49 protein-coding genes and 2 tRNA genes (1 of these 51 cut by a window edge) are annotated in these 50,811 nt (G+C 29.1%); 33 read left to right on the top strand and 18 right to left on the bottom strand.

Features of this window, described 5'->3' with window-relative positions; all coding sequences use genetic code 11:
* Positions 1-199 precede the first annotated feature (199 nt).
* The 5 genes from thrS (at position 200) to DS884_RS12580 (ending at position 4,082) form a co-directional block, all read left to right on the top strand.
* Entirely contained in the window at positions 200-2,146 is a 1,947-nt protein-coding gene (gene thrS, locus DS884_RS12600) for a threonine--tRNA ligase (protein WP_113786988.1), read from the top strand.
* Positions 2,147-2,216: 70 nt separating this feature from the next.
* Complete coding sequence (gene infC / locus DS884_RS12595) at positions 2,217-2,735, top strand: translation initiation factor IF-3 (protein WP_093868709.1); 519 nt, start codon at positions 2,217-2,219, stop codon at positions 2,733-2,735.
* A 36-nt stretch (positions 2,736-2,771) separates the two neighbouring features.
* Complete coding sequence (rpmI, locus tag DS884_RS12590; RefSeq protein ID WP_093868708.1) at positions 2,772-2,969, top strand: 50S ribosomal protein L35; 198 nt, start codon at positions 2,772-2,774, stop codon at positions 2,967-2,969.
* 92 nt (positions 2,970-3,061) lie between these two features.
* Positions 3,062-3,406, top strand: coding sequence for a 50S ribosomal protein L20 (rplT, locus tag DS884_RS12585; protein WP_093868707.1), 345 nt, complete (start codon positions 3,062-3,064; stop codon positions 3,404-3,406).
* Between the two features lie 91 nt (positions 3,407-3,497).
* On the top strand, positions 3,498-4,082 hold the full coding sequence (locus DS884_RS12580) for a hypothetical protein (protein WP_093868706.1): 585 nt from the start codon (positions 3,498-3,500) through the stop codon (positions 4,080-4,082).
* 49 nt (positions 4,083-4,131) lie between these two features.
* Here the strand turns inward: DS884_RS12580 and DS884_RS12575 are convergent, their stop codons facing one another.
* Positions 4,132-5,256: a histidine decarboxylase gene (locus DS884_RS12575; RefSeq protein WP_093868705.1), complete on the bottom strand. Its 1,125-nt coding sequence runs from the start codon at positions 5,254-5,256 to the stop codon at positions 4,132-4,134.
* 150 nt (positions 5,257-5,406) lie between these two features.
* Between DS884_RS12575 and DS884_RS12570 the strand changes: the two genes are divergently transcribed.
* Positions 5,407-5,871, top strand: a complete 465-nt coding sequence (locus DS884_RS12570; RefSeq protein ID WP_093868715.1) for an Lrp/AsnC family transcriptional regulator — start codon at positions 5,407-5,409, stop codon at positions 5,869-5,871.
* 18 nt (positions 5,872-5,889) lie between these two features.
* Here DS884_RS12570 and DS884_RS12565 read toward each other — a convergent pair whose 3' ends face one another.
* The gene (locus DS884_RS12565) at positions 5,890-6,681 is read right to left on the bottom strand and encodes an energy transducer TonB (protein ID WP_113786986.1); all 792 of its coding nucleotides are present in this window, start codon (positions 6,679-6,681) and stop codon (positions 5,890-5,892) included.
* Positions 6,682-6,832: 151 nt separating this feature from the next.
* Between DS884_RS12565 and DS884_RS12560 the strand changes: the two genes are divergently transcribed.
* Together DS884_RS12560 and DS884_RS12555 are read left to right on the top strand one after the other, a co-directional pair.
* Positions 6,833-8,089, top strand: a complete 1,257-nt coding sequence (locus DS884_RS12560; protein ID WP_113786985.1) for a sensor histidine kinase — start codon at positions 6,833-6,835, stop codon at positions 8,087-8,089.
* 4 nt (positions 8,090-8,093) lie between these two features.
* Complete coding sequence (locus tag DS884_RS12555) at positions 8,094-8,792, top strand: response regulator transcription factor (RefSeq protein WP_093868702.1); 699 nt, start codon at positions 8,094-8,096, stop codon at positions 8,790-8,792.
* 77 nt (positions 8,793-8,869) lie between these two features.
* Here the strand turns inward: DS884_RS12555 and DS884_RS12550 are convergent, their stop codons facing one another.
* Positions 8,870-9,229: a hypothetical protein gene (locus DS884_RS12550; RefSeq protein WP_093868701.1), complete on the bottom strand. Its 360-nt coding sequence runs from the start codon at positions 9,227-9,229 to the stop codon at positions 8,870-8,872.
* Positions 9,230-9,532: 303 nt separating this feature from the next.
* Here DS884_RS12550 and DS884_RS12545 point away from each other — a divergent pair, with 303 nt between their 5' ends.
* Entirely contained in the window at positions 9,533-11,560 is a 2,028-nt protein-coding gene (locus tag DS884_RS12545; protein ID WP_113786984.1) for a ComEC/Rec2 family competence protein, read from the top strand.
* Positions 11,561-11,568: 8 nt separating this feature from the next.
* On the opposite strand, the gene DS884_RS12540 is transcribed toward DS884_RS12545, so the two are convergent.
* The 4 genes from DS884_RS12540 to DS884_RS12525 all read right to left on the bottom strand — a co-directional run bounded on the left by DS884_RS12540 (position 11,569) and on the right by DS884_RS12525 (position 17,521).
* A complete protein-coding gene (locus DS884_RS12540) occupies positions 11,569-12,087 on the bottom strand; it encodes a thioredoxin family protein (protein ID WP_093868699.1) in 519 nt (172 codons plus the stop codon).
* 95 nt (positions 12,088-12,182) lie between these two features.
* The gene (locus DS884_RS12535; RefSeq protein ID WP_093868698.1) at positions 12,183-13,733 is read right to left on the bottom strand and encodes a peptide MFS transporter; all 1,551 of its coding nucleotides are present in this window, start codon (positions 13,731-13,733) and stop codon (positions 12,183-12,185) included.
* Positions 13,734-13,806: 73 nt separating this feature from the next.
* A complete protein-coding gene (locus DS884_RS12530; RefSeq protein WP_113786983.1) occupies positions 13,807-15,360 on the bottom strand; it encodes a peptide MFS transporter in 1,554 nt (517 codons plus the stop codon).
* 13 nt (positions 15,361-15,373) lie between these two features.
* The gene (locus DS884_RS12525; RefSeq protein WP_113786990.1) at positions 15,374-17,521 is read right to left on the bottom strand and encodes a S9 family peptidase; all 2,148 of its coding nucleotides are present in this window, start codon (positions 17,519-17,521) and stop codon (positions 15,374-15,376) included.
* Between the two features lie 146 nt (positions 17,522-17,667).
* Here DS884_RS12525 and DS884_RS12520 point away from each other — a divergent pair, with 146 nt between their 5' ends.
* The 3 genes from DS884_RS12520 to DS884_RS12510 all read left to right on the top strand — a co-directional run bounded on the left by DS884_RS12520 (position 17,668) and on the right by DS884_RS12510 (position 21,164).
* Positions 17,668-18,939, top strand: coding sequence for a hydroxymethylglutaryl-CoA reductase, degradative (locus DS884_RS12520; RefSeq protein WP_113786982.1), 1,272 nt, complete (start codon positions 17,668-17,670; stop codon positions 18,937-18,939).
* An 87-nt stretch (positions 18,940-19,026) separates the two neighbouring features.
* Entirely contained in the window at positions 19,027-19,956 is a 930-nt protein-coding gene (locus DS884_RS12515) for a GYDIA family GHMP kinase (protein WP_113786981.1), read from the top strand.
* Complete coding sequence (locus tag DS884_RS12510; RefSeq protein WP_093868694.1) at positions 19,953-21,164, top strand: NAD(P)/FAD-dependent oxidoreductase; 1,212 nt, start codon at positions 19,953-19,955, stop codon at positions 21,162-21,164. The genes DS884_RS12515 and DS884_RS12510 overlap by 4 nt, the downstream gene beginning before the upstream one ends.
* 47 nt (positions 21,165-21,211) lie before the next feature.
* On the opposite strand, the gene DS884_RS12505 is transcribed toward DS884_RS12510, so the two are convergent.
* The 4 genes from DS884_RS12505 to DS884_RS12490 form a co-directional block, all read right to left on the bottom strand.
* Complete coding sequence (locus DS884_RS12505) at positions 21,212-21,499, bottom strand: hypothetical protein (RefSeq protein WP_113786980.1); 288 nt, start codon at positions 21,497-21,499, stop codon at positions 21,212-21,214.
* Positions 21,500-21,521: 22 nt separating this feature from the next.
* Positions 21,522-21,755, bottom strand: a complete 234-nt coding sequence (locus DS884_RS12500) for a hypothetical protein (protein ID WP_113786979.1) — start codon at positions 21,753-21,755, stop codon at positions 21,522-21,524.
* 74 nt (positions 21,756-21,829) lie between these two features.
* Positions 21,830-22,879, bottom strand: coding sequence for a serine hydrolase domain-containing protein (locus DS884_RS12495; RefSeq protein ID WP_113786978.1), 1,050 nt, complete (start codon positions 22,877-22,879; stop codon positions 21,830-21,832).
* A 34-nt stretch (positions 22,880-22,913) separates the two neighbouring features.
* A complete protein-coding gene (locus tag DS884_RS12490; RefSeq protein ID WP_113786977.1) occupies positions 22,914-23,273 on the bottom strand; it encodes a hypothetical protein in 360 nt (119 codons plus the stop codon).
* Between the two features lie 360 nt (positions 23,274-23,633).
* On the opposite strand from DS884_RS12490, the gene DS884_RS12485 reads away from it, so the two are divergent.
* The 9 genes from DS884_RS12485 to DS884_RS12445 all read left to right on the top strand — a co-directional run bounded on the left by DS884_RS12485 (position 23,634) and on the right by DS884_RS12445 (position 33,484).
* Positions 23,634-24,545 carry a sensor histidine kinase gene (locus tag DS884_RS12485; RefSeq protein WP_233487155.1) on the top strand — a complete coding sequence of 304 codons (912 nt, stop codon included), beginning with the start codon at positions 23,634-23,636 and terminating at the stop codon, positions 24,543-24,545.
* A complete protein-coding gene (locus tag DS884_RS12480) occupies positions 24,538-25,254 on the top strand; it encodes a LytR/AlgR family response regulator transcription factor (RefSeq protein WP_093868688.1) in 717 nt (238 codons plus the stop codon). Before DS884_RS12485 ends, DS884_RS12480 begins: the two co-directional genes overlap by 8 nt.
* 34 nt (positions 25,255-25,288) lie before the next feature.
* Positions 25,289-26,368 carry a diphosphomevalonate/mevalonate 3,5-bisphosphate decarboxylase family protein gene (locus DS884_RS12475; RefSeq protein WP_113786976.1) on the top strand — a complete coding sequence of 360 codons (1,080 nt, stop codon included), beginning with the start codon at positions 25,289-25,291 and terminating at the stop codon, positions 26,366-26,368.
* 19 nt (positions 26,369-26,387) lie between these two features.
* Positions 26,388-26,882, top strand: a complete 495-nt coding sequence (locus DS884_RS12470; RefSeq protein WP_113786975.1) for a toxin-antitoxin system YwqK family antitoxin — start codon at positions 26,388-26,390, stop codon at positions 26,880-26,882.
* Positions 26,883-26,935: 53 nt separating this feature from the next.
* Entirely contained in the window at positions 26,936-27,862 is a 927-nt protein-coding gene (locus tag DS884_RS12465; RefSeq protein ID WP_093868685.1) for a mevalonate kinase, read from the top strand.
* Positions 27,863-27,876: 14 nt separating this feature from the next.
* Positions 27,877-28,794 (top strand): geranylgeranylglycerol-phosphate geranylgeranyltransferase, encoded by a 918-nt coding sequence (locus tag DS884_RS12460; protein WP_093868684.1) that lies wholly within the window; start codon positions 27,877-27,879, stop codon positions 28,792-28,794.
* A 46-nt stretch (positions 28,795-28,840) separates the two neighbouring features.
* Complete coding sequence (locus DS884_RS12455; protein WP_199488210.1) at positions 28,841-29,680, top strand: pseudouridine synthase; 840 nt, start codon at positions 28,841-28,843, stop codon at positions 29,678-29,680.
* A 272-nt stretch (positions 29,681-29,952) separates the two neighbouring features.
* The gene (locus DS884_RS12450) at positions 29,953-32,868 is read left to right on the top strand and encodes a two-component regulator propeller domain-containing protein (RefSeq protein WP_113786973.1); all 2,916 of its coding nucleotides are present in this window, start codon (positions 29,953-29,955) and stop codon (positions 32,866-32,868) included.
* Positions 32,861-33,484, top strand: coding sequence for a response regulator transcription factor (locus DS884_RS12445; protein ID WP_113786972.1), 624 nt, complete (start codon positions 32,861-32,863; stop codon positions 33,482-33,484). The genes DS884_RS12450 and DS884_RS12445 overlap by 8 nt, the downstream gene beginning before the upstream one ends.
* 6 nt (positions 33,485-33,490) lie before the next feature.
* On the opposite strand, the gene DS884_RS12440 is transcribed toward DS884_RS12445, so the two are convergent.
* From DS884_RS12440 to DS884_RS12430, 3 genes are all read right to left on the bottom strand, one after another.
* Positions 33,491-33,853 (bottom strand): heavy-metal-associated domain-containing protein, encoded by a 363-nt coding sequence (locus tag DS884_RS12440; RefSeq protein WP_093868680.1) that lies wholly within the window; start codon positions 33,851-33,853, stop codon positions 33,491-33,493.
* A 33-nt stretch (positions 33,854-33,886) separates the two neighbouring features.
* A complete protein-coding gene (locus tag DS884_RS12435; protein WP_113786971.1) occupies positions 33,887-36,151 on the bottom strand; it encodes a TonB-dependent receptor domain-containing protein in 2,265 nt (754 codons plus the stop codon).
* A gap of 63 nt (positions 36,152-36,214) precedes the next feature.
* A complete protein-coding gene (locus tag DS884_RS12430) occupies positions 36,215-36,631 on the bottom strand; it encodes an HYC_CC_PP family protein (RefSeq protein WP_113786970.1) in 417 nt (138 codons plus the stop codon).
* Between the two features lie 112 nt (positions 36,632-36,743).
* Between DS884_RS12430 and DS884_RS12425 the strand changes: the two genes are divergently transcribed.
* The 8 genes from DS884_RS12425 (at position 36,744) to rodA (ending at position 44,687) form a co-directional block, all read left to right on the top strand.
* Positions 36,744-37,199, top strand: coding sequence for a GAF domain-containing protein (locus DS884_RS12425; RefSeq protein ID WP_113786969.1), 456 nt, complete (start codon positions 36,744-36,746; stop codon positions 37,197-37,199).
* A 92-nt stretch (positions 37,200-37,291) separates the two neighbouring features.
* The gene (locus DS884_RS18745; RefSeq protein WP_255405063.1) at positions 37,292-37,417 is read left to right on the top strand and encodes a hypothetical protein; all 126 of its coding nucleotides are present in this window, start codon (positions 37,292-37,294) and stop codon (positions 37,415-37,417) included.
* Between the two features lie 147 nt (positions 37,418-37,564).
* Positions 37,565-39,097 carry a bifunctional phosphoribosylaminoimidazolecarboxamide formyltransferase/IMP cyclohydrolase gene (purH, locus tag DS884_RS12420; RefSeq protein ID WP_113786968.1) on the top strand — a complete coding sequence of 511 codons (1,533 nt, stop codon included), beginning with the start codon at positions 37,565-37,567 and terminating at the stop codon, positions 39,095-39,097.
* An 83-nt stretch (positions 39,098-39,180) separates the two neighbouring features.
* On the top strand, positions 39,181-40,209 hold the full coding sequence (locus tag DS884_RS12415; protein WP_093868675.1) for a rod shape-determining protein: 1,029 nt from the start codon (positions 39,181-39,183) through the stop codon (positions 40,207-40,209).
* 16 nt (positions 40,210-40,225) lie between these two features.
* On the top strand, positions 40,226-41,044 hold the full coding sequence (gene mreC, locus DS884_RS12410; RefSeq protein WP_113786967.1) for a rod shape-determining protein MreC: 819 nt from the start codon (positions 40,226-40,228) through the stop codon (positions 41,042-41,044).
* Between the two features lies 1 nt (position 41,045).
* Positions 41,046-41,552 (top strand): rod shape-determining protein MreD, encoded by a 507-nt coding sequence (mreD, locus tag DS884_RS12405; RefSeq protein ID WP_113786966.1) that lies wholly within the window; start codon positions 41,046-41,048, stop codon positions 41,550-41,552.
* Positions 41,549-43,429 carry a penicillin-binding protein 2 gene (mrdA, locus tag DS884_RS12400; RefSeq protein ID WP_113786965.1) on the top strand — a complete coding sequence of 627 codons (1,881 nt, stop codon included), beginning with the start codon at positions 41,549-41,551 and terminating at the stop codon, positions 43,427-43,429. Before mreD ends, mrdA begins: the two co-directional genes overlap by 4 nt.
* A complete protein-coding gene (rodA, locus tag DS884_RS12395) occupies positions 43,410-44,687 on the top strand; it encodes a rod shape-determining protein RodA (protein ID WP_113786964.1) in 1,278 nt (425 codons plus the stop codon). The genes mrdA and rodA overlap by 20 nt, the downstream gene beginning before the upstream one ends.
* Before the next feature lie 243 nt (positions 44,688-44,930).
* On the opposite strand, the gene rpsT is transcribed toward rodA, so the two are convergent.
* From rpsT to proS, 4 genes are all read right to left on the bottom strand, one after another.
* Positions 44,931-45,182 carry a 30S ribosomal protein S20 gene (gene rpsT, locus DS884_RS12390; protein WP_093868670.1) on the bottom strand — a complete coding sequence of 84 codons (252 nt, stop codon included), beginning with the start codon at positions 45,180-45,182 and terminating at the stop codon, positions 44,931-44,933.
* A gap of 36 nt (positions 45,183-45,218) precedes the next feature.
* Positions 45,219-45,290 (bottom strand) — tRNA-Glu (locus tag DS884_RS12385).
* Positions 45,291-45,412: 122 nt separating this feature from the next.
* Positions 45,413-45,484, bottom strand: a tRNA-Glu gene (locus DS884_RS12380).
* 75 nt (positions 45,485-45,559) lie between these two features.
* A complete protein-coding gene (gene proS / locus DS884_RS12375) occupies positions 45,560-47,038 on the bottom strand; it encodes a proline--tRNA ligase (protein ID WP_113786963.1) in 1,479 nt (492 codons plus the stop codon).
* Between the two features lie 148 nt (positions 47,039-47,186).
* Between proS and DS884_RS12370 the strand changes: the two genes are divergently transcribed.
* The 4 genes from DS884_RS12370 to ubiE all read left to right on the top strand — a co-directional run.
* Positions 47,187-48,353, top strand: coding sequence for a hypothetical protein (locus tag DS884_RS12370; RefSeq protein WP_113786962.1), 1,167 nt, complete (start codon positions 47,187-47,189; stop codon positions 48,351-48,353).
* Between the two features lie 24 nt (positions 48,354-48,377).
* A complete protein-coding gene (locus DS884_RS12365) occupies positions 48,378-49,739 on the top strand; it encodes an OmpP1/FadL family transporter (protein WP_113786961.1) in 1,362 nt (453 codons plus the stop codon).
* Between the two features lie 104 nt (positions 49,740-49,843).
* Entirely contained in the window at positions 49,844-50,737 is an 894-nt protein-coding gene (locus DS884_RS12360; RefSeq protein ID WP_113786960.1) for a NifU family protein, read from the top strand.
* A 27-nt stretch (positions 50,738-50,764) separates the two neighbouring features.
* A protein-coding gene (ubiE, locus tag DS884_RS12355) for a bifunctional demethylmenaquinone methyltransferase/2-methoxy-6-polyprenyl-1,4-benzoquinol methylase UbiE (RefSeq protein ID WP_093868665.1) crosses the window boundary here: on the top strand, positions 50,765-50,811 show its beginning. 682 nt of this gene lie beyond the right edge of the window; the window shows 47 of its 729 coding nt (coding positions 1-47); it begins with the start codon at positions 50,765-50,767; its stop codon lies beyond the right edge, outside the window.

The following is a 50,811-nucleotide window of genomic DNA, read 5'->3' as shown; positions in this document are numbered from 1 at the left end:
TTTTACTAAAGCTAGACCTATATACAACTGTCTATTCCACCTAAAACAGATCATGTTTTAAGCTAAGAAAACAACTTACTGATTAAATTAATTTAAAATACACACATTATATTGTACAAAATCGGGTTTTACAATATCTTTGCATTTCCAAAAATCTTCACTTGTAAGAGGATTTAGCAATAATTATATATATAAAATAATGATTAAAATTACATTACCTGACGGAAGCGTTAAAGAATTTGAAGTAAATAGTACAGCAATGGATGTTGCTAAAAGTATTAGTGAAGGGTTAGCAAGAAATGTTATTTCTGCTAGTTTTAACGGAAAAACAGTTGAAACCACCACCCCTTTAACCACTGATGGTTCTTTGGTATTGTATACATTTAATGATGATGAAGGAAAAAATGCTTTTTGGCATTCATCTGCCCATGTATTAGCACAAGCTATTTTAGATTTTTATCCAAATTCAAAACTAACTATTGGACCAGCTATAGAAAATGGTTTTTATTATGATGTAGATTTTGGAGAGGACTCTATTTCTGAGAAAGATTTTGAAAAAATAGAGAAGAAGTTTTTAGAGCGAGCAAGAGAAAAAGCTGAATTTAAATTACGTTCAATTTCAAAAGCTGACGCACTTTCTTATTATAAAGAACAAGACAATCAATATAAAGTAGAGTTGATTGAAGGATTAGAAGATGGAGAGATTACTTTTTGTGATCATAGCGACTTTACAGATTTATGTAGAGGTGGACACATTCCAAATACTGGGATTATAAAAGCTATAAAAATAATGAGTGTTGCTGGTGCATACTGGCGTGGTGATGAGAAAAATAATCAGTTAACTCGTGTTTATGGAATATCATTTCCTAAACAAAAACAATTAAAAGAATACTTAGAGTTATTAGAGGAAGCGAAGAAACGTGACCACAGAAAACTTGGTAAAGAATTAGAATTATTTACTTTTTCTCAAAGAGTTGGTCAGGGATTGCCTTTATGGTTACCAAAAGGTGCTGCCTTAAGAAATAGATTAGAAGACTTTTTAAAGAAAGCACAAAAAAAAGCGGGTTATGAAATGGTAATGACTCCTCATATTGGTCAGAAAGAATTATATGTTACTTCTGGTCATTATGCTAAATACGGAGAAGACAGTTTTCAACCAATTACCACTCCAAAACAAGATGAAGAGTTCTTATTAAAACCTATGAACTGCCCTCATCATTGTGAAGTTTACAACCATAAACCTTATTCGTACAAAGACTTACCTAAGCGTTTTGCTGAGTTTGGTACTGTATACAGATATGAACAGAGTGGTGAATTACATGGATTGACTCGTGTAAGAGGGTTTACTCAAGACGATGCTCATATATTTTGTACACCTGATCAATTAGATGAAGAGTTTAAAAACGTTATTGATTTAGTATTATATGTTTTTGGCTCATTAGGTTTTGAAAAATTTACAGCCCAAGTTTCTATTAGAGATATGGCGAACCCTGATAAATATATAGGTTCTGTTGATAATTGGGAAAAAGCTGAACAAGCAATTATTAATGCTGCAAAAGATAAAGGTTTAGATTATGTTATTGAAGAAGGTGAAGCTGCTTTTTATGGACCTAAATTAGACTTTATGGTAAAAGATGCTTTAGGAAGAAAATGGCAATTAGGAACTATTCAAGTTGACTATAATTTACCTGAACGCTTTGATTTAAATTATAAAGGAGCAGATAATCAATTACACAGACCAGTAATGATACATAGAGCTCCATTTGGATCAATGGAACGTTTTATTGCTGTTTTACTAGAGCATACGGGAGGAAACTTCCCTCTTTGGTTAACTCCTGAGCAAGTTATTATACTGCCTATCAGTGAGAAATACCAAAATTATTCAGAAAAAGTTTTAGATTTGTTAGAAAATTCCGAAATTCGCGCCCTGATAGATGATCGAAATGAGAAAACGGGTAGAAAAATTCGTGATGCGGAAGTAAGCAAAATACCTTTTATGGTTATTGTTGGTGAAAATGAACAAAAGGATGGTACGGTTTCTGTAAGGAAACATGGTGAAGGAGACTTAGGCGTCTTTACAATTGAAGAGTTTACCTCTTTAATTAATAAAGAAGTTAGCAAAACCTTAGTCCCTTTTGGAAAATAATTAGATAGTAATTTTAAATTTATAAGTCATAGCAATTAGAAGAAGAGGCGGACGTAGACCGCTCAGAGTAATTAAAGAAGATCAACATAGAATTAATGAAAAAATTAGGTATGTTGAGGAAGTTCGTCTAGTAGGCGATAACATTGAAGTAGGTGTGTACCCTTTAGCAAAAGCAAAAGAAATTGCTAAAGAACAAGAGTTAGATTTAGTTGAAATTTCACCTAAAGCTGTACCTCCTGTTTGTAAGGTTATTGATTACAAGAAGTATTTGTATGAGCAGAAAAAACGTGAAAAAGCCTTAAAATCAAAAGCAACGAAAGTTACTGTTAAGGAAATTCGTTTTGGACCTCAAACAGATGAACATGATTATGAGTTTAAAAAGAAGCATGCTATAAAATTTTTACAAGATGGAGCAAAACTAAAAGCATTCGTGTTTTTCAAGGGACGTTCTATCGTGTTTAAAGAGCAAGGGCAAATTTTATTATTAAAATTAGCACAAGAGCTTGAAGAGTATGGAAAGGTTGAGCAAATGCCAAAACTTGAAGGTAAACGTATGATTATGTTTATTGCTCCTAAGAAAACGAAATAAAGAAAGTTATAAGCAAGATAAAACGCAAAACAAAAGATGCCTAAAATTAAAACAAAATCTAGTGCCAAGAAACGTTTCAAGTTAACTGGTTCTGGGAAAATCAAAAGAAAGCACGCGTTTAAGAGTCACATCTTAACAAAGAAGTCTAAAAAACGTAAGCTTGCATTAACACATGCTGCATTAGTACACAAGTCTGATGAAGCTAACATTAAGCAACAATTAGTTTTAAAATAATTGTTAGCAAGGTAGTAAATTATTAACCATGGAGTTAGGCTCAAAAAAGTACTTTTAAATAAGTCGCCTACTACAAAAAAACAATTTGAATTATGCCAAGATCAGTAAATTCAGTAGCTTCAAGAAATAGAAGAAAAAAAATCTTGAAGCAAGCAAAAGGTTACTTTGGACGTAGAAAGAACGTTTATACAGTAGCAAAAAATGCGGTTGAAAAAGGAATGTTATATTCTTACAGAGACCGTAAAAACAATAAGAGAAACTTCCGTTCATTATGGATTCAACGTATTAACGCTGGAGCTCGTCAGTTCGGAATGTCTTACTCACAGTTTATGGGTAAAGTAAAAGCTAATGAAATTGAGTTAAACCGTAAGGTTTTAGCTGATTTAGCTATGAACAACCCAGAAGCTTTCAAGGCCATTGTAGAGAAAATAAAATAAGTTTCATAAACTTGCTTATACTAAAAACCCAAACTTTACGTTTGGGTTTTTTTAAACCATTAAATTATACTTTATACTTAAAAAACTTTTTATGAAATTTTTAAAAGTCATATTATTTTTTACTTTAACGAATGTAGCTGTTAGCCAAAATTCATCTCAAAACTCTACGAATAACTCGATTAAAAAACAATTTGAAACTCTATATAAAAAGTCGGGTAGTTATCAAAAATATAAAGTTATAGAAAAGACTTTATTCAATGCTTTACAAAGAAGGACTGTAGATACTATTAAAAATCTTAAATCGACAATTGTTTCAAAACAAGATTTAATAAACAATCAAAATAAAAAACTTACAAGCTTAGAAAATCAAATTACCTCTCTAAAGAATAACTTAACTGAATCTTCAGAAAAAGAAGATCAAATTTCTTTTATAGGTATTAACTTAACAAAATCAAATTACAACCTAATTGTTTGGATTATTATTTTCACAATACTAAGTTTATTAGTGTATTTTATATATCGATTTAAAAACAGTAATATCTTAACCAAAGAGACTCGCAGTTCATTTGATGAAATTGAACAAGAATTTGAGCAATACAAGAAAAAATCAATTGAGAAAGAACAACAATTGAGAAGGAAACTACAAGATGAAATTAATAAACAACGTGGTGTTTAATTAAAAATAAACTCAAAAAAGGCCTCAAATTTAATTTGAGGCCTTTTATTTAAACTTCTAGTAAAACTAAATTTTCTTTTTCTTTCTTCTCATTTTCCAAATCAAAAAGTAATGAATCTATTCGTTCCTTTTTAATACCTGGTACACATATAATGTGAGCTATTGCTTCCTCTGATGCTAATTGATATTTTTCACACACTTTTTTAGATGGCTTATCAAAAACAACTGTTAGTGCTTCTTTATTTCTCCAAGCATTAACTCCTATTTCATTTAATTTTCGTTCGGTGTATGCTGCTAGTTCTTGTGATTCACATACCCTTCTTTTTAATCCGTCTTTACCATGTTTTTCAATAAATGACCATAAAAATAATGGTGTTAATCCATTTCTTGACCCTGTAATAGTTGTGTCTAAAGTACCTACATAAGATATGGAGTTTGCTACCCTGTTTCTATGTGCTCTTTTACACATTACTATTCCACATGGAATTGGCCCTCCAATAAATTTATGCCCAGAAATAGAAATACTATCTACACCTTCAGAAAAATCAAACTTAGGTTTTGGCTCAACAAATGGGGCTATTGTTCCTAAAAACGCTGCATCACAATGAATATAATAATCTTTAATTGCGTATTTTTTTATTATCGTTTTTATTTTTTCTAAATCATCTACAGCTTCTGTCATAGTTGTTCCAACATTCAAGAAAAAAACTGCTGGTTTATCTCTATGAATAGTTAAAATCTGTTCTAAATCTTCGTAATCAATTTCACCGTTCTCTTGACTTCTAACAACAATGTTTCTCATGTTTAATAAGTGAAGATTTTTCTTTACGCTATAATGTGTAGATTCACTATAGTAAACAACGGCATCTGGATAACACTCCCTAGCTAGATATAAACCATACAAATTACCTTCTGTACCTCCATTAGTAACATACCCCCAAACATCATTTACTGTTGTAGATAATATATCTGCGAAGAACGAAATACATTTTTTCTCTACTTCTTTCGTGTCAATTGTTAATGTAGACTTAGCTTCTGGGTCTCCAACGTTGTTTATACAAAGGTCTAAAAATGGTGCAAATTCACTAAATGTAAAATCCTTTGCTAATGGATACCCTAAAAATTTATCAGAACTATCCTTAATTCTCTTATATATATTTTCTAAACCCTTCATCTTTATTAATTTCTAATACAAAAGTACAAACAAAGAATAATAAACCATAACCCAATAGTTTTATAAGTAATTTTTACCAATAAATATTTATTTAAAAGAAAATAACTACTTTTGAGATCTATTATATCTGCTTACATAAAAAAAAATTCTATGATTCACTTAGATCCTATAGACTTAAAAATAATAGAGGAGTTACAAAAAGATGGAAAACAATCTATAAAACAACTTTCTCAAAAAATAAACCTTTCCATTACTCCAACTCATGAGCGAATAAAAAAAATTGAAGCTAGTGGAATTATAGAAAAATATGTTGCAATAGTTAATCCTGAATTACTTGGGAAAAATTTAATTGTTTATTGTCAAGTTACATTAGTACAACATGAAGACAATGCATTTAAAAAATTTGAAGACTATGTTAATTCTATATCTAAAATTCTTGAAGTTTCATACATAGCTGGAAGTTTTGATATTCTTTTAAAAATCATATTAAAAGATATGAATGAATACCAAAATTTTGTTTTGAAAGAAATGTCACAATTAGAAATCATATCTAATATTCAAAGTTCTTTTGTTATAAAACAAATAAAAAATGACACTTTGATAAGTGTCATTTAATTAAAAATTCATTGATATTTAACACATTCCATCACGAATTGTAAATTCAAATTCTTGTATTACAGCTTCTCCTTTTATGTTTTTTGCTGGTTTCCAAGTAGGCATAGCTTTAATTAAATTGATTAATTCTTTATCTACTTCATAATTACCTGAAGTTTCTTTTACATTAACATTTATTGCTTTACCATTTTCATTAATAGCAAAACATACAACAGCTCCATTATTTGCTTGGAAATTACAGGCTTGAATATTCATTGAAGTATTCCCCCTTAGATAAGTAATCATTTTGTCATAACCTCCATCAAAAGCGGCTTCTATTTCTGGCACAACTACCATATTAATTATCATTTCACTATTTTCTAATTCTTCTGTTACAGAGTTTTTAGTTTTATAATCTACTTTTATTGTAACTACATCTGATATGTTTACTGAATTAATTAATTTAATTTGTTTTTCAGTAAACACATTGTTTTTTCCTAATTCTTTTACTTCTTTTCCATTTTTTATTATCCCGATTTTAACCGACTTGTAATTAACAATCCAACTTGATGGATAATACGCTATTAAATCACCAACACTATGTGCTTCTTTTATTTTCTTTTTAGTTATAGTTCGTTTATGTTTTCCTTTAACAGAGTACATTAAGTTTTTTTCAGCGACAAAATCATTCAAAAATGTATTATCGTTCGTAAATAAACTTTTATCAATTAATTTGCAAGTAACTATCTCTTTGTTATCTTTTACAAAACCATAGATTACAAGTAACATAACAGTCATAAAAAAACCAATAACAACAACCTTATTTTTCATACTAAACATATTTTATATTGCTTAACAAATTTAATACTAACCAATTACATTTTTAAAAACTAATTGTAAATAGTTGTTATTGAAGTGTAAAAAAATGTTATTGAAATGTAAATTACAAGTAACCAAACAAGAATTAATGTAACTTTGTTATATGTCATCAAAAACAATACGAACTATTTTATTTTTAATGTTGCTAACTATATTTGGATTATTTATAACTCAGGTATATTGGTTTAAAAAATCTTTTTCTTTAGAAGGAAGACAGTTTGATGAAAAAATAAACATTGCTCTTAGAAATGTTGCAAATACACTACTAATATTAGATAATAACAATTTATCGAAAATTCCCCCGATTTCAAAAACTGCCTCTAATGAATATTATATAAAAACCAACAGTTATTATAACTTAGCTACTTTGGATAGTTGCATTAGAAAGGAATTTTTACTAAGAAATATAAATGTAAATTTTGATTATTCTATTTTAAAAGCTAAAAATCAAGAACTTATTTTAGGAAACACTATAACAAACTTATTTGACGATCCAAGTATTGCTTGTATTGGAAGAATGGATGATAAAGAAAACCTTGATTTCAAAATTCGTATTAATAACAAAACTTCGCATTTATTAAATTCAATGGGAATATGGTTATACTCTTCCATTAGTTTATTAATACTATTAGCGGTTTTTACATTTATAATACTTTCTATTATTAAAGAAAAAAAACTAGCTATGCTAAAAAAAGATTTTGTGAATAACATGACGCATGAACTAAAAACCCCTATAACCAATATCTCAGTTGCTTCTGATGCAATTAGAAACAGAAATGATATGGATAATCAAAAGCTAAAAAAATATGCTGATATAATATATAATGAAAACACTAGGCTACATAATCTCGTTGATACCGTTTTACAAATTTCAACTATAGAAAAAAAAGAGGAATCTCTTTCATTCAAAATTATTGATTTACATACCATTATTAATAATGTAATTACTAGTTTTCAACCATTAATTCAAGAAAAAGAAGGTAGTCTTAAATCAAAACTAAATGCAAATCAATACCTTATTAATGCTGATGAAACTCATTTAACAAATGTAATTTATAATTTAATTGAAAACGCTATAAAGTATTCCAAAAACTATCCTGAAATAATACTTACAACAAAAAATGAAAAGGATGGCATTTTCATTGAAATTAAAGATAAAGGTATTGGAATGAGTAAAGAAACTCAACAACGCATTTTTGAAAAATTTTTCAGAGCTGAATCTGGAAACATTCATAACACCAAAGGTTATGGTTTAGGTCTAAACTATGTCAAAATTATTATTGAAAAACATTTAGGAAACATTACCTTTAAAAGTACAAGAAATGTAGGAAGCTGTTTTAAAATTTATTTACCTATTTAAATTTATGAATATCCAAAAACGTATTTTACTTATTGAAGATGATGAAAGTATGGGCTTTTTATTAAAAGACAGTCTTGAAGGATATAATTTTCACGTAACTCATTTAACAAATGGATTACCAGCTTTACCTTTATTAAAAAAACAATCTTTTGATTTATGTTTATTAGATGTAATGATGCCAAAAATAGATGGTTTTAGTTTGGCTTCCGAAATTAGATCTTTCAACCTAGACATTCCTATTATATTTTTAACTGCTAAATCAATGAAAGAAGATAAAATAAAAGGGTTTAAAGTTGGTGCTGATGATTATGTAACTAAACCTTTTAGCATAGAGGAATTAGTATTAAGGATAAAAGCTATTTTAAAAAGGGGGAAGACTACTAATTTAACCAATGAGTCAATAAATTTTGATGCTTATTCTTTAGATATTACTAATTTAATATTGCATACTCAACAAGAAAGTATTCAGTTAACTCAAAAAGAAGCTGATCTTTTATCATTATTCGTTAAAAACCCAAATACATTACTTAGAAGAGAATATATTTTAAAATCGATATGGGAAGATGATAGTTATTTTTTAGGTAGGAGTTTAGATGTTTTTATTTCAAAATTACGCAAGTACTTTAAAGAAACATCTTCAATTAAAATAAGTAACATTCATGGTACCGGTTATAAGTTTGTAATTTTAGATTCATCTTTATAATTATATTAATTTAAAAGCAACTACATGTATATGCAGTTGCTTCTTAATTTAATTAAAGTTTATTAAAAACTTATTTTTTAGCATTTACCAAATGTTTGGCTAATTACAGTTACCCCCCCAATAACAACAGAAAGTTTAACACCTGTAGGAATTCCCCAAGTTGTACAAATACCTATACATGCCTTACCTGCAGTTCCGTTTGGAATGCTAACAGGAATACTAAAACAATGTTTTCCAAAACCTAAAGGTAATTTTATACAAATCTTGTGATTTTCAACTGTAACTGACACACATTGTGCACTTACAAACAAATCTCCTCCTTTAGTTGTATCAAAACTAGCATTTGCTGCTTTTAATTCTCCGCCGCCATGTGTGTTTCTTGCTGCTTCTAGCGCTTGTTCAATTGCTTCATCATCGAACGAATAAAATGTTCCCATAATTTTTTATGTTTAAGTTAGTTTCTTACTCTTTTTAAAGGATTTTCAGACTTCTCCTTGGTAATAAAAAAGATGTAGCTACTTCTAATTTTTACTTAACCATTAATAAACTTAAGCTTATCAACACTGTAAATATCTGCATTACGCTCCCTTAAACTTCCAAAAACACCGCGACCGATTATTATAATGCTATCAACATTATAAAATACTTCGCAAACGAAAAAAGATAAATTAATTAATTGCAATTGTAAGATCAAAAAGGTTTTTGTCGATTAAAAAAGAAAAGATTAATTTTACCTAGCTATGAAAAAATTACTTGGTTACCCACCATTTCACTACCTCTTATGCTTAATTTTTGGAATAACTTTACAGTTTCATTTCAAAATATGGAGTTATAGTTTTTTTAAACTGTTTTTAACTTCCATACTATTAAGCTTGATTTTACTTATTTTAAAAAAAAATAAGTATGCTGTTGGATTTAAATTTATATCTCTTTTTACTTTCCTCTTCTTAGGGATTACATCAGTATATATTCAAAACCCTAAAAACTATTCAAATTATTTTATAAAACATGTAAACAATAATTCTTATACTACTATAACAGTTACTAAAAAATTAAAATCTAATACTTATTTTGATAAATATGTTGGCTCCATTAATTATGTTGATAAAAAAGAAGTTAAAGGAAATGTTTTAATAAATATAAAGAAAGACAGTTCTTTACAATTATTAAAAATCAACGATCAAATAGTAATAAAACCTATTTTTAAAGAATTATCCTCTCCTTTAAACCCTTATCAATTTAATTACAAAGACTATCTCTCAAAACAATATATATATCATCAAATATCTATCAGTAAGAAACACTATAAAATTACAACAAACAAAAAGTTTTCAATAGTTAGGTATTCAAATAGTTTTCGAGAAAAGATTCAAACTTCTTTAAAAAAACAAGTTTTTTCAAAAGACGTATATGCCATTATCAATGCCTTATTACTTGGTCAACGTCAAGATATATCAAAAAAAATTATTGCAAATTACACAAACGCTGGTGCCATACATTTACTAGCTATATCAGGATTACATATTGGTATCATTTTGTTAATACTCTTAAATATACTAAAACCATTACATTATTTTAAACACGGTACTCGTCTAAAAACCCTTAGTATAATACTCGTTTTATGGTGGTTCGCTTTTATTGCTGGTTTGTCTGCATCAGTAGTTAGAGCAGTTACCATGTTTACTTTTATTGCAATTGCAGAACTATTTAAAAAGAAAAGTATCATAGAACATTCACTTATAAGCTCCATGTTTTTATTACTTCTTATAAAACCTTTATTTTTATTCGATGTTGGTTTCCAATTAAGTTATATTGCTGTTTTTGGAATTGTTTGGATTCAACCATTACTTTATAAGATTTGGAATCCTAAATTTTCATTATTAAATAAAATATGGAAATTATTTACAGTCTCAATTGCTGCACAACTAGCTATTTTACCAATTAGCTTATATTATTTTCATCAATTTCCCTCTTTATTTATCCTTTCTAATTTAATTATAATACCCTTCCTTGGTAGTATTTTATTCTTTGGAATTATAATTATGCTACTATCTACTTTAGATTTACTGCCAAACTTCTTAGCTAAAATCTATAACTATAGCATTCAATACATGAATAATTTTATGGAATGGATTGCAAATCAAGAAAACTTTTTACTGACAGAAATACCTATGTCTCTTTTACAAGCATTTTTATGGTATACTTTTATAATTTTTTCTTTTCAGCTCTTTTTAAAACCTACTACAAGAAAATTAATTTATACTTTACTTTCAATTAGTCTGCTACAATCTACTTATTTAGTAGAAAAACACAAAAGTGAATCGAGGAATGAATTTGTCATTTTTCATAAAAATCAACACTCAATAATTGGGGAACAAAAAAAAGGAAAACTTCTCATTTATCATGACTCTTTAAAAGTATTAAATATCACTAATGAAAAATTAGTAAAAGCATATCGTATTGAAAAAAACATTAATACAATTTATAAAAACACTATCCCTTCAATTTTTTTAACAAAAAAAGATACTATTATGATAATTGATAAACTCGGTATTTACAATGTTAAAACCCTTAAAAACTGTATTGTTTTATTAATAGACAATCCAAAAATAAATTTATCTCGTTTAATCAAACAAGTAAAACCAAAATTAATTATAGCTGATGGCAGTAATTATAAAAGTTATACTAATCAATACAGGCTAACTTGTAAGAAACAAAAAACACCCTTTTGGAGTACTTACCAAAAGGGTGCTTATATATTAAATTAGTTCTTTAACTATATAGAACTTTTAAAGTTTTCAGAAAAATCTTTCCATTTTGTAGTTTTATAATTTTCACCTGAAAAGAAGGCTAATATTTTTTCAAAACGCTGTTCAGCTAAATAGCCAGGAACATTTTGTATGAGTTGTTTATCTTTATTTAAAAAAGCTGTTGATGGGTAACTAAGTTTTCCATTCATTATTGCCGCAGCTAGTTCATGATATCCTCTCCTACCTTGTGCTTTATAGGTAAATTTTCTTCCTTGGTAGTTTATATCTCTCTTCTCTTCTCCATTTAATTTTACAGCATAATAATTTTCATTAATATACTTTACAATTACTTCATTCTTATAAGTAGTTTTATCCATTTTCTTACACCATCCGCACCAATCGGTATAAATATCAATTAAAATAGGCTTCGGGTTTTTCTCATTTTTCTCTATGGCTTCTTCAAAAGTTAACCATTTAACCTTGTTTTGTGCTTTAACACTTATAGAAGCTACTACTAAAACTACTACTATTATAAAATTTCTCATACTCCGTTTGTCTCAATAAGTATTCCAAATTTACAAAAAAACCTGTTAATTTTTTCAAACTAACAGGTTATATATTTTTCTACTGATAAAAATTATTATCGAATACCGTGCATTAATTTCTTAATTAATGGATTTAACACCAAAAAGATTATCCCAACTGCTCCAGGAATTATAGTAAATATTAAAAAGAAAAAGGACATAGAATATTGCTCTACAATAGGATCTATATAACTACCTACTTTAGCAGCAATAAAATTACCTAGGGCATTTACTAAATACCATATTCCGAACATCATACCTATTTTTTTCGCAGGCACTAATTTTGAAACATAAGAAAGTCCTACTGGAGATACACATAATTCTCCCATAGTGTGAAATAAATATGCTAATACAAGCCAAATTAAACTTACAGATGCTGTTTTAGCTCCTTGAGGAATAGCACTAGAACCATAAGCTAAAGCACCAAATCCAATAGCTAAAAGTACCATTCCAATTCCGAATTTTACTGCCGCAGATGGATTAAACTTACTTTCCCACCATTTAGAAAATAGTGGAGCTAAGAAAATAATAAACAATGAGTTTAATATTAAAAACCAAGATGCCTCAATTTCTGCATTTTGCTGAGGAATGATTACACTTAATTTCCATATTACTATTGCCCAAATACTCACAAAGCTAATACCTAAAACTATATTAGATAAAGATATTTTTTTAAATGTTTGTCCAAATAATTTTAACAATACCCAAGAAATAATAATTAAAGGCACTGTTGAAACTAAAACATCTACAATTTTGAATATAACTGCAGAATTACCTGTTAAAGCTCTTTGTGTATAATCTCTTGCGAAAATGTTCATAGATCCACTTGCTTGTTCAAAAGCTGCCCAAAAAAACACTGTGAAAAAAGCTAAAATACCAACTACTATGTATCTATCTCTTTGAACATTATTAGGAACTTTTTCTTCTTCAATAACCTCAACATTTTCAATAGCGTCTGATAAATCCACTTTTTTACTTGGTGCATTTCCTATATTTTCAAAAATGTCTCTACCAAACCAAAATTGTAAAGTTCCTAAAAACATAAAAATACCGGCAAGCCCGAATCCCCATGAATAACTTAAATTATTTGCTAAAAAACCACATAGAAGAACTCCTAAGAAACCACCAGCATTTACTCCCATATAAAAAATGGTAAAAGCCCCATCTTTTCTTTCCGGGTATTTGTCATATAAACCACTTACTATTGAAGTAACGTTTGGCTTAAACAAACCATTACCTATAATCAAAAGACCTATACCTAAATACAGTGTCATTTCTGTTTCTAAAGCCATAGCAGCATGCCCCAATGTCATTGCCAAAGCTCCAAGCGCTACTGCTTTTTGATATCCTAAAAACTTATCTGCAATGATACCTCCAATTAAAGGTGTTAAATAAACAGAACTTGTATAAATACCTAATAATCCTAAGGCACGTTCTCTAGTCCATTCCCAGCCACCATCAGAAAATGATGCTGTTAAAAACAATACAAATATTGCACGCATTCCATAATATGAAAAGCGTTCCCACATTTCAGTAAAAAACAAAACAAACAGTGCTGGTTTATGTCCTAAAAGACTAAACTCATTAGATTTCAATGTTGTACTCATAAATATTTATTTAATTTATAAACAAAACAAACCTCATAATATTTCTATTATGAGGTTGTTAAATATATTTTTATTAATTATCAGCTAATTCAAATCCTTCTGCTTCTTCTTGCTTTAAATCCCTTTCTTTCTCTTCAGCTCCATGCGTTAAACGCTTTAAAGGTTTTAATATTAAAATAAATAAACCACCGATTAAAACAGTAAAAATTAATATTCCAGAAAAAATAGTTAACTCACCATAATCAGAAGCTGATTCTCCTACTATTCCTGCTACTTTATTACCTAAACCTGTAGCTGCAAAATAAACTCCCATCATTAAAGCAGCATATTTTATTGGTGCTAACTTAGTGATAAAAGAAAGTGCTACTGGTGAAATACATAATTCACCTATTGTATGAAATAAATACGCCAATACTAACCATAACATGCTAGATGTTCCAGATTTCTCGAACTCCATAGCTGCAAAAACCATAAAAAGGAAACCAAATCCCATTATAATAATACCTAAAGCCATTTTAAATAAAGAAGAAGCTTCTTTTGATTTCAGCTTTCTATTAGCCCAAAAACCAGCAACCCCAGTTGCAAATAAAATAATAAAACCAGCATTTAAACTTTGAAACATTACTGTTGGAATTTCCCAACCAAAAAGAACTCTATTTGTATTTGTTTCTGTATATAAGTTCATTAATCCTCCAGCTTGCTCAAATGCTCCCCAAAAAATAATAACCATAATAAAAGATAATAAAAGAACTAAAAAACGATCTTTAAAAACCTGAGTTTCTAATTCTTTGTAAATCATCATTAATAATGCTGTAATTGCTGTTAAAAACAAAAATAACATTCCATAACCCCATCCTAACTTATACCATCCAAACGCAGATGCCGCTAATAAAACTACAGTAAAAACCAACTGTTTAGGTGAACTAAACAGCTTTGAATATAACTTCCCGTAAGATATTGAGTTCTCATCATTTTTACTTGGCACGAAATTACCTACTTCTTTTAAATACTTTTGTCCATAAACATAGTTTATTAATCCTAATACCATTACAATACCTGCTAAACCAAAACCTGCATGCCATCCCCATTTTGCAACTACTAATCCTATTACCATCGTTGCTAAAAGAGAACCTAAGTTTATTCCTATATAAAAAATAGAAAATCCTTTATCTCTTCTAATATCTCCTTCTTTATATAATCCTCCAACCATAGTTGAAATATTTGGTTTTAATAAACCAACTCCTAAAATAACTAACCCTAACCCTGTATAAAAAGCCCAAGTATCAGTCATTATTAGAACTCCATGACCTAGGCACAAAATAATTGCCCCTAATAATACCGATCTTTTTTGTCCAAGTAATTTATCTGCAATCATACCTCCGGGTATAGACATTACATATACCAACATGGTATACCAACCATATAAAGCTAAAGCTTCTTTACTTGTCCAACCTAACCCTGCTCCTCTTGGATCATCTCCCATTGCAGAAGTAGTCATATATAAAACTAATAAAGCTCTCATTCCATAATATGAAAATCGTTCCCACATTTCGGTTAGAAACAGGATATATAAACCTACTGGTTGCCCAAATAATTCTTTTTCATGCGGCTGTTTTACTGTACTCATGTTTGTTAGATTTTTATAAGTTGTTTTTAATAAAATTTGTCATTTTAGTATATAAATGTAAACGTGTATTACCACCATAAATTCCGTGGTTTTTATCTGGATACATTGCCCAATCAAATTGTTTATTAGCTTGAATTAAAGCCTCTGCCATGCGCGTAGCGTTTTGTACATGTACATTATCATCTCCTGTACCATGAACTAATAAATATTTTCCTTTTAATAATTCAGGATAGTTCAATGGTGAGTTATCATCATATCCTGTTGGATTTTCTTCAGGAGTACGCATATAACGTTCAGTATATATTGTATCATAAAAACGCCATGTTGTTACTGGAGCAACTGCTATTGCTGCTGCAAAAACGTCATTCCCTTTTAAAATACAATTGGTACTCATATGACCACCAAAAGACCATCCCCAAATTCCAATTCTATTTGCATCTACATATGAAAGTTTTGCTAACTCTTTAGCAACAGCAATCTGATCTTCAGTTTCATGCTTTACTAAATTCATATAAGTAACTTTCTTAAAATCTCTACCTTTATAACCTGTACCTCTTCCATCAACACATACAACAATATACCCATTTTGAGCTAGCATTTGGTGCCAGTAATCATTTGAACCATTCCATCTATTAGCTACATTTTGAGATCCTGGCCCAGAATATTGATACATTAAAACAGGGTACTTTTTATTTGCATCAAAATTTGATGGTTTAATTGTATACATGTTTAAATCATTCCCATTTATGGATATTGTTGAGAATTCTTTTTTACTAAGATTGTATTGAGTAATCGTTTGCTTTAAACTTGCATTATCTTTAATTGTTTTTAAAACTTTACCTCCTTTATTCCTTAATGTATACACCTGTGGTGTATTAGCATCAGAAAACGTATTGATAAAGTAATTCATATTTTTACTAAAAGATGCACCATTAGTTCCTGAAGGATTACTTAGTAACTTTTTGTTATTTCCTTTTAATGAAACACTATATACTCCTCTATTAATTGATCCGTTTTCTACAGATTGATAATAAATAGTTTTTTCTTTAGCATTGTACCCGTAATAAGAAGTTACTTCCCAATTACCTTTAGTTACTTGATTTATTAATTTACCTTTATTATCATAATGATAAATATGGTTATACCCATCTTTTTCACTAGTCCAAATAAAGCTATTATCATCTAAAAAAGTTAAATCGTCAGTAACATCAACATAAGCCTTATCTGTTTCATTAAGTATTAATGTACTAGCAAATGTGTTAGCATTAACAAAATACATTTTCAAATCATTTTGATGACGATTTAATGTACGTACAGCTAATAAATTTGAATCTTTAGTCCAATTAATTCTTGGAATGTATTCATATTCTCCAAAAACTATTTCTGCAGTTTTATTAGTGCTTAATGAAAAAATATGCAATGAAACTTTTGCATTTTTTTCTCCAGCTTTCGGATATTTAAAAACATGTTGAGTTGGATATTTCCCTTTACCATACACATCCATAGAAAATGTTTTCACTTTGCTTTCATCAAAACGTAAGTATGCAAGGTTTTTACTATCTGAACTCCACTCAAAAGCTTTTACAAAACCAAATTCTTCTTCATATACCCAATCAGTAATACCATTAATAATTTCATTTTTCTTTCCACTACTTGTTATTTTAAAAACAGTTTCATTTTCAGAAAAATCTTTAATGTATAAGTTATTATCCTTAGCGTATGCTATTTTTTTACTATCTGGTGAAAAAGTAGGTCTTTGAATATCTTCTCCTATTAATGATATTTTTTTTGAAGCAATATCATATAAGTAAAATGTACCTAAAAAAGAACGACGAAATATTGGTTTAAAGTTGGTACCTAAAATCAATTTAGTTTCGTCGTTATTAAATTTATACGATTGAATGTATTTTAATTCATTTAAATCTTTACTATCAACAATTGTGGCTATTTTCTCTAATGTTTCATAACTGTACTTATCTACAGTTGAACTTTCTTTTGAATAATTTAAAAGGGAGTAAAAATCTCCATTCATTGAGTTTAAAGAATTCATATAATCAGCTCTAAACGTGCCTTTTCGCCATATATCCTCTAAAGAAATATCTTTTTTCTGAGCTTGTATAAACGTAGAAACTCCAATAAAAAATATTAACAGTTTTTTCATATTTAGTTGTTGTTTAAGTAAAAAGTTTGCCAAGTTTACGGAAAATTCATTAAATTCTGAGTTAAAAACCTTAGAAATATACATTATGAAAGCTATTTTAATAGGATTCATTTATCTTTGACCCCATTAAAAAACAAAAACAAAGAATGCCTAAAGTTATTTCTGGATTTTCTAAACTTTCTAAAGAAGACAAAATAGATTGGTTAGCTAAAAATTTTTTTAACAATCAAAATGAAACTATAAATGTTATAAAACAGTATTGGAATGACAATTCTAAGCTACAACAACTTCATGATGATTTTATAGAGAATACAATCACTAACTTTTATATGCCCTATGGTATTGCTCCTAACTTTATTATTAACAATAAAGAATACGTAATACCTATGGTAGTTGAAGAAAGTTCTGTAGTTGCTGCTGCTTCTCTTGTAGCTAAATTCTGGAGTACACGTGGAGGTTTTAAAACAACAGTTATTTCAACAACTAAAATTGGTCAAGTTCATTTTATGTTTGCTGGTAATAAAAAAGAAATCACTAGTTATTTTAATGAACAAAAATCTAAATTAAGAGAAGTAACTTCCTCTATTACCAAAAACATGGAAAAAAGAGGTGGTGGTATTTTAGATATTGAATTAATTGACAAAACTAAGCAACTTGATAACTACTATCAATTGCATGTTACTTTTGAAACCAAAGATTCAATGGGAGCTAATTTTATTAACTCTTGTTTAGAAGCTATGGCTAATCAATTTAAAAGACATGACATTGAAATAGTTATGAGTATTTTATCTAACTATGTTCCTGAATGTATTGTTAAATCTGAAGTTTCATGCTTAATTCCTGATTTAGGAGGAGAGAATCCTGAGAAGTTTGCTAAGAAATTTGAACAAGCCGTTAAAATAGCAGAAATTGAACCTTTTAGAGCTGTTACTCATAACAAAGGAATCATGAATGGTATTGACGCAGTTGTTTTAGCTACAGGAAATGATTTCAGAGCTATTGAAGCTGGTGCCCATGCATATGCCTCTAAAGATGGATGTTATAAAAGCCTAACTCACTGTGAAGTAAAAAATGGTATTTTTAAATTTTGGATAGAAATACCTTTGGCTGTTGGAACAGTTGGTGGATTAACAGCTTTACATCCTATGGCTAAACTATCACTAGATATGTTAAACAGGCCATCAGCACGAGAGTTAATGGAAGTAATGGCGACCGCTGGTTTAGCTCAAAATTTTGCAGCTCTAAGAGCTCTTACTACTAAAGGAATTCAGCATGGTCATATGAAAATGCACTTAATGAACATTCTAAATCAATTAGGAGCAACTGCTGAAGAAAAAAACACAATTGCTAAAAAATTTGAAAACGTAACTGTTTCTCATAGTGCAGTTGTGGAAGCTTTCAATAAATTAAGAGAATAGAGAGAATATGTCAACTCGAGTGGAGTCGAGAAGTCATATATTAATAATATAAAAAAGGTTTCGACTCCGCTCGACCTAATACTTGTTTTGAAAAAATTTTACTCAAACGGAAAGTTATTATTAACTGGTGAATACCTTGTTTTAGACGGCGCAAATGCATTAGCTATTCCTACAAAATTTGGCCAAGATTTAACAATACAACCAATTAACGAACCTCAACTCATTTGGGGCAGTTTTACCAACGAAGGCAATTGTTGGTTTGAGGCTACGTTTAACATTTCTAAACTACGTTTAACCTCAGCTACATTTGATTCCAATAAAGAAGGAGGGGCTGAATTTATAGCAGAAACGCTTCTAAATATTTTAAAAGAGGCTAAAAAATTAAACCCTGATTTTTTAAATATCGAAAAAGGATTGATTGTAAAAACAAATTTATCATTTCCTAAAAACTGGGGGCTAGGAAGCTCTTCAACACTAATTAACAATATTGCTTCTTGGGCAAATGTAGACCCTTTCATGTTGTTATGGAATGCTTTTTCTGGAAGTGGTTATGACATTGCTTGTGCCAAACATAATACTCCAATTATATATACTCTTAATAACGGAATACCTTCAATTAAGGAAACTCAATTCGTACCAAGTTATGCTGATGAATTATTTTTTGTGCATTTAAACCAAAAACAAAACAGTAGAGAAGGTATTGCTCAATATAAACAATACAAAGAAGAAGCAAAACTTCTAATTCCAGAAATAAATAAGTTAACTCAAGAATTTTTAGAAGCTTCTTCTACTGAAAAATTAAATAGTATTATTATAGAACACGAGCACATTATAAGTTCTATTATTAAACAAGAACCGGTTAAAAAACGTCTATTTTCTGGTTATTTTGGAGAAATTAAAAGTTTAGGTGCCTGGGGTGGTGATTTTGTTTTAGCTACTGGAGGTAAAAACACCCCTGAATATTTTAAAAATAAAGGGTTCAATACAATTTTACCTTTTAAAGAAATGGCTTTATGAAAAAAGTAATAATTATAGGTGGAGGTGCTGCGGGTTTTTTTACAGCCATAAATGCAAAAGAGCTAAATCCCAATTTAGACATTACTATTTTAGAAAAAGGAAAAGAAGTTTTACAAAAAGTAAAAATATCAGGTGGTGGACGTTGTAATGTTACTCATGCTTGTTTTGAACCAAAAGAACTAACTAAATTCTACCCTAGAGGAGAAAAAGAATTATTAGGTCCTTTTCATAAATTTATGACTGGTGATACATTTGAGTGGTTTGAGAATCATGGAGTTCCTTTAAAAATAGAAAATGACAACCGTGTTTTCCCTGAGGCAAATACATCTCAAGCTATTATAGATTGTTTTACTAATGCTGTTAATAACCTAGGTATTAAAGTGTTTAAAAACCATGGTGTAACTTCAATTCAAAAACAAGAACCTATCTGGACTATCAACACTAAAGAACGTCAATTTAAAGCAGATGTTCTAGTAATTGCAGCCGGTAGTAGTAAAAAAATATGGGAGATGTCTGAAAATCTAGGGCATTCAATAATTAATACTGTTCCTTCTTTATTTACTTTTAACATTAAAGATTCTAGAATAATAGATTTAGGTGGCGTTGCTGTTCCAAATGCAGAAGTTAGTATTGCCAAAACTAAACTAGAAAGCTCGGGCCCATTATTAATTACTCACTGGGGATTAAGTGGTCCTGCGATATTAAAGCTATCTGCTTTTGGTGCTCGTATTTTAGCTGATAAAAACTATCAGTATAATGTTATTGTTAATTGGTTAGGAATTGATGCAGATACAGTTTTTGAAAAACTCCTTGAATTAAAAAATACCAATGCTAAGAAACAAGTTATTTTAAAATCACCATTTCCAGATATTCCTCGTCGCTTATGGGAACGTTTAGTTATAGCTTCAGCTATTAAAAACAACCAAAACTGGGCAGATATCAGTAATAAACATCTTCAAAACTTAACAAATCAATTAACCAACGGGTTATTTAATGCAAATGGGCGCACTACTTTCAAGGAAGAATTTGTTACTGCTGGCGGTATTGATTTAAAACAAATTGACTTTAAACGTTTTGAAAGCAAACTACATCAAAATTTATTTTTTGTAGGTGAAACATTAAATATAGATGCTGTTACTGGAGGATTTAACTTTCAAAATGCTTGGACGGGTGGTTATATATGTGCTAAATCTATCTCAGAAAAATAAATAAAAATATAAAGGTCAAAATAAAATTATTTTGACCTTTATATTTTTTAATCTTCCTCTTCATAACAGTTAAAAACGATAGAATACCCATACTCTAGAGCTTCCGTATACAACTCTTTCTGCTCTTCATCTACATCATCAATAGAGTCAAGTGTGAAATATTCGTCTTCTATTTCAGTAACTTTCCATCCTTCATCTTTAATATAAAAATTTGCTAATTTTAATGCGCCTTGAATATCCTTATAATCAATATACAAACTTACATACGCTCCTATTACTTCATCATAATGCTCAGATGATTTTTTAGGTTTTGCTAAGGCATTTATTAAATACATATTATTTGATTTTTTTATTTGTTTAAGCTATTTCTCCTCTGTGAGGTTTTAAGGCATCTCTAAATGTTTTCATATCTGATTCATTGACTATAATAAAAGCCATAGTATGTAAATCATTTAATTCGTTATACCCAACTTCATGATAATTCAAGCTATCAATTTGGGCAAATTCTTTTAAATGAATACAATGGTGTTTAGCAGTTTCTAATCCGTCAGGCCCCTTAAAGTCCCATATAAGTTTTATTTTTCTATCCACAATTATAATTTAAACCACAAAAATACCTAATTCTAAATTGAATTAGGTATGCAATTATATTAACTAATTAAATATTAGTTGCTTTTTTGAGTTATTGTATACTTATAAGCTTTGAAAATCTTAAGTAATTTTTGACTATGAGAACCCGAAGATGCATTAAAAGTAAAACAAATTGTAAGTTTTAATTTTGGCATATATGCAGCTATTGAACGAAAACCATCAATTGCTCCATCATGACCATAAACCACTAAATCATTAAATTCATTAACTGAAATCCCCATACCCATTTCTTCTTTAGGTGTGGTCATTAATTTTAAACTTTCTTTTGAAATCAATTTACCTGTAAAAAGAGCATTATAAAAAACACTTACTTCTTTTGCATTAGAAATAACACCACCTGCTCCCATTGTTCCTGTTAAATTGGTGTGGAAAGTAATTGGATGCCATTTACCATTTTCAGGATAATAACACATTGCTTCATTTTTAGAAAAATCAATATCTTTTCCAAAATCTGTTCTTTTTAAATTTAACTTGTCAATAATTCGATGATTAACAATTTCACCAAATGTTTTCTTATCTATGTTTTCAGCAATATAAGCAAGTAAGATATAGTTAGAATTAGAATATTCTAATTTAGAATTTGGTTTAAATAAACTAGCTTTACTTTTTATTTTAGTTATCATTTCATTCCTACTTCTAGGTTCACTTATCCAAACTTCAAAATTTTTATCTGTTGTAATATTATAAATACCACTTCTATGATATAACATATCAGAAATTGTAATATTTTCTGAATTTGGAATTTCTGGAAAATATTGACTTAAAGAATTTTTTAATGATAATTTCCCTTCATCTAGTAATTGTAAAATAATGGTAGCTGTAAATGTTTTACTGATAGAACCAATTCTAAACTTAGTTTCAGCATTGTTCTTTTTATCAAGTTCAATATTAGCGTATCCAATAGATTTTTCATAAAAATTATTTCCATTTTTTAAAATAGAAACAGTGCCCATTGCCTCATTTTCTTTCTCAAAATCATTTAATAATTCATTTAAGTTTTGGCTTTTAGTACAGCTCACAAAAAAGCATAAAGCTCCGAAGAATAAAAAAATTCTTTTTTTCATAATATAATAAGTTTTGTATGTAATTAGTTATTAACTAGTGTTGTTTTTTTAAATTTAAAGCTATAAGCCCTAATCTAACAATTAAAAATACTAACATTCCAAAAGTGGGACTTAACAATGCTTCTTTTAAACCAACTGCTAAAACTGAATGATTTATTCCTGTTGCTATTGAAATCGAATCAAAAGCCCAAATCATATTTATCATAAAACCTAAAAATCCCCAAACCAAAGTAAACAAACTTAAATGTCCTATTATTTTTTGTTTTTTGCCTTTTTTATCACCATCCATAAAAGATTTTATAAGTAAGATTATACACAAAATTAACAATATCATCATTGGATACATAAATTCAGGACCTCCTTCATATAATATATTCATAAATAAGAAATTCATAGTTTTAAGTTTTTTAAGTTATTATGTTTCAAATCTAAAAATAGTTTATTGTTCTTTTTTTAGATTGCGACGATTGAATGTTTTATAAAGACAAACTACTAATTGAAGCTTATATAGCAACGTTATTAATCTTATATGCAATATCACGTCTTTATTTTGAATTTCATCGCAAAAAACAATGCATTTAAATAAAAAAGGTATTATTGTACTCTTATGAAAAAATATTTTTCGTTAGTTAAAATCTTAATTAATATCTTAATACACTTGTTATTCTGGATTGGTGTGTACTTTTTTTATACTTATTTTTTAGGATATGGTAGTAGCAATATAAAATATGTAAACAAATTTTCATTCTATTTAATGCCTATAACAATTGTAATAGGTTATTATTTTTATTTTTATTTAATTCCTAATTATCTACTTTCAAAAAAACAATATTTCTTTTTATTATATACAGTATACTCTTTAATAATCTCTTTTTTTCTTATCTTATTTTCAGTTTTTTATGGAGTTATTTTTTCAGCTAGTTTAACTCCAGAAAACTCAATACCTTTAACTAAAAGCCTCCCAATAATAATCTTAGGTGTTTATTTTGTTATACTTATTGTTATAATGCTAGGTTTAATAGCACATCATTATAAATCAACATTAAAAAATGAAGATTTAAAAAACAAATTTCTAGAAACACAATTACAACTTAAAGAACAGGAGTTAAAGTTTTTGAAAATGCAAATCCATCCACATTTTTTATTCAACACACTTAATACTCTATATGGTTTCACACTAAAAAAAGCAGATGAAGCTCCAGATATGATTCTAAAGTTATCTAATCTATTAGATTATATCTTATATCAAGTAGAAAAACCTAAAGTTTTATTGTCTGACGAAATTCAACATATTGAAGATTATGTTTCTTTAGAGAAAATGCGCTTCCAAGAGCGTTTAATCATTGATTTTCAAAAGGAAACATATAATAATCATGTTCAAATTTCTCCAATGCTCTTATTACCTTTTGTTGAAAATGCTTTTAAACATGGTAGTCAAAAGAATGGCGCACTAGAAATATCTATCTTTTTAAAAACAACCAATTCTGAATTAATTTTTGATATTTACAACACAGCAAAAAATGAGAATATTAAAAAAGGAGGAATTGGATTAGAAAACATAAAAAAAAGATTAAATATGGTTTATAAAGATAAATTTGATTTATCAACTTCTTTCTCAAATAATCTCTTTACAGCCCAATTAAAAATACTACTTAAGAATGAATAGGAAAGTTAATTGTATTATTGTTGACGATGAGCCAATGGCTCGTGAAATACTAGTAACTTATATTACAAGAATCACAAATTTAAACCTTATTAAAAGTTGCTCAAGTGCCATAGAAGCATTAAACTTAATAAATGATAAAAATATTGACTTACTTTTTCTAGACATTAACATGCCAGAAATATCAGGGCTATCATTAGCTAAATCTACTCATAAAAAAACAAAAATAATTTTTACTACTGCCTATCGTGAATATGCAGCAGACGGATTTGACTTACAGGCTATTGATTACTTATTAAAGCCAATAGCCTTTGATAGGTTTCTTCAAGCTGTTAATAAATTTCTTGAAATTCCATCTACTTTAAAAAATCACCCCATAGAAAACAAATCATTCACAAATAACAATTTTATTTTTGTTCGAGTAGATAGAAAAATGCTTAAAATAGATTTTGATTCTATTCTTTACATAGAAAGCTTAAGTGACTATATTAAAATCCACACCAAAAACAAAACGATAGTTACTAGAGAAACCATTACTAATATCCAGACCAAATTACCAACTACTTCATTTTTACGAATACACCGTTCTTTTATCATTTCAATTTCATCTATTAATTCTTACACTAATGAATACATAGAGATTAATAAAAAAGCAATTCCAATTAGTCGTAGCTATAAAGAAGAGGTCTTGAATAAATTAAATTCTATTTAGTGTTAAACAATTATCTTTGTCAAAATTTTTGACATTGAACATATCTGATTTTATATTTAAGGAGACTAGAAATACAATAGAAAAGGCAACGTACACTTGGAAAACACCGAGTAATATAGCCTTAGTTAAATATTGGGGAAAAACAGAACCTCAACTACCTAAAAATGCTTCTATTAGTTTTACGCTAAATAATTGTCATACAATTACTACTATTGAGTTTACAAAAACAAAAAAAGTTACTGAAGCTAACTTTGAATTATATTTTGAAGGAAATAAGAAAGATGACTTTAAACCAAAAATAGCTAAGTTTTTCAGTAGAATTGAAAAATATTGCCCTTATATTTTAGAATATTCAATGGTTATCAATTCAGAAAACTCATTCCCTCACAGTAGTGGGATTGCTTCATCAGCAAGTGGAATGAGTGCTATAGCTATGTGTTTAATGAGTTTAGAAAAAGAGTTAACGCCTAGCTTATCATTAGAGTGTTTAAATAAAAAAGCTTCTTTTTTAGCTCGTTTAGGTTCAGGAAGTGCAAGTAGAAGTATTGAAGGGCCAATGGTTGTTTGGGGTGAACATCCAAAAATAAAAGGTAGCTCTGATTTATTTGGCATCAAATTTCCATACGAAGTACACCCTATTTTTAAAGATTATCAAGATAGTATTTTATTAGTTGATAAAGGTGAAAAACAAGTATCTAGTACTGTTGGTCATAACTTAATGCATAATCACCCATATGCAGAGCAACGCTTTAAACAAGCAAATGAGAACTTAGATAAATTATCTATAATATTACAAGAAGGAAATATTAAAGAGTTCATTAATTTAGTAGAAAGTGAAGCATTAACACTACATGCAATGATGCTCACAAGTAACCCTTACTTTATATTAATGAAACCTAACACTTTAGAAATAATTAATAAGATCTGGGAATACAGATTAGCCACTAAAAGTAATGTTTGCTTTACCTTAGATGCAGGCGCAAACGTGCATATTCTCTACCCAAAAGCTGAAAAACAAGCAGTTGAAGATTTTATAAAAACTGATTTGTTAAAATATTGCCAAAAAAATCAGTATATTTGTGATAGTACGGGGTTAGGTGCACAAACCTCATAAATTTAATTCCCTTAATATTATGAAAACTTCAACATTACTTATCGTAGTGTTTGTTGGGTTTTTTACTTTATCATTAACAGCCCAGGAAACAGTATGGTTCGACGCCAATTGGCAAAAGACAACTAAGGACAAAGGCGAGTACTATCGTCCATCACCAAAAAAAATTAAAAATGGTTACTGGATAATAGATTACTTTGAAAACGGACAAGTGCAAATGGAAGGATTTAGCACTACTAAAGAGTCGGGAGAAGAACATTTTGATGGATTAGTAACTTACTTTCATTCAAATGGTAAAACATGGCATAAAGCTAATTATGTAAACGGTAAACTTCATGGAGTTCGTAAAGTTTTTTACAAAACTGGCGAGCTCAAAGAACAAGGTAAATATAAAGAAGGCAAACGAGAAGGTATTTGGAAGGTTTATTACAAAAACGGTAAAATAAAAGAGAAAGGCAAATACAAAAACAACAAAAAAGCAGGTGTTTGGAAAACTTTTTACAAAAACATTTACTAATAAATTGTAAACTAGACCTTTTACTTGTACTTTTGCATTATAATTAAACATCTATGAAAGGACCTTTATTTTATGCAAAGATTTTACTCTTCGGAGAATATGGTATCATTAAAGATTCTAAAGGATTAGCAATTCCTTTTAACTCTTATAAAGGTGCTTTAAAATCTGCTAAAAACTTAACAGGAGAAGCAAAGAAATCAAACGAAAGTTTAGCTAATTTCTATAATTACTTAGTTAACTTATCTTCTGATGAAGTTTCTTTTGATGTTGAAAGTCTTAAAAATGACATTGACAACGGAATGTATTTTGACTCATCAATCCCTCAAGGGTACGGAGTTGGAAGTTCTGGTGCGTTAGTTGCTTCTATTTATGACAAATATGCAAATAACAAGATTACAGTTTTAGAAAACTTAACTAGAGATAAGCTTTTAACCTTAAAACAAACTTTTTCTTTAATGGAGTCTTTTTTCCATGGTAAAAGTTCTGGGTTAGATCCTTTAAACTCTTATTTAAGTTTACCTATTTTAATCAACTCTAAAGAAAATATAGAGGCTACTGGCATACCTTCTCAGAAAGAAGGAAAGGGAGCTGTTTTCTTATTAGATTCAGAACAAATAGGAGAAACTGAACCTATGGTTAACATTTTCATGAATAAAATGAAAAATGAAGGCTTTAGAAAAATGTTAAGTGAAGAATTCTCTATTCATACTGATGCTTGTATAGATGATTTTTTACAAGGAAACATTAAATCATTATTTGGAAACGTAAAAAAATTATCCAAAGTTGTATTCACTAACTTTAAACCTATGATACCTACTGCATTTCATAGAGTTTGGGAAAAAGGAATACAAACAAACGATTACTACCTGAAACTTTGCGGATCAGGTGGAGGTGGATACATTTTAGGTTTCACTAAAGATTTTGAAAAGGCTAAAAGCAGTTTAAAAGACTATAAGTTAGAATTAGTGTATCGTTTTTAAATGATTTTGTTGCGATGAGTACCCCCAAAGCAAACTCACTTTTTTATAAATTATTTAGTCTCTTATCTGTAATTAGAGGATATAACATATTAGTATTAGTAGCAGCCCAATATTTGGCTGCTATTTTTATTTTTTCAGAAAAAAAATCACTTAAACTTGTTATTTTTGATTCGCACTTATTTTACCTAGTACTTGCTACTATTTGTATTGTTGCATCTGGATATATCATTAATAATTTTTACGATGTTAAAGCTGATAGGATTAATAGACCCATTAAAACTGGATTAGATTCTTACGTAAAGCAAGAAACAAAACTTTCTTTATATTTTTTATTAAACTTTATTGGTTTCTGTTTTGGCTGGCTTGTTTCATGGCGTGCAGCTTTCTTTTTTGCCTTCTACATCTTTGCTATTTGGCTTTATTCCCATAAACTAAAAAAACATCCATTAATTGGTTTAGTAACCGCTACTATTCTAACCATACTTCCCTTTTTTTCAATTTTTATTCATTTTAAAAATTTTTCAAAAGTAATTTTCATACATGCTTTTTTTCTTTTTTTAGTTATTATGGTTCGTGAAATCATTAAGGATTTGGAAAACATTAAAGGAGCAATTGCAAATAACTACAACACTTTTCCTGTAAAGTATGGAGAACGCAACGCAAAAAAAACAATTATTTTATTGTTAGTTTTAACATTAATACCTGTAGCTATTTTATTTAATTACCCCGCAATAACTTATATGAAATATTATTTTTATTTAGCTTCTTTCATATTAATTTTTGTTGGTTTTTATACCTTTAAAGCATCTCAAAAAAACCAATATCGATTATTACACAACATTTTGAAACTCTTATTATTAATAGGTGTTTTTAGCCTACTTTTCATTGACAAAACATTAATATTAGACAAAGTGGTTAATGTTCTAGATTAAAAATCAAATAATTAACGTACATTTGCCCGCATTTTAAAAAGCAATTATGAATTCAAAAAACTCGTCGAGAGGACGACAAGCTGGAAGTAACAGCAATCCTCAAAGTAAAGGTCAATTTAAAAAAGATTTTAGAAAATCAAAACCTACGAATAAACCTTCACAAAAAAAGAGTGAAAGCACGGGTATTCGTTTAAACAAATACATTTCTAACTCAGGTATTTGTTCACGTAGAGAAGCTGATACATATATTGAACATGGTAGTGTTACTATAAACGGTAAACTAGTAACTGAAATGGGATATAAGGTACAACCGAATGACGAAGTTCGTTTTGACGGTACACTTATTTCTATGGAAAAGAAACGTTATATTATTTTAAACAAGCCTAAAAACTATATTACAACTATGGAAGATGACCGTGGTAGAAAAACGGTTATGGAGTTGATAAACAATGCTACTAAAGAAAGAATTTATCCGGTTGGCAGATTAGATAGAAATACTACTGGATTGTTACTTTTTACTAATGATGGTGAATTAGCAAAAAAACTAACTCATCCAAAACATAACGTTCGTAAACTTTATCATGCTTCATTAGATAAAAAACTAACCATGTCTGATTTAGAAAAATTAAGAGGAGAAGTTATTATTGAAGGTAGAAAAGTTTTTATTGACGCAGTATCTTACGTTCAAGGTGAGAAGAAAACTGAAGTAGGTATTGAAATACACTCAGGAAGAAACCGTATTGTTCGTAAAATATTTGAACATTTTGGATATACCGTTACAAAGCTAGACCGTGTTGTTTTTGCAGGTATGACAAAAAAGAATTTACCTCGAGGTAGATGGCGTGAATTAACACAATTAGAAGTTAACAACTTACAAATGTTATAAAATATTTACAAAAGTGTTGAAAGTTAAAACTTCAACACTTTTTTTTTAAAATAACAATCAAAAAAACCGAGCTATTACACTCGGTTTTTAATTACTGCATTTACCCCTTCATTTTAAATACAGCTAGAAAAAACTTTACTCAATTTATATTTTTCAAACACATAATTATAAAGCTTCAAAAGTAGTTCTACACTACCTTTTTTAACTCACCCATAAAGGGTGATTTTAAGTCTCTTTTTTTACAGATATTTGTATCCCCATTTTAAATCAACATGCTGAAAACAATAGCTTCTACAAAAAAAATACTTCTAACAACATTTGTAGTTAGTTTATTTGTAGCAGTTAGCTACTCACAACAACCCGTATACAAACACTATACAGCTGAAAACGGATTACCTCATGATATAACCTATCAAATTATACAAGACAAACAAGGACATATATGGATAGGAACTGATGATGGATTAACAAAATTTAATGGCTCTGAATTTACTAATTACACTTATGAAAACGGCTTACATTCTAATTTTGTAATAGATATTTTTGAAGAAAATTCTAATAAATATTTATTAGCGACTTGGGGAGCAGGTATACATCAATTAAAAAATGATAGTATTAAACTTATACCTCAAGAAAACAATAAGGTTACCAAAGTAAGAAACGTATATAAGCTTAATGATTCTATTATTTTTGGAGATTTCAGTAACAGTTTATACTTATACAACACTAAACGTAACTGGAAAAAAACGGCCATAATAATAGAAGATTCTATTCTCAAAAAACCTAAAATAAGTTTTAAGAAAGCTTCTAGGCAATCAAAATCATACTCTTTTAGTGAAACATTTCTTAATAATAAATTATTTTTATTTGCTTCTGGAAATAGAAATACTCCGAAAACCATTAAACCTTTAAAAGGAATTTTTGTTTTTGATGGTTATTCTTTAAAAAAAAATAAATACTCAAAACTAAATTCTAGGGAAGTCCATTCAATAACCATATCTAGTAACTATTTATTTGCTGCTTCACACAATCATGTATTTGTTTTTAACGAAAAAAAATCACTGGTTTCACAAAAAACAATACCTATTAAAAATGAAATAATAATTCAACTTAAAGTTATAAATCAAAAATTATATTTTGTTTCTAAAAATTATAAAGATGGTACACAAAAAATTTATATGTATGATTGGGACAATAACTTACTAACAAATCTTTCTCGAAAACTTGATATAAACAGTTTAATTTCAGATTTTTTATTTGACTCAGGAAAAAATCTTTGGATAACAACTTATGGTCAAGGCGTATACTTTCTACCAAGAACTACTAATACTTTTTTTGGTAAAGAAGTATTTATTAACCCAGATTTAAAAGATATAACCAATACAAATAACAACTTAATTGTTTTGGCCACTAATATGATTTATGAATTCACTAACAATCATATTACATCTAAAAAAGTAGTACCAACACATGCCGAAGCACTACAAATTAATAAAAGGAAAAGAAAAATCACCATCATTTCATCTTTATTCAACCCTAATCAAAAACATCTAGGAACAAATAATATATCCTATAAACATTCAAAATGTTTTAATTTCAACATTGATTCTACTTTAATTGAACTAAAGGGAAACCTGTTTAGTTCAACAAAAAGAGGAATCAATACAAAAACAGTTATAAATAAAATTCACGATTCCTACATAAGAACTGCCTCATTATATAACAATTCAATTATAGCATTATACGGAAAAGGAGGTATTATAAATATTACTCCTCCTTTTAAAAATGAAATTACTTCTTGGAATAGAATAAATAAAAAGTTTACTAACGGGGTTTTTAGTGATCTATTTATACAAAAAGATACTGCTTGGGTAGCAAGCAATATGGGATTATTTAAGGTAACCCCTAAAAAAACCATTAGATTTACAACTAAACAAGGATTACTAAGCAATCATATAAATGACATCCATATAGATTCTCATGGCGTTTTATGGGTTGCTACTCAAAAAGGGCTAAACGTATTTAAAAATAATTTATTCCTAAGTATTGAGAAAGAACTTGGACAACAGTCTACTTTTGTTACTAAAATCACTGAACAAAATAACCACATATATGTTACTGGCAACAGAGGCCTTTTTAAACTTAATAACATTAAACCTTTTTCTTCTCAATGCAATACTAAACTGCTAGTAAAGCAGAATAAAAGCAGCTTTTATCTTAATACTATTAATTACATTAACCCTAAATCAATAACCCTTGCCTATCAACTAAACAATAATTCTTGGATAAAAACATCAAGTAATAATTTAGATTTTAAAAACACAAAACAAGGCAAATACAATATTAAATTTAGGTACAAAGACAACCTTAGTAATTGGAAATACTCAAAACCTTATCAGTTTAAAATAATCTATCCTTGGCATCAACAAACATGGTTTTATGTAACAATTACAGTACTACTTCTTGGTGCAATTGTATTACTATTAATTTATGTACTACAAAAAAGTATAAAAAAGAATAAAAAACTTAACAAAAACATAGAAGAAAAAGAGAAGCTACAAAAAGCGCTAAAAGAAGTTCGAAAAAATGTAGCTAGAGATTTTCATGATGAACTAGGAAATAAATTAGCAAGCATCTCAATAACTTCAAACTTATTAACAGATATAAATTACAAAAACGACAAAGAAACCCAAGAAAAGAAATTAAAACAGATTAAAAAAGATGCCGATTATTTATACCACGGAATGAAAGATTTTGTTTGGGCTTTAGACCATAAAAATGATGATTTACAACAGCTCCAAGTATATTTAAATGATTTTGGTGAAAGCTTATTTGAAAACTCAGCTATTAGATTTTACTCCAATCACAACTTAAGCAATCAAAAAATAGAACTTCCATTTTATTGGAGTAAACAATTGGTTTTAATTTTTAAAGAAGCCATGACTAATTCTTTAAAACACAGTTATGCTACAAAAGTATTTTTAACTTTCAATATTCAAAAAAATATTTTAAAAATCATTTTAGAAGACAATGGAAAGAGTTTTAATATTAATAAGTTAAAACGAATAAATGGAATTCAAAACATGAAGTTCAGAGCAGAATCGTTAAATCAAAAAATTCATATCTACACTAAAAATGGTGTGAAAATAATTTTTACAGGAACCCTTAATAATCTAAAAAATGAATAAACTAAACATAATAATTATTGAAGATCACGAAAGTATTTTAGAATCTTTTAAAGAAATAATTAACTCTTCTGATAAATTTAAAGTTACGGGCGCTTTTTTATCTGGTGAAAAAGCTATTGAATTCATCAACAATAAAAATAGTGCTGACATTATGCTTGTAGACATACAACTGGGAGGTATCAATGGAATAGAAACTATTAAAGAAATTAAAAAGAAAAAACCTTCAATTTTACCAATTATAATTTCAGTTCATGAAAATTCTAAGTTTATTTTTGATGCACTATGTGCAGGAGCTGTAGGTTACCTTAATAAAAATATTTCACCAAAAGAACTAATTACTGCTCTAGAACAAACCTGTAGTGGAGGTGCCCCAATGAGCAGTAATATAGCTAGAAAAGTTGTAGAGTCTTTTCAATTACCACATGAAAAAGAATTATCAGAGAGAGAAAATGAAGTATTAACATTACTTTCTAAAGGAAAGAGTTACGCTTCTATTGCTGACGAATTATTTCTTTCTATTAATACTATAAAAACACATACAAGAAACATTTACGAGAAACTTCAAGTTAATAGTAAAAAAGAAATCATGGATAAATATGGTGAAAAAACAAAATAAGCACTCTTATTTTTTATGATCTTCTCTTACTTCTTCTTCTCTATACTTACAACAAGGGTGCAAGTTATCATAATCTTCTGTAGTAGCTTTTATTTCTTTTGTGTCATGTCCTACTTTGGCCACTCGTTGTTTTATAGCTTTAAGATCAACTTTACGCTCATCAAAAATCAAACTTAAATCATGTGACTTAACATTCCACACCGCATACTTTACTCCTTTGGTACTCAATGCCGCTTTTTCTATACGTTTCTTACACATCATACAAACTCCATCAACTTTAAAAGTAGCTTTTGCATTCTTTTTCTTTTTTTGCGCTGACATCGGCACACTTAAAAATAAAACTGTAAGTATTAAAAATATTTTTTTCATCTGTATTAATTTAATTTTATAAAAGTTTATTATTTAATTTATTTTAAATCGAAGCCCCGTATAATAATTACTTCCAAAAATAGGAGCATACACTATTGTTGTATCAAAATTCGCCCCAAAAGGATCATCACTACCAACTATAGGGCTCTTTTGTTTATAATTCGTAATATTTTCAGCACCAGCATAAATCTCAAATCTTTTTGAAAACACTTTAGTAATTTGAGCATTTAATAAACTATAACTTTTAGCAAATGCTGGCAATTGATATCGAATAGGATTACTTTGTGTATTCGGTAACCTTTGCTTCCCTAACCAATTGTAAGTTACATCAAATTTCCATTTTGCCCCATTACTACTCTCAAGAGTTTCATAAGAAACATTCGTAAAAAAACGGTTTTTAGCCTGTAACGGTTTTGTTAAATTCCCTTTTTTATAGTCAGTAGTCACATCATATACTTTGTAAGCCACCCTTACATTAAAATAAGGTATTATATTTTGATTTACCTCTAACTGAAAGCTATTTGCAACACTTCTACCCTCCAAATTATAAAACGAAATTTCTTGTGGATTTTCCCAATCAACTACTACCTGATTCTCAAAACTTGTTTGGTAAAAATCTAAAGTAACATCACCTTTTTTCCCAAATAACTTATACCCTTGTAAAAAAGAAAAACCATAATTCCAAGCTATTTCAGGGTTTAAACCATAAATTCTCCCGTCATTACTTCCTATATTTATACTTCTTGATGATGCAAACATTTGTTGATTTTCAGCAAAAATATTAGCACTTCTCTTCCCTCTTCCAATTGATGTTCTTAGCACCCCTTTTTCCCAAGGTGTATATCTTACATGTAATCTTGGTGTTAAAAATGTTCCTAACAAATTATGATTATCAACTCTTACTCCAGCTGTAACACTAATATCATCAGAATTATCATAAGCATATTCAAAGAAAGCTCCTATAGCATTTTCACTTCTTTCATAATTATTATTAATACTTACTATTCCGTTATAATCTCCTACAAGCTCATCATAATTATCATACATAAAATTAATTCCAGTTTTAAATTTATGTCTAGTATCACCAATAATTGAATTAAACAACAAACTACTATAAAAACTTTGATGTTTAATATCATAATCTCTCAAACCAAAATAAGACTCTTGGTGATGATTACTATAAGCCATTTGAAATCCAAAACTTTGAAAAGGTAATTCTGGAAAAACGTACCCCAATTTAGTTGAGACTTCAAATCTTTTAGTAGCTATTTCACTTCCCCAAGCATTTTTAGTTCCCTTATCTAATTCGGGCTTAAAATTAACTTGTCCCAATTGTTTAGTATCTTTTAAATACCTGAAATTTGTAAAACTAACCCATCCTTTTTCTGCATCTGTATACTGCCAGCGATTCATTACATTAATTTGATCAGACAATGGATTATCAAGAAAATCATCACCATTTTTATCAAATCGTTGCCCTCTATGATTGCCGTGTATATACAAACCTGTTTGCCATTTGTCAGTAATCTTTTGATTAAAATGAGTATTTAACTCTAACCTTCCTCCTAATGCACCATATGCGTTAATAAAAAATTTATTATCCGAAAAAGGTTTAACCAGTTCTGTATTAATTTGTCCTGATATACTCTCAAAACCATTAACAACACTCCCTGCTCCTTTAGTTATCTGAATACTTTCAACCCAAGTACCAGGTGTAAACGTAAGCCCAAAAGCCTGAGAAGCTCCTCTTATTGATGGTATATTTTCTTGAGTAATCAATAAATAAGGGCTCGTTAAACCCAACATTTGTATTTGCTTAGTTCCAGTAAGTGCATCAGAAAAATTCACATCAATCGACGGATTCGTTTCAAAGCTTTCTGCCAAATTGCAACAAGCAGCTTTTAGCAATTCTTCACTATTAATAGTTATTAAATTTTGCGCCTGTAAATATGATTTTTGAGTAGCCTGTTTTTTAGAATTAATAGCTACTTCTTCTAAAAAATTTTCTTCTTTTAAAAAGTGATGAATAGGTTTTAAACTATTAATTATTAGTGTATCTGTTTTGTAACCTACAAAACTAACTACTAATTTTTTGTATTCTTTTTTATAAGGAATAGTAAACCACCCTTTTTCATTTGTTGTAGCTCCTATATCTGTATTAAGCCAATATACAGAAGCACCATAAATTCCTAAATTATCTTTCGGATTGTTTTTATCCATAATCATTCCCTTAAAAGTATTTTGTGAGAATGATACTATTGTGTACAGTATACAAATACTGAATATATATTTCTTCATTGTTGTTTTATATCATTTAAAATTTTGCAATAACTCTCTTTATTCTAAAAAAGAATTGCAAAATCATATGATAAAAACATCGTTCAACACTTGGATGTCTCGAATTATTTTGGGTGGTGAATAATTTTTATGAGGTATAAACTGCTTTTCTAAACTTTCAAATAAAAGTTTGTAAGAAATACTGAAAGCTATAATAAACTTTTGTTGCTCAAAGGTTATTTTTTCATTTGCAGTTTTTTTTATGTCATCTTGCCCTTTTATATGAGCTAATTCATCTTTACAACATTTCTTTTTAACAATTACTGATTCTCCATCACAGCTTTTCTGAGTCTCTCCTTTACATGAATCAGCATCTCCTAAAAATGAAACATCAATTAAAAAATCACCACAAAAATGCTTCTCTACTGTAAAAGATGTAGTAGAAAACACTAGCAATAAAGCTAGAAATGATGATGATATTTTATATAGTAACGATTTCATTTACAATGCAAATTTACAAAAAATTAGAAATATTTCTCAAAAACATTTCTTAAACCTATTTTTGTAAGTTTTTAACCCTTTTTTCGAATAAAGTACTGAATTAATATATAACATGGGAAATTTACAAAACTTAAAAAATAGAATAACAGAAATTTCAGAAGAAAATTCAACTAAAGAAGAAAAACTACAACAAATATGTGATTTTTTAGCTTCTGAAATCTCTTATTATGATTGGGTAGGTTTTTATTTCAAGAACGGAGATAAAGATGAATTAAAACTAGCTCAATATAACGGAGAAGAAACTGAACACACAATCATACCTTTTGGCAAAGGAATTTGTGGACAGGTAGCTGTGAGTAATCAAAACTTCGTTGTTCAAGATGTAAAAGAACAGACTAACTATATTTCATGTGGATGGAAAGTAAAATCAGAAATTGTAATTCCAATTTTTGTTAATAATGAAAACATTGGACAAATAGACATTGATTCACATACCGTTAACCCTTTTACAGCAAAAGATGAAGAATTATTAGAATTTACTTGTGAAAAAGTAGCTAGTTTCGTATAAAAACTCGTAAACATTTGATTATTAAAGTTTTTTTTACTTTCTTTGATGAAATTTTATTAACAACTTTATTAACATTTTTAACCCCTTAAATTATGAGTAATAGAGATTTCCCCTCTTATGCTGCTTTGAGTGATAGTAATACTCAAACAAGATCACAACAAACATTTATAGAAAAATTCACTAATTGGTTTAGGAATTTTCTGGAAAATGCAGAATAGCAAACCTATTCTCCATTTTGTTGTTTAAAAACGCTATCTAAAGACATTAACTTTCGATAGCGTTTTTTTAATTAAAAAAGTTAAATACATTTATTGTAAAAGCACGTAGCTTTTAGTAATTTTGCGAGTTTAACACAACACAACAAAATGAACAATACAAAAACTATTAAATCTGCACTAATATCTGTTTTTCATAAAGATGGATTAGAACCTATAGTAAAAAAACTTAACGAGTTAAACGTTACTATTTATTCTACAGGAGGAACAGAAAAATTTATTAAAGATTTAGGTATAAATGTAATACCTGTTGAAGATGTTACTTCTTACCCTTCAATATTAGGAGGAAGAGTAAAAACACTTCACCCAAAAGTTTTTGGCGGTATTTTAAACAGGCAAGACCATGAAGGAGATATTGCTGAAATGCAAGAATACCAAATTCCTCAATTAGACCTAGTAATTGTTGATTTATACCCATTTGAAAAAACAGTAGCCTCAGGAGCACCTGAACAAGATATCATCGAAAAAATTGATATTGGTGGTATTTCATTAATTAGGGCTGCTGCAAAAAACTTTAAAGACACTGTAATTGTTTCTTCTATGGAACAATATGACGAATTCTTAGCAACTATCACAAACAATAATGGAAAAACATCTATCTCTGAAAGAAAAAAGTTTTCTGCCAAAGCTTTTAATGTTTCTTCTCATTATGATACTGCTATTTTCAATTATTTCAATACAGATGATGAAGAAGCTGCTTTAAAGATCAGTGAAACTGAAGGTAAAATTTTACGTTATGGAGAAAACCCACATCAAAAAGGTTATTTCTTTGGAGATTTAGATGCAATGTTTGATAAACTTCATGGAAAAGAATTAAGTTACAACAACCTACTAGATGTAGATGCTGCTGTTAATTTAATGAATGAATTTAAAGGAGAAGCTCCTACATTTGCTATTTTAAAACATAATAACGCTTGTGGTTTTGCTCAAAGAGAAACAATACACCAAGCATATGTTGATGCTTTAGCTGGTGATCCTGTATCTGCTTTTGGAGGGATTTTAATAGCTAACACTGAAATTGATAAAGCAACTGCAGAAGAAGTTCATAAATTATTTTGTGAAGTGGTAATTGCTCCAGCATTTACAAATGAAGCTTTAGATATTTTAAAAGGAAAAAAGAACAGAGTTCTTTTAATTCAAAAAGAAATAGAGTTACCTAAAACTACGGTTAGAACTTGTTTAAATGGAGCTTTAGTTCAAGATAGAGATAATATTACTGACGCTCTTGACGGTTTATCTTATGCTACTAACAATAAACCTTCTGAAAACGAGTTAAAAGATTTATTATTTGCTTCTAAAATTTGTAAACACACGAAATCTAATACTATTGTTTTAGTTAAAAACAATCAATTATGTGCAAGTGGAACAGGACAAACAAGTAGAGTTGATGCATTAAGACAAGCTATTGAAAAAGCAACAAATTTCGGATTTGATTTAAATGGATCTGTAATGGCTAGTGATGCTTTTTTCCCTTTTCCTGATTGTGTAGAAATTGCGAATAAAGCTGGAGTAAAAAGTGTAATTCAACCAGGTGGATCTATAAAAGATCAATTAAGCATTGATTATTGTAATGAAAACAATGTTGCTATGGTTTTTACAGGAACAAGACATTTTAAACATTAATATTGTATTTGATGTAAAAACAACTCATATTTTTTATAAATTTGTGAGAATACATCAATTTTTAGATAAAACATCAAAACTTTATGGGGTTTTTCGACTTTATGACTGAAGACATTGCAGTAGATTTAGGTACTGCAAATACACTTATAATCCACAATGGCAAAGTAGTTATAGATAGCCCTTCTATTGTTGCTAGAAATAGATTGACTGGTAAAATTATAGCTACTGGTCATGAAGCCAATAGAATGCAAGGAAAAACTCATGAAAACATCAAAACTATTCGTCCTTTGAAAGACGGAGTGATTGCAGATTTTCAAGCTTCTGAAGAAATGATAAAGGAATTCGTTAAAAAAATTCCTGCTATCAAGAAAAAGCTTTTTCCACCATCTTTAAGAATGGTTATATGTATTCCTTCTGGTATTACTGAGGTTGAAAAAAGAGCGGTAATTGATTCTGCTCGTCATATGAATGCCAAAGAAATTTATTTAATTTATGAACCAATGGCTGCTGCTATTGGTGTAGGTATTGATATTATGGAACCAAAAGGTAATATGATTATTGATATAGGCGGGGGTACTACTGAAATTGCTGTTATAGCATTAGCAGGTATTGTTTGTGATCAATCAGTAAAAGTTGCAGGTGATTTGTTTACTAGTGATATTATGTATTACATGCGAACTCAACATAACCTTTACGTTGGTGAAACTACTGCTGAGAAAATAAAAATCCAAATAGGTTCTGCTACTGAAGATTTAGATACACCTCCTGAAGACATAATGGTACAAGGGCGTGATTTATTAAGTGGAAAACCAAAGCAGGTACAAGTTTCTTATCGTGAAATTGCAAAAGCACTAGACAAATCTATACTACGCATAGAAGATGCTGTAATGGAAACCTTATCAAAGACTCCTCCAGAATTAGCTGCTGACATCTATAATACAGGTATTTATTTAGCTGGTGGTGGCTCAATGCTAAGAGGTTTAGATAAACGTTTATCAAGAAAAACAGATTTACCTGTTTATGTTGCTGAAGACCCTTTACGTGCAGTTGTTCGTGGTACTGGAATTGCTTTAAAAAATCTTGAAAAATACAAATCTGTATTAATCAAATAAAATCAGTTGATTATTTATGCAACAGCTTATTTATTTCTTTAGAAAGTATAAACACTTTTTATATTTTTTGTTTCTAGAAATTATAGCTGTTGCATTAATCATAAATAATCATTCTTTTCATAAAAGTAAATTTATAAGTTCTGCTAATACTATATCTGGTGGTTTGTTACAAAAAATAAGTAACATTAATGAATATATGAACTTAAAAAATGAAAACAATTTACTTTTAGAAGAAAACACTTTATTAAAAAATAAGCTAGAAAATCTTTATTCTTTAGTTGACACTGTAAAAATAAATACTATAGTAGATTCTTTAGAATTCAATCAAAAATACTACTACATAAATGGTAAAATTACTAGTAATGATTACCATACCCCTTATAATTTTATAACAATTAACAGAGGCAAAAGCAACAATATTACTACTGAAATGGCTGTAATAAACAGCAAAGGAATAATTGGTATAACTGAAAATGTTAATAGTAAATACGCTAGAGTTCAATCAATTTTAAATAAAAATAGTAAGATAAATGTACGCTTCAAGAACAGCCATCACTTTGGCACACTTATTTGGGATGCTAAAGATTATAACACTGTTCAATTAATAGATATTCCTCGTCAAGCAGTTTATAAAATTGGAGATACAATTATTACTGGTGGTAAATCAACTATATTTCCTGAGGGAATACCAGTTGGAACTATAAAAAATGTTCCTGAAAAAATATCTGCTTTGAATACTCTTAATATAAAATTATTCAATGATATGAGTAATTTAGGAAGTATATATATTATTACAAATTTTCATAAGACAGAAATAAAAAAAGTGGAGAATTAAAATGAACAAAACACTTTACCTTATATTTTTATTCATATTCTTTGTACTACTACAAACACTAATCTTAAATAACATTCTTTTATTTGGTCATGTAAATCCATACATATATATAGCTTATGTATTTATATTTCCATTAAATCAAAAACGAATATCTTTTTTAACAATTAGTTTTCTATTGGGACTTTGTATAGATTTCTTTTCTAATTCTGGTGGTATTCATGCCTTTGCTACGCTTTTTATTGCATACATACGCTTATTTTTAGTTAAAACAATTTTTAAAAAAACGGAATCCGATTATCTTTTATTCGATTTAAAACTGGAAACATTTGATAAAACTTTTAATTATATAGCCATTTTAACAATTATTCATCACTTTATTTTATACAGTTTTATTAATTTTAGCTTACATAATTTTTCAAATGTTATTATCAATACACTATTATCAACTACATTTACGTTAGTACTGTATTTCTTAGGAAGTTTTATATTTAGAAAAAAGCTATCATGAAGCGAAGTTTTTTATTACTCTTTTTAATTACAGTTGTTGGCTTAGTTTATATTTTTAGACTTTTTCAATTACAAATCATTCATGGAAAAAAATCAAACCCTACCTTAAGTTCAACTGTTAAGGTCGAGTATGATTACCCTGAAAGAGGTTATGTGTACGATAGAAACAACAAACTTGTTGTAGCAAACCAACTTTCGTATGATGTAATGGTAATTCCCAAAGATGTAAAACCTTTAGATACAATCCAATTCTGTTCTTTACTTAAAATATCAAAAGAAAATTTTAAATACAGATTTAAAAAAGCTGAAAAATATGCTAGGTGGCTACCTTCAGTATTCCTTAAACAACTTGCAAAAGAAGATTTTGCTTTTTTACAGGAAAAACTACAAAAATTTAAAGGTTTTTACATCCAGAAACGTATCATTCGTAATTATCCTTTAAAATCAGCAGCTAATGTTTTAGGCTTTATTAGTGAAGTAAATGAATATATAGCAAAAACAAGTGACTATTACGAGCAAGGTGAATTAATTGGTAAGTTAGGTGTTGAAAAACAATATGAAAAAATTCTTAGAGGTATTAAAGGTAAAAAATATTTTAAAAGAAACAACCTTAATAAAATAACTGGCTCATATAAAGAAGGGAAATACGATACCCTCGCTGTGGCTGGTAAAGATTTAACTTTAACTATTGACAGTGATCTTCAACAATACGGAGAACAGCTGATGCAAGGTAAGAGAGGTGGTATAGTTGCTTTAGAACCCAATACTGGAGAAATTTTAGCACTTATTACCGCTCCTTCATATGACCCTAATTTGTTAGTAGGTAGAAAACGTTCTCCGAATTCTGTTAAATTATTTAACGACAAAATTAATATGCCCACATTTGACAGAGGTTTACAAGCAATGTACGCCCCTGGATCACCTTTTAAAATAATTAATGGTTTGATTGCTTTAGAAGAAGGTGTTATTGACGAGAATTTTTCTGTACGTTGTTACCATGGTTACAGATATGGGAAACGAAAAAATGAATTTATGGGGTGTCATTGTCGTATTGTAGGTCGCCCTATCAGATTAAAAACTGCCATTGCTAAATCGTGTAACAGTTATTTCTGTACTGCTTATAGGAAGATAATTGACAAAGCTGAAAACTCAAAAATTGGTTTAGACAACTGGAATAAACACGTCAAAAGTTTTGGTTTAGGTAATTATTTAGGATATGATTTACCCACTGGCCAAAAAGGGAGAATTCCAAATTCAAAACTTTATGATGCTCGTAATAAATTTAGATGGGGAGCAACCACAACAATATCAAACGCTATTGGCCAGGGAGAGGTAGAAACAACTCCTATGCAGCTAGCAAATATGACTGCAGCCATTGCCAACAAAGGATACTTTTACACTCCTCACATAGTAAAAAAAATAAACTCCTCTCCTATTAAGGATTCTACATATACAATTAAAAAATTCACAACAATTTCTCCACAACATTTCCCTATTGCTATTGAAGCAATGCATGAAGTATTTACTAGAGGAACTGCTAAATCTAGTCAGGTAAAAGGATTAGATATTTGTGGAAAAACTGGTACTGCGGAAAATTTCATACGCGTTAATGGAAAAAAAGAACAATTACCTGATCATTCAATTTTAATTGCTTTTGCACCTAAAGACAATCCTAAAATTGCCTTAGCTGTGTATATAGAAAACGGAGGATACGGCTCTACAATAGCTGCTCCTATTACCAGTTTATTGATAGAAAAATATTTAACAGGGAAAATTTCACGAAAGCATATAGAAAAAAGAATGCTTGACTTAAGTCTTAAAAGTGTATACGAAAAGCTAATTCCAAAAAAAGATACTATTGCGACAGGAACGAAATAATATATTTGCAGAAATTGATTGGATTTTAATCCTTCTTTATATCTTATTAGTAAGCTTTGGTTGGTTAAACATTTACGCAGCTTCTTCAAATGAAGAAACTCGTGAAGTTTTCAATTTTTCAACAAGATATGGTAAACAACTTATATGGATAGCATTAAGTTTACCTATTATGATATTTGTTTTATTTTTTAACGCAAAATTTTATGAAAAATTTTCTAGCTTACTTTACTTAATTTCTGTTATTATATTAGCTGGTGTTCTTGTTTTTGGTAAAAAAATAAATGGGGCTACATCATGGTATAATTTTGGAGGTGTAGGACTTCAACCTTCTGAATTTACAAAAACATTTACAGCTTTAGCTCTTGCAAAGTTAATGAGTGACAGACAGTATAACCTAAACCTTATAAAGAATCAATTAAAAGCCTTTGTAATAATATTTACTCCTGCATTTTTTATTGCATTGCAACCAGATATGGGGTCGGTATTAATTTATTTTTCATTTTTCTTTGTACTCAATAGAGAGGGACTTACCCTTGCTTATTTTATAATAGGCGCATTATCTATAATACTATTCTTATTAACCATATATTTTGGCATAAAATGGGTTTTAATAACATGCTTATTATTTATTACATTTTACACCTTATATGCTGTTTATAAAAACAAACGTTTCCTAAGATTTAACATATTTAAAGTTATTTTTTTATATGTATTTACTAGTCTTTTTATTGTTGGAATAGGTTATACTTATAACAATATTTTAGAGCAGCATCAAAAAGATAGATTTGACATATTATTAGGAAAAGTAAAAGATAACAGAGGAGTTGGTTACAACACCTATCAATCAGAATTAACAATTAGTTCAGGAGGATTAACAGGAAAAGGATTTTTACAAGGTGATAGAACACAAGGTAATTTCGTTCCTGAACAAGATACAGATTATATTTTTAGTACTGTAAGTGAAGAATGGGGCTTTCTTGGAAGTTCATTTGTTATAATTCTTTTCACTTTACTCTTATATCGAATTATCTTTTTAGCTGAAACACATACCAATAAATTTGGAAGAATTTATGGATATGGTATTGCATCTATACTATTTTTTCATGTGTTAGTAAACATTGGAATGGTGATAGGGATTCTACCTACAATAGGTATCCCTCTACCCTTTTTTAGTTATGGAGGTTCCTCACTATGGGGGTTCACTTTACTTCTATTCATATTTATCCGATTAGATGCCCATAAGAAATATGACTGGTAACATAAAACGTTCTTTAGAGTTGTAAATTGAGTTTAGAAAACACAAATTCCACAACAGCTAAAGAAATTCTTCTCTATCTACTTTAAAACTACTTAGAGAAGCATATACTTCAAGAAAATACTTTTTAAAAGAATACCACTAACAATAAAGACTAGAACTCCAAAATATTATAATAAAACATACATAACAAGAAAAGCGTTTTCATTTTCATGAAAACGCTTTTACTTAAAGTAATTTTATTTCTTATAAAGCTGCTACGTGCTTAGCTAATTTAGATTTTAAATTTGCTGCTTTATTTTTATGAATAATATTATTCTTTGCTAATTTATCTAACATAGAAACAACAGATGAAAACATCCCTTCAGCTTCTGTCTTATCAGTACTTGCTCTTAATTTTCTAACAGCATTACGTGTAGTTTTATGCTGATATTTATTTCTTAAGCGCTTAGCTTCGTTACTTCTTATTCTCTTTAATGCTGACTTATGATTTGCCATTATACTAAAATCGTTAATTGTTTATAAAAAACTTTGTAGTCCGTACGGGAATCGAACCCGTGTTACCAGGATGAAAACCTGGCGTCCTAACCCCTAGACGAACGGACCAAATACAATCTTTATGATTGCGGGTGCAAATATAAGATATTTTTTTATACCTGCAATTAATTCTTTTTAATTTTTAATATTTTTAAGGTTTAATTTTTTACTTAAATCTTAAAATAATATTGTAGTCCGTACGGGAATCGAACCCGTGTTACCAGGATGAAAACCTGGCGTCCTAACCCCTAGACGAACGGACCAAAACAATCTATTTTGCGATTGCGGGTGCAAATATACAAACTGTTTTCATATACACCAAACCTTTTTTATTTTTTTTAATACGCTTTAGCAAATAAAACTCTTTCTATTGATGGTTTTCCAGTAAAAACACATATTCCATCCTCTTTTTTAGCATCATTCGCTATACAACGTATTGTAGCTTTTGTTAATTCTTTAATTTTATCTTCAGTCTCAATTGTCCCATCCCAATGAGCAGAAACAAAACCTCCTTTATTTTCTATAACTTCTTTAAACTCTTCAAAAGAATTAACTTCAGTGATATGTGAGTCTCTATAGTTTAAAGCCTTAGTAAATAAGTTTTCTTGTATCTCTTCTAATAATTTAGTTACATGCTCTACTAAATCTATTTGGTTAATTGTTTGCTTCTCAAAGGTATCTCTACGAGCAACTTCAACAGTTCCATTTTCTAAGTCTCTATTCCCTATGGCAACTCTTACAGGAACACCTTTAAGTTCATACTCAGCAAACTTTGCACCAGGCCTCATTGTATCTCGAGTATCAAATTTTACAGAAACTCCTTTACCTCTTAACTCTTTAACAAACACATTAACTCTTTCAGAAATAGCGTCTAATTGTTCTTCTCCTTTATATATAGGAACAATAACAACTTGGATAGGTGCTAATTTTGGAGGCAAAACTAAACCTGCGTCATCAGAGTGTGTCATTATTAAACCACCTATTAAACGTGTAGAAACACCCCATGAAGTAGCCCAAACGTATTCTTGCTTACCTTCTTTAGATGTATACTTAACATCAAATGCTTTAGCAAAGTTTTGACCTAAGAAATGTGAAGTTCCCGCCTGCAAAGCTTTACCATCTTGCATTAATGCCTCAATTGTATAAGTAGCTTCTGCACCAGCAAAACGTTCACTTTCAGACTTTGCTCCTTTAACAACAGGCATTGCCATAAAGTTTTCTGCGAAATTTGCATACACGTCTTGCATTTGTTTTGATTCAAAAACAGCTTCAGCTTTTGTAGCATGAGCAGTATGCCCTTCTTGCCATAAAAATTCAGCAGTACGCAAAAACAGGCGTGTTCTCATTTCCCAACGAACTACATTTGCCCATTGATTAATTAACAAAGGTAAATCTCTATGAGACTGAATCCATTTTTTATAAGTACTCCATATAATTGCTTCTGACGTAGGGCGTACAATTAATTCCTCTTCTAATTTAGCTTCAGGATCAACGCGTAACTTCCCTTCATTATCAGGATCATTTTGCAAACGGTAATGAGTTACAACAGCACATTCTTTAGCAAATCCTTCAGCATTTTTTTCTTCAGCTTCAAACAAACTCTTGGGAACAAAAAGAGGGAAATAAGCATTTTCGTGTCCTGTTTCTTTAAACATTCTATCTAATTCTGCTTGCATGTTTTCCCATATTGCATATCCATATGGTTTAATCACCATACAGCCTCTTACCGCTGAATTCTCAGCTAAATCGGCTTTTACAACAAGTTCGTTATACCATTTAGAGTAGTCTTCTGCTCTTTTTGTTAAATGTTTGCTCATAATCAAAAGTTTGGCATAAATATTGTTATCTTTTATGCGTAAAATTGTATGTGCAAAACTACATTAAAAAGCCTACAAGCCCAACAAAAAATAGTTTTTTGCAAAATCATTTAAATAATTTTATTGTTCTAACTTAAAAATAATAGACATGAAACCACAATACTTCAAAACAAAACCTTACATATTCATATTATCATTATTTTTAATAACCTCCTTTATTTCTTGTGGTACAATGCAAACTGTAAGTAGCAGTGATGGTATTTATGATGATGAAGTTGAAAGCACTCAAAACCAAGAACCTCAACGTAAAGTTGTTGTTATGGATACTAATGAATACAATAATTATAAGGAAAACTATTTTAGGAAAGAAGTTGAACGTTTAGAAAATTTAAATGGCTCAGATGTTTTTACTGATATTGAAAACTACAGATCTGATACTAGTGAGTACGATTATGAAGAAGATGTTATTGATGAGGAAACTCCTAGAACTCGCATTACTTATAATTCAAATGATCCATGGGGCTATAATAGTAATAGTAATGATGTAGTTATAAATGTAAACACATACCCAAGATGGGGATTCTATAACGATTGGGGTTGGGACTCATATTATGGATATAATTATAGACCATGGTGGCGTTCTCGCTTCTACAACAACTGGGGATACAATTCATACTGGCACCCATATAATTATGGTCATTACTACTCTGGTTTTTATGTAGGATGGAATAATAACAATTTTTATTGTCCTCCATATTATAGAAACAATTATTTTAACAATCGTTATTATAGAGCCAATAGAGGTGCTAACCCATATAGAGCAGTTACTTCTAGAAGAAATTATAGTAGTAGACGAGGGTATAGTGCAAGAAATACAACTAGATCAAGACGTTCATCGAATGTATACCGAAGAAGCTCAAGAACAAATAGAACAGCTAGTAGTCCAAGAAATGACAGAACTAGAAGAAGCTACAATACAACAAGAGGTGACAGGTCAACAAGATCAGTAAGAAGAACTAGAACAAGACAATACTCAACTGGAGGGCATAAACCTACAAGATCAGTAAGAAAGACTAGAACAACTAGACAATATTCTACTGGAGGACATAAACCTACGAGAAGAGCTAATACTCGATCTACAAAAAGTAATACAAGAAGCTACACACCATCAAGAACAAAAAGAAGTTCAAATAGAAGCTACACACCTTCTAGATCTAGTAGTAGATCAACTCGCTCTTACACTCCAAGCAGAAGCTCTTCTAGAAGCTCAGGATCGAGAAGTTCAAGAAGTAGTTCTAGCAGCAGAAGAAGATAATTTATTTAAAAAAAATTAAGAAACATGAAACGAATTTTAATAGTTGCAATTTCGATTGCATCATCTCTTAGTGCCTATTCACAATCACTAGATTATAATGATTTAGGCCTTTTGTTTTCAAAAGATGATAATTATGGTACAGCAAGATATGAAGCTATGAGTGGTGCTTTTGGAGCTTTAGGTGGTGATATTTCAGCTTTTAGTATAAATCCTGCTGGTAGTTCTGTATCAAAAATTAGTACTGCTTCGGCTACCCTAAGTAATCGAAATACAGATTATTTAACTTCGTATTACGGAAATTCTTCATCTTCACAAAATGATTATTTCAACCTTTCACAGGCAGGCGCAATTCTTTCTTTTGATACTGCGTATAATTCAGAATGGAATCGTTTTGCTCTTACTTTTAATTATAAAATTAAAAGTGATTACAGCTCTTTTTATTCAGTTAAAGGGAATAGCGGTTTCTTATTTCATAGCGAACATTTTAACGATACAAGTTCACCAAAAAATAAATTTGATGGTTCTATTGAACAAGGTTATTCTGTAGAAAAATCAGGACAATCAAGTGTTTTCAATCTAGGTTTCTCAGCAGTTCATCAAAACAAATTATTTTTGGGAGCCTCGTTAAATTTTCATGATATAGATTTAAGCAGAGTTGCTTTATTAAACGAAGAGAATGATGATGCTAATGGAAATATATTAAAAGCAAAAAACAGAATAGATTCTTATATACAAGGTAACGGTGTGTCCTTAAGTTTAGGGTTTCTATATAAATTAAATAAAAATATTCGTGTTGGTTTAGCCTACGAAACTCCTACTTGGTATGAAGAGATAGCAGAGGACTATAAAAATGACTTAATACTATCAGATGTATCTAATTTAGGAATAAACGGTGGAAGTGATTTAATAAGTGAATTATATATCTATAGATTCAAATCTAATAGTAGAATAACAGCAAGTGGAGCCTACATATTTGGTAAACAAGGATTGATAAGTTTCGATTACACCTATAAAGATTACCCAAATATAAAATATAGAGAAAATGATACAGCTTTTATTGAAGCTAATCAAAATTTTGCCACTCAATTTAGAGCTACTCATGCATTAAATGTTGGTACTGAATGGCGTTTTGACAGATTAAGCATTAGAGGTGGTTATCATTATGAGAAAAACCCTAATCTTTTATCTGCTGTAGGAGGTAGTGTTAATAAAGATAATATCAAAGGGTTCTCAGCTGGTTTAGGTTATAATTTTGGTAACATGAAAATTGACTTATCATACAGAAAGTCTGAAAATTTAGAGTTTCAAACATTATACAATTTAGGAGACATTAGCCTTAATAATAATACGAGTAGAATATCAGGAACTGTTACTATAAATTTATAATTATATAAAATTAACATACAGAAAAGGTCTTGTAATATTACAAGACCTTTTCTGTATATATATATCAGTTTTTTACCGTAATTTTGCATTTCATTTATTATGACATGGATTCAATAAAAATTAACATACAAGAAACTAATAATGAAACTATTATTAAATTTGTGAGTAACACAATTTTAATTAATGGTGGAAGTTATGAATTTAACAATATAGACGAGGCTAAAAACTCACCGCTAGCTCAACAACTTTTTTACCTTCCTTTCGTAAAAAAAGTTTTTATTACTGCTAATTTTATCGCAGTTCAAAAATTTGATATTGTTCAATGGAGTGATGTTGAAGAAGAAGTTAAAGAACAGATTCAAAACTATATTCAACAAGGAAACCCTATAGTTAAAGAAGAAACAACTAAAAAAGACGCTACTGAAGTTTATGCTGAAGTAACTCCAAATCCAGCAGTAATGAAATTTGGAACTAATAAAGCGTTAACACAAACTGATGTTGAGTTTAAAAACATTGATGAAGCTAGTAAATCTTCTCCTTTAGCACAAGCCTTGTTTAATTTTCCTTTTGTGAATGAAGTATTTATTTCAGAAAACTATATTTCTATTACTAAATATGACATGGTAGAATGGAATGAGGTATATCAAGAAGTTCGTACTTTTATTCGTGGATATCTTCAAGAAGGTAAAAAAATAATTTCTGAACTTCCTAAACAACAAACTAAACAAAATGTTGAAGTTCCTAAAGAAAACTTATCCGACACTGAAGCAAAAATTGTTGATATATTAGACGAATATATAAAACCAGCAGTAGCTTCTGATGGAGGTAATATTGCCTTTCAATCGTATGACGAAAACTCAAAAAGAGTAAGTGTTATTTTACAAGGAGCATGTAGTGGTTGCCCATCATCTACCGTAACATTGAAAAATGGTATTGAAACCATGCTAAAAGAAATGTTACCTAATCAAATTAATGAAGTAATTGCTATTAACGGATAATTTTACACTTAAAATCATCAACTTTTTATGTCTGAACAAGTAAAACCATATAAAGATTCCGAATTAGGAAAAAA

This window comes from Tenacibaculum sp. E3R01 (genome assembly GCF_003318185.1).
Lineage (GTDB): Bacteria > Bacteroidota > Bacteroidia > Flavobacteriales > Flavobacteriaceae > Polaribacter > Polaribacter halocynthiae.
The sequence above is the reverse complement of the archived record's forward strand: the minus strand, read 5'-3'. Positions and strand labels throughout refer to the sequence as shown.

Bases quoted from the DNA above. Each gene is read 5' to 3' on its own strand.
- DS884_RS12490 (WP_113786977.1), bottom strand. From the start codon at position 23,273: ATGAATTTCTTATTTATGAATATATTATATGAAGGAGGTCCTGAATTT.
- DS884_RS12580 (WP_093868706.1), top strand. From the start codon at position 3,498: ATGAAATTTTTAAAAGTCATATTATTTTTTACTTTAACGAATGTAGCT.
- DS884_RS12460 (WP_093868684.1), top strand. From the start codon at position 27,877: ATGAGTACCCCCAAAGCAAACTCACTTTTTTATAAATTATTTAGTCTC.
- mreC (WP_113786967.1), top strand. From the start codon at position 40,226: ATGCAACAGCTTATTTATTTCTTTAGAAAGTATAAACACTTTTTATAT.
- DS884_RS12360 (WP_113786960.1), top strand. From the start codon at position 49,844: ATGGATTCAATAAAAATTAACATACAAGAAACTAATAATGAAACTATT.
- DS884_RS12535 (WP_093868698.1), bottom strand. From the start codon at position 13,733: ATGAGTACAACATTGAAATCTAATGAGTTTAGTCTTTTAGGACATAAA.
- DS884_RS12505 (WP_113786980.1), bottom strand. From the start codon at position 21,499: ATGTATTTAATAAATGCCTTAGCAAAACCTAAAAAATCATCTGAGCAT.
- DS884_RS12510 (WP_093868694.1), top strand. From the start codon at position 19,953: ATGAAAAAAGTAATAATTATAGGTGGAGGTGCTGCGGGTTTTTTTACA.
- DS884_RS12485 (WP_233487155.1), top strand. From the start codon at position 23,634: ATGCCTATAACAATTGTAATAGGTTATTATTTTTATTTTTATTTAATT.
- DS884_RS12430 (WP_113786970.1), bottom strand. From the start codon at position 36,631: ATGAAATCGTTACTATATAAAATATCATCATCATTTCTAGCTTTATTG.
- DS884_RS12560 (WP_113786985.1), top strand. From the start codon at position 6,833: ATGTCATCAAAAACAATACGAACTATTTTATTTTTAATGTTGCTAACT.
- DS884_RS12575 (WP_093868705.1), bottom strand. From the start codon at position 5,256: ATGAAGGGTTTAGAAAATATATATAAGAGAATTAAGGATAGTTCTGAT.
- DS884_RS12470 (WP_113786975.1), top strand. From the start codon at position 26,388: ATGAAAACTTCAACATTACTTATCGTAGTGTTTGTTGGGTTTTTTACT.
- DS884_RS12525 (WP_113786990.1), bottom strand. From the start codon at position 17,521: ATGAAAAAACTGTTAATATTTTTTATTGGAGTTTCTACGTTTATACAA.
- DS884_RS12480 (WP_093868688.1), top strand. From the start codon at position 24,538: ATGAATAGGAAAGTTAATTGTATTATTGTTGACGATGAGCCAATGGCT.
- DS884_RS12465 (WP_093868685.1), top strand. From the start codon at position 26,936: ATGAAAGGACCTTTATTTTATGCAAAGATTTTACTCTTCGGAGAATAT.
- DS884_RS12565 (WP_113786986.1), bottom strand. From the start codon at position 6,681: ATGAAAAATAAGGTTGTTGTTATTGGTTTTTTTATGACTGTTATGTTA.
- DS884_RS12415 (WP_093868675.1), top strand. From the start codon at position 39,181: ATGGGGTTTTTCGACTTTATGACTGAAGACATTGCAGTAGATTTAGGT.
- DS884_RS12570 (WP_093868715.1), top strand. From the start codon at position 5,407: ATGATTCACTTAGATCCTATAGACTTAAAAATAATAGAGGAGTTACAA.
- DS884_RS12540 (WP_093868699.1), bottom strand. From the start codon at position 12,087: ATGAGAAATTTTATAATAGTAGTAGTTTTAGTAGTAGCTTCTATAAGT.
- DS884_RS18745 (WP_255405063.1), top strand. From the start codon at position 37,292: ATGAGTAATAGAGATTTCCCCTCTTATGCTGCTTTGAGTGATAGTAAT.
- DS884_RS12455 (WP_199488210.1), top strand. From the start codon at position 28,841: ATGAATTCAAAAAACTCGTCGAGAGGACGACAAGCTGGAAGTAACAGC.
- DS884_RS12365 (WP_113786961.1), top strand. From the start codon at position 48,378: ATGAAACGAATTTTAATAGTTGCAATTTCGATTGCATCATCTCTTAGT.
- DS884_RS12450 (WP_113786973.1), top strand. From the start codon at position 29,953: ATGCTGAAAACAATAGCTTCTACAAAAAAAATACTTCTAACAACATTT.
- DS884_RS12520 (WP_113786982.1), top strand. From the start codon at position 17,668: ATGCCTAAAGTTATTTCTGGATTTTCTAAACTTTCTAAAGAAGACAAA.
- DS884_RS12530 (WP_113786983.1), bottom strand. From the start codon at position 15,360: ATGAGTACAGTAAAACAGCCGCATGAAAAAGAATTATTTGGGCAACCA.
- mrdA (WP_113786965.1), top strand. From the start codon at position 41,549: ATGAAGCGAAGTTTTTTATTACTCTTTTTAATTACAGTTGTTGGCTTA.
- DS884_RS12440 (WP_093868680.1), bottom strand. From the start codon at position 33,853: ATGAAAAAAATATTTTTAATACTTACAGTTTTATTTTTAAGTGTGCCG.
- DS884_RS12550 (WP_093868701.1), bottom strand. From the start codon at position 9,229: ATGGGAACATTTTATTCGTTCGATGATGAAGCAATTGAACAAGCGCTA.
- DS884_RS12435 (WP_113786971.1), bottom strand. From the start codon at position 36,151: ATGAAGAAATATATATTCAGTATTTGTATACTGTACACAATAGTATCA.
- thrS (WP_113786988.1), top strand. From the start codon at position 200: ATGATTAAAATTACATTACCTGACGGAAGCGTTAAAGAATTTGAAGTA.
- DS884_RS12495 (WP_113786978.1), bottom strand. From the start codon at position 22,879: ATGAAAAAAAGAATTTTTTTATTCTTCGGAGCTTTATGCTTTTTTGTG.
- DS884_RS12425 (WP_113786969.1), top strand. From the start codon at position 36,744: ATGGGAAATTTACAAAACTTAAAAAATAGAATAACAGAAATTTCAGAA.
- DS884_RS12545 (WP_113786984.1), top strand. From the start codon at position 9,533: ATGAAAAAATTACTTGGTTACCCACCATTTCACTACCTCTTATGCTTA.
- mreD (WP_113786966.1), top strand. From the start codon at position 41,046: ATGAACAAAACACTTTACCTTATATTTTTATTCATATTCTTTGTACTA.
- purH (WP_113786968.1), top strand. From the start codon at position 37,565: ATGAACAATACAAAAACTATTAAATCTGCACTAATATCTGTTTTTCAT.
- rplT (WP_093868707.1), top strand. From the start codon at position 3,062: ATGCCAAGATCAGTAAATTCAGTAGCTTCAAGAAATAGAAGAAAAAAA.
- DS884_RS12555 (WP_093868702.1), top strand. From the start codon at position 8,094: ATGAATATCCAAAAACGTATTTTACTTATTGAAGATGATGAAAGTATG.
- rpmI (WP_093868708.1), top strand. From the start codon at position 2,772: ATGCCTAAAATTAAAACAAAATCTAGTGCCAAGAAACGTTTCAAGTTA.
- rpsT (WP_093868670.1), bottom strand. From the start codon at position 45,182: ATGGCAAATCATAAGTCAGCATTAAAGAGAATAAGAAGTAACGAAGCT.
- proS (WP_113786963.1), bottom strand. From the start codon at position 47,038: ATGAGCAAACATTTAACAAAAAGAGCAGAAGACTACTCTAAATGGTAT.
- DS884_RS12445 (WP_113786972.1), top strand. From the start codon at position 32,861: ATGAATAAACTAAACATAATAATTATTGAAGATCACGAAAGTATTTTA.
- DS884_RS12370 (WP_113786962.1), top strand. From the start codon at position 47,187: ATGAAACCACAATACTTCAAAACAAAACCTTACATATTCATATTATCA.